The 55,118-nt window shown below is 61.8% G+C and carries 58 protein-coding genes, 2 tRNA genes and 2 pseudogenes (1 of these 62 running past the window's edge); 33 read left to right on the top strand and 29 right to left on the bottom strand.

All coding sequences use genetic code 11. The annotated features are described in order from the left end of the window. From NKI61_RS11930 to NKI61_RS11895, 8 genes and pseudogenes are all read left to right on the top strand, one after another. A protein-coding gene (locus NKI61_RS11930) for a sugar phosphate isomerase/epimerase family protein (protein ID WP_352518863.1) crosses the window boundary here: on the top strand, positions 1–490 show its 3' portion. The gene continues 425 nt to the left of window position 1, outside the view; only the last 490 of its 915 coding nucleotides appear in the window; the start codon falls outside the window, past its left edge; it ends in the stop codon at positions 488–490. Positions 491–545: 55 nt separating this feature from the next. Then, positions 546–1,487 carry a sugar ABC transporter substrate-binding protein gene (locus NKI61_RS11925; RefSeq protein ID WP_352839597.1) on the top strand — a complete coding sequence of 314 codons (942 nt, stop codon included), beginning with the start codon at positions 546–548 and terminating at the stop codon, positions 1,485–1,487. Between the two features lie 61 nt (positions 1,488–1,548). After that, positions 1,549–2,553, top strand: coding sequence for an ABC transporter permease (locus NKI61_RS11920; protein ID WP_050586906.1), 1,005 nt, complete (start codon positions 1,549–1,551; stop codon positions 2,551–2,553). Continuing rightward, on the top strand, positions 2,550–3,332 hold the full coding sequence (locus tag NKI61_RS11915; protein WP_196814833.1) for an ATP-binding cassette domain-containing protein: 783 nt from the start codon (positions 2,550–2,552) through the stop codon (positions 3,330–3,332). The genes NKI61_RS11920 and NKI61_RS11915 overlap by 4 nt, the downstream gene beginning before the upstream one ends. A gap of 10 nt (positions 3,333–3,342) precedes the next feature. Next, positions 3,343–4,518, top strand: a complete 1,176-nt coding sequence (locus NKI61_RS11910) for an aldose 1-epimerase family protein (RefSeq protein ID WP_352518862.1) — start codon at positions 3,343–3,345, stop codon at positions 4,516–4,518. Between the two features lie 124 nt (positions 4,519–4,642). Next, a complete protein-coding gene (locus NKI61_RS11905; protein WP_502897156.1) occupies positions 4,643–5,731 on the top strand; it encodes a fatty acid desaturase family protein in 1,089 nt (362 codons plus the stop codon). A gap of 27 nt (positions 5,732–5,758) precedes the next feature. Beyond that, positions 5,759–6,069 (top strand): annotated as a pseudogene (locus tag NKI61_RS11900) (Rieske 2Fe-2S domain-containing protein). 406 nt (positions 6,070–6,475) lie between these two features. After that, positions 6,476–6,676, top strand: coding sequence for a hypothetical protein (locus NKI61_RS11895; protein WP_156929821.1), 201 nt, complete (start codon positions 6,476–6,478; stop codon positions 6,674–6,676). 254 nt (positions 6,677–6,930) lie between these two features. Here the strand turns inward: NKI61_RS11895 and NKI61_RS11890 are convergent, their stop codons facing one another. The 5 genes from NKI61_RS11890 to NKI61_RS11870 all read right to left on the bottom strand — a co-directional run bounded on the left by NKI61_RS11890 (position 6,931) and on the right by NKI61_RS11870 (position 9,409). Further along, positions 6,931–7,146 (bottom strand): DUF3606 domain-containing protein, encoded by a 216-nt coding sequence (locus tag NKI61_RS11890; protein ID WP_352518861.1) that lies wholly within the window; start codon positions 7,144–7,146, stop codon positions 6,931–6,933. A gap of 324 nt (positions 7,147–7,470) precedes the next feature. Beyond that, complete coding sequence (locus NKI61_RS11885) at positions 7,471–7,677, bottom strand: hypothetical protein (RefSeq protein ID WP_352518860.1); 207 nt, start codon at positions 7,675–7,677, stop codon at positions 7,471–7,473. A 195-nt stretch (positions 7,678–7,872) separates the two neighbouring features. Continuing rightward, positions 7,873–8,313 carry a hypothetical protein gene (locus NKI61_RS11880; RefSeq protein ID WP_023749387.1) on the bottom strand — a complete coding sequence of 147 codons (441 nt, stop codon included), beginning with the start codon at positions 8,311–8,313 and terminating at the stop codon, positions 7,873–7,875. A 38-nt stretch (positions 8,314–8,351) separates the two neighbouring features. Beyond that, positions 8,352–8,708 (bottom strand): hypothetical protein, encoded by a 357-nt coding sequence (locus NKI61_RS11875; protein WP_023743177.1) that lies wholly within the window; start codon positions 8,706–8,708, stop codon positions 8,352–8,354. A 188-nt stretch (positions 8,709–8,896) separates the two neighbouring features. Further along, on the bottom strand, positions 8,897–9,409 hold the full coding sequence (locus tag NKI61_RS11870) for a DUF4142 domain-containing protein (protein WP_352518859.1): 513 nt from the start codon (positions 9,407–9,409) through the stop codon (positions 8,897–8,899). A 315-nt stretch (positions 9,410–9,724) separates the two neighbouring features. Between NKI61_RS11870 and NKI61_RS11865 the strand changes: the two genes are divergently transcribed. The 3 genes from NKI61_RS11865 to NKI61_RS11855 all read left to right on the top strand — a co-directional run bounded on the left by NKI61_RS11865 (position 9,725) and on the right by NKI61_RS11855 (position 11,272). Further along, positions 9,725–10,222 carry a hypothetical protein gene (locus NKI61_RS11865; protein ID WP_352650088.1) on the top strand — a complete coding sequence of 166 codons (498 nt, stop codon included), beginning with the start codon at positions 9,725–9,727 and terminating at the stop codon, positions 10,220–10,222. Between the two features lie 36 nt (positions 10,223–10,258). Next, positions 10,259–10,651: a hypothetical protein gene (locus NKI61_RS11860; RefSeq protein ID WP_352518857.1), complete on the top strand. Its 393-nt coding sequence runs from the start codon at positions 10,259–10,261 to the stop codon at positions 10,649–10,651. Between the two features lie 411 nt (positions 10,652–11,062). Further along, positions 11,063–11,272 carry a hypothetical protein gene (locus tag NKI61_RS11855; RefSeq protein ID WP_023708908.1) on the top strand — a complete coding sequence of 70 codons (210 nt, stop codon included), beginning with the start codon at positions 11,063–11,065 and terminating at the stop codon, positions 11,270–11,272. Here NKI61_RS11855 and NKI61_RS11850 read toward each other — a convergent pair. The 3 genes from NKI61_RS11850 to NKI61_RS11840 form a co-directional block, all read right to left on the bottom strand. Then, positions 11,269–11,619 carry a hypothetical protein gene (locus NKI61_RS11850; protein WP_352839596.1) on the bottom strand — a complete coding sequence of 117 codons (351 nt, stop codon included), beginning with the start codon at positions 11,617–11,619 and terminating at the stop codon, positions 11,269–11,271. The two genes, NKI61_RS11855 and NKI61_RS11850, sit on opposite strands and share 4 nt — an antisense overlap. Positions 11,620–12,073: 454 nt before the next feature. Further along, the gene (locus NKI61_RS11845; protein ID WP_023739468.1) at positions 12,074–12,325 is read right to left on the bottom strand and encodes a hypothetical protein; all 252 of its coding nucleotides are present in this window, start codon (positions 12,323–12,325) and stop codon (positions 12,074–12,076) included. A gap of 421 nt (positions 12,326–12,746) precedes the next feature. After that, on the bottom strand, positions 12,747–13,148 hold the full coding sequence (locus NKI61_RS11840) for a Ros/MucR family transcriptional regulator (protein WP_084014356.1): 402 nt from the start codon (positions 13,146–13,148) through the stop codon (positions 12,747–12,749). 270 nt (positions 13,149–13,418) lie between these two features. On the opposite strand from NKI61_RS11840, the gene NKI61_RS11835 reads away from it, so the two are divergent. Together NKI61_RS11835 and NKI61_RS11830 are read left to right on the top strand one after the other, a co-directional pair. Next, a complete protein-coding gene (locus NKI61_RS11835) occupies positions 13,419–14,168 on the top strand; it encodes a Crp/Fnr family transcriptional regulator (protein WP_023708903.1) in 750 nt (249 codons plus the stop codon). Positions 14,169–14,533: 365 nt separating this feature from the next. After that, on the top strand, positions 14,534–15,349 hold the full coding sequence (locus NKI61_RS11830; protein WP_352839594.1) for a sensor histidine kinase: 816 nt from the start codon (positions 14,534–14,536) through the stop codon (positions 15,347–15,349). Positions 15,350–15,493: 144 nt separating this feature from the next. Here NKI61_RS11830 and NKI61_RS11825 read toward each other — a convergent pair whose 3' ends face one another. From NKI61_RS11825 to NKI61_RS11810, 4 genes are all read right to left on the bottom strand, one after another. Continuing rightward, positions 15,494–15,787, bottom strand: coding sequence for a helix-turn-helix domain-containing protein (locus NKI61_RS11825; RefSeq protein ID WP_081726104.1), 294 nt, complete (start codon positions 15,785–15,787; stop codon positions 15,494–15,496). A 324-nt stretch (positions 15,788–16,111) separates the two neighbouring features. After that, a complete protein-coding gene (locus tag NKI61_RS11820; protein WP_023669226.1) occupies positions 16,112–16,411 on the bottom strand; it encodes a DUF1236 domain-containing protein in 300 nt (99 codons plus the stop codon). A gap of 1,237 nt (positions 16,412–17,648) precedes the next feature. Beyond that, positions 17,649–17,933, bottom strand: a complete 285-nt coding sequence (locus NKI61_RS11815; protein WP_023743168.1) for a hypothetical protein — start codon at positions 17,931–17,933, stop codon at positions 17,649–17,651. Between the two features lie 408 nt (positions 17,934–18,341). Further along, positions 18,342–18,518, bottom strand: coding sequence for a hypothetical protein (locus tag NKI61_RS11810; RefSeq protein WP_023743167.1), 177 nt, complete (start codon positions 18,516–18,518; stop codon positions 18,342–18,344). Between the two features lie 881 nt (positions 18,519–19,399). On the opposite strand from NKI61_RS11810, the gene NKI61_RS11805 reads away from it, so the two are divergent. Then, positions 19,400–19,609, top strand: a complete 210-nt coding sequence (locus NKI61_RS11805) for a hypothetical protein (protein ID WP_156933983.1) — start codon at positions 19,400–19,402, stop codon at positions 19,607–19,609. A gap of 73 nt (positions 19,610–19,682) precedes the next feature. Continuing rightward, positions 19,683–20,144, top strand: coding sequence for a hypothetical protein (locus NKI61_RS11800; protein ID WP_352839592.1), 462 nt, complete (start codon positions 19,683–19,685; stop codon positions 20,142–20,144). Between the two features lie 756 nt (positions 20,145–20,900). Here the strand turns inward: NKI61_RS11800 and NKI61_RS11795 are convergent. Beyond that, positions 20,901–20,977: transfer RNA gene (locus NKI61_RS11795), tRNA-Asp, on the bottom strand. A 217-nt stretch (positions 20,978–21,194) separates the two neighbouring features. Here NKI61_RS11795 and NKI61_RS11790 point away from each other — a divergent pair. After that, positions 21,195–21,270 (top strand) — tRNA-Val (locus tag NKI61_RS11790). A gap of 42 nt (positions 21,271–21,312) precedes the next feature. On the opposite strand, the gene NKI61_RS11785 is transcribed toward NKI61_RS11790, so the two are convergent. Continuing rightward, positions 21,313–22,173, bottom strand: coding sequence for a toll/interleukin-1 receptor domain-containing protein (locus NKI61_RS11785; RefSeq protein ID WP_023739412.1), 861 nt, complete (start codon positions 22,171–22,173; stop codon positions 21,313–21,315). A gap of 736 nt (positions 22,174–22,909) precedes the next feature. Further along, positions 22,910–23,491 (bottom strand): hypothetical protein, encoded by a 582-nt coding sequence (locus NKI61_RS11780; protein ID WP_352741319.1) that lies wholly within the window; start codon positions 23,489–23,491, stop codon positions 22,910–22,912. A 57-nt stretch (positions 23,492–23,548) separates the two neighbouring features. On the opposite strand from NKI61_RS11780, the gene NKI61_RS11775 reads away from it, so the two are divergent. Then, positions 23,549–24,370, top strand: coding sequence for a M15 family metallopeptidase (locus NKI61_RS11775; protein WP_352839590.1), 822 nt, complete (start codon positions 23,549–23,551; stop codon positions 24,368–24,370). On the opposite strand, the gene NKI61_RS11770 is transcribed toward NKI61_RS11775, so the two are convergent. The 5 genes from NKI61_RS11770 to NKI61_RS11750 form a co-directional block, all read right to left on the bottom strand. Further along, on the bottom strand, positions 24,371–25,141 hold the full coding sequence (locus NKI61_RS11770; protein ID WP_023743160.1) for an SDR family oxidoreductase: 771 nt from the start codon (positions 25,139–25,141) through the stop codon (positions 24,371–24,373). It abuts the gene before it with no gap. A gap of 12 nt (positions 25,142–25,153) precedes the next feature. Then, complete coding sequence (locus tag NKI61_RS11765; protein ID WP_023743159.1) at positions 25,154–26,149, bottom strand: ABC transporter permease; 996 nt, start codon at positions 26,147–26,149, stop codon at positions 25,154–25,156. Between the two features lie 161 nt (positions 26,150–26,310). Continuing rightward, positions 26,311–27,351 carry a sugar ABC transporter substrate-binding protein gene (locus NKI61_RS11760; protein WP_023743158.1) on the bottom strand — a complete coding sequence of 347 codons (1,041 nt, stop codon included), beginning with the start codon at positions 27,349–27,351 and terminating at the stop codon, positions 26,311–26,313. A 41-nt stretch (positions 27,352–27,392) separates the two neighbouring features. Further along, positions 27,393–28,157 carry an ATP-binding cassette domain-containing protein gene (locus NKI61_RS11755; RefSeq protein ID WP_023669142.1) on the bottom strand — a complete coding sequence of 255 codons (765 nt, stop codon included), beginning with the start codon at positions 28,155–28,157 and terminating at the stop codon, positions 27,393–27,395. Further along, positions 28,154–29,320 carry an ROK family transcriptional regulator gene (locus tag NKI61_RS11750; RefSeq protein ID WP_023743157.1) on the bottom strand — a complete coding sequence of 389 codons (1,167 nt, stop codon included), beginning with the start codon at positions 29,318–29,320 and terminating at the stop codon, positions 28,154–28,156. The genes NKI61_RS11755 and NKI61_RS11750 overlap by 4 nt, the downstream gene beginning before the upstream one ends. A gap of 211 nt (positions 29,321–29,531) precedes the next feature. On the opposite strand from NKI61_RS11750, the gene NKI61_RS11745 reads away from it, so the two are divergent. Continuing rightward, positions 29,532–30,713, top strand: a complete 1,182-nt coding sequence (locus tag NKI61_RS11745; protein WP_023743156.1) for a M24 family metallopeptidase — start codon at positions 29,532–29,534, stop codon at positions 30,711–30,713. 47 nt (positions 30,714–30,760) lie between these two features. Here the strand turns inward: NKI61_RS11745 and NKI61_RS11740 are convergent. Then, positions 30,761–31,018, bottom strand: a pseudogene (locus NKI61_RS11740) (ABC transporter permease); the annotation flags it as partial. A 93-nt stretch (positions 31,019–31,111) separates the two neighbouring features. Further along, positions 31,112–32,389 carry a M23 family metallopeptidase gene (locus NKI61_RS11735; protein ID WP_352839588.1) on the bottom strand — a complete coding sequence of 426 codons (1,278 nt, stop codon included), beginning with the start codon at positions 32,387–32,389 and terminating at the stop codon, positions 31,112–31,114. Between the two features lie 172 nt (positions 32,390–32,561). Here NKI61_RS11735 and NKI61_RS11730 point away from each other — a divergent pair, with 172 nt between their 5' ends. After that, positions 32,562–32,927 (top strand): hypothetical protein, encoded by a 366-nt coding sequence (locus NKI61_RS11730; RefSeq protein WP_023805055.1) that lies wholly within the window; start codon positions 32,562–32,564, stop codon positions 32,925–32,927. 75 nt (positions 32,928–33,002) lie between these two features. Then, positions 33,003–33,769 (top strand): IS5 family transposase gene (locus NKI61_RS11725; protein ID WP_352839586.1). Its coding sequence is split into 2 segments (ribosomal slippage): positions 33,003–33,327 and positions 33,327–33,769, totalling 768 coding nucleotides; the frame shifts between segments, so codons are not numbered across the junction. A 79-nt stretch (positions 33,770–33,848) separates the two neighbouring features. Here the strand turns inward: NKI61_RS11725 and NKI61_RS11720 are convergent. Beyond that, a complete protein-coding gene (locus tag NKI61_RS11720) occupies positions 33,849–34,316 on the bottom strand; it encodes a peroxiredoxin (RefSeq protein ID WP_352839584.1) in 468 nt (155 codons plus the stop codon). Positions 34,317–34,478: 162 nt separating this feature from the next. Here NKI61_RS11720 and NKI61_RS11715 point away from each other — a divergent pair, with 162 nt between their 5' ends. Continuing rightward, positions 34,479–37,865 (top strand): YhdP family protein, encoded by a 3,387-nt coding sequence (locus NKI61_RS11715; RefSeq protein ID WP_352839583.1) that lies wholly within the window; start codon positions 34,479–34,481, stop codon positions 37,863–37,865. Between the two features lie 17 nt (positions 37,866–37,882). On the opposite strand, the gene tyrS is transcribed toward NKI61_RS11715, so the two are convergent. Further along, the gene (tyrS, locus tag NKI61_RS11710; RefSeq protein ID WP_023743153.1) at positions 37,883–39,136 is read right to left on the bottom strand and encodes a tyrosine--tRNA ligase; all 1,254 of its coding nucleotides are present in this window, start codon (positions 39,134–39,136) and stop codon (positions 37,883–37,885) included. Between the two features lie 254 nt (positions 39,137–39,390). Between tyrS and NKI61_RS11705 the strand changes: the two genes are divergently transcribed. The 4 genes from NKI61_RS11705 to NKI61_RS11690 are packed head-to-tail and all read left to right on the top strand — an operon-like array spanning position 39,391 to position 43,060. After that, a complete protein-coding gene (locus NKI61_RS11705; protein WP_023739402.1) occupies positions 39,391–40,125 on the top strand; it encodes a glycosyltransferase family 2 protein in 735 nt (244 codons plus the stop codon). Continuing rightward, positions 40,118–40,450 carry a lipid-A-disaccharide synthase N-terminal domain-containing protein gene (locus NKI61_RS11700; protein WP_023669132.1) on the top strand — a complete coding sequence of 111 codons (333 nt, stop codon included), beginning with the start codon at positions 40,118–40,120 and terminating at the stop codon, positions 40,448–40,450. The genes NKI61_RS11705 and NKI61_RS11700 overlap by 8 nt, the downstream gene beginning before the upstream one ends. A gap of 39 nt (positions 40,451–40,489) precedes the next feature. Further along, positions 40,490–42,133: an ArnT family glycosyltransferase gene (locus NKI61_RS11695; RefSeq protein WP_352839582.1), complete on the top strand. Its 1,644-nt coding sequence runs from the start codon at positions 40,490–40,492 to the stop codon at positions 42,131–42,133. A 30-nt stretch (positions 42,134–42,163) separates the two neighbouring features. Then, entirely contained in the window at positions 42,164–43,060 is an 897-nt protein-coding gene (locus tag NKI61_RS11690; RefSeq protein WP_352839580.1) for a phosphatase PAP2 family protein, read from the top strand. A 43-nt stretch (positions 43,061–43,103) separates the two neighbouring features. Here NKI61_RS11690 and NKI61_RS11685 read toward each other — a convergent pair whose 3' ends face one another. Both NKI61_RS11685 and NKI61_RS11680 read right to left on the bottom strand, forming a co-directional pair. Then, positions 43,104–43,751: an FMN-binding negative transcriptional regulator gene (locus tag NKI61_RS11685; RefSeq protein ID WP_352839579.1), complete on the bottom strand. Its 648-nt coding sequence runs from the start codon at positions 43,749–43,751 to the stop codon at positions 43,104–43,106. 213 nt (positions 43,752–43,964) lie between these two features. Beyond that, on the bottom strand, positions 43,965–44,639 hold the full coding sequence (locus tag NKI61_RS11680) for an alpha/beta hydrolase (RefSeq protein WP_023669128.1): 675 nt from the start codon (positions 44,637–44,639) through the stop codon (positions 43,965–43,967). A 255-nt stretch (positions 44,640–44,894) separates the two neighbouring features. Here NKI61_RS11680 and NKI61_RS11675 point away from each other — a divergent pair, with 255 nt between their 5' ends. From NKI61_RS11675 to sufA, 7 genes are all read left to right on the top strand, one after another. Beyond that, positions 44,895–46,058, top strand: a complete 1,164-nt coding sequence (locus tag NKI61_RS11675; RefSeq protein WP_352839578.1) for a cysteine desulfurase family protein — start codon at positions 44,895–44,897, stop codon at positions 46,056–46,058. A 187-nt stretch (positions 46,059–46,245) separates the two neighbouring features. Continuing rightward, a complete protein-coding gene (sufB, locus tag NKI61_RS11670) occupies positions 46,246–47,763 on the top strand; it encodes a Fe-S cluster assembly protein SufB (protein WP_023706434.1) in 1,518 nt (505 codons plus the stop codon). Positions 47,764–47,792: 29 nt separating this feature from the next. Further along, positions 47,793–48,548: a Fe-S cluster assembly ATPase SufC gene (gene sufC, locus NKI61_RS11665; RefSeq protein ID WP_352839577.1), complete on the top strand. Its 756-nt coding sequence runs from the start codon at positions 47,793–47,795 to the stop codon at positions 48,546–48,548. Positions 48,549–48,588: 40 nt separating this feature from the next. After that, the gene (sufD, locus tag NKI61_RS11660) at positions 48,589–49,857 is read left to right on the top strand and encodes a Fe-S cluster assembly protein SufD (protein ID WP_352839575.1); all 1,269 of its coding nucleotides are present in this window, start codon (positions 48,589–48,591) and stop codon (positions 49,855–49,857) included. A 137-nt stretch (positions 49,858–49,994) separates the two neighbouring features. Then, the gene (locus NKI61_RS11655) at positions 49,995–51,236 is read left to right on the top strand and encodes a cysteine desulfurase (RefSeq protein WP_023748560.1); all 1,242 of its coding nucleotides are present in this window, start codon (positions 49,995–49,997) and stop codon (positions 51,234–51,236) included. Positions 51,237–51,257: 21 nt separating this feature from the next. Next, positions 51,258–51,644, top strand: a complete 387-nt coding sequence (locus tag NKI61_RS11650; protein WP_023669122.1) for an SUF system Fe-S cluster assembly protein — start codon at positions 51,258–51,260, stop codon at positions 51,642–51,644. A 105-nt stretch (positions 51,645–51,749) separates the two neighbouring features. Further along, a complete protein-coding gene (sufA, locus tag NKI61_RS11645; protein ID WP_013532156.1) occupies positions 51,750–52,130 on the top strand; it encodes a Fe-S cluster assembly scaffold SufA in 381 nt (126 codons plus the stop codon). A gap of 149 nt (positions 52,131–52,279) precedes the next feature. Here the strand turns inward: sufA and NKI61_RS11640 are convergent, their stop codons facing one another. Further along, positions 52,280–52,777 carry a GFA family protein gene (locus NKI61_RS11640; RefSeq protein ID WP_023697559.1) on the bottom strand — a complete coding sequence of 166 codons (498 nt, stop codon included), beginning with the start codon at positions 52,775–52,777 and terminating at the stop codon, positions 52,280–52,282. An 83-nt stretch (positions 52,778–52,860) separates the two neighbouring features. Here NKI61_RS11640 and NKI61_RS11635 point away from each other — a divergent pair, with 83 nt between their 5' ends. Continuing rightward, positions 52,861–53,184 carry a TfoX/Sxy family protein gene (locus tag NKI61_RS11635; protein WP_023669120.1) on the top strand — a complete coding sequence of 108 codons (324 nt, stop codon included), beginning with the start codon at positions 52,861–52,863 and terminating at the stop codon, positions 53,182–53,184. A gap of 203 nt (positions 53,185–53,387) precedes the next feature. Here the strand turns inward: NKI61_RS11635 and NKI61_RS11630 are convergent, their stop codons facing one another. Together NKI61_RS11630 and NKI61_RS11625 are read right to left on the bottom strand one after the other, a co-directional pair. Further along, positions 53,388–54,305, bottom strand: a complete 918-nt coding sequence (locus NKI61_RS11630) for a pseudouridine-5'-phosphate glycosidase (protein ID WP_023748562.1) — start codon at positions 54,303–54,305, stop codon at positions 53,388–53,390. Positions 54,306–54,375: 70 nt separating this feature from the next. Then, a partial coding sequence (locus NKI61_RS11625; RefSeq protein WP_352839574.1) for a PfkB family carbohydrate kinase occupies positions 54,376–55,118 on the bottom strand: 743 nt, incomplete at its 5' end.

Raw genomic sequence — 55,118 nt, 5'->3', positions numbered from 1 at the left:
GGCTTACGACCACGGCGCGGTGTTCCTGCTCGAAACCTATGTCAACAATGTCGTCGGCTCGGTCGAGGAGACGGTCAAAATGTTCGCGCAGGTCGACCATCCCGGCCTCGGCCTGCTGATGGATCCGACCAACTATTTCGAAACCCACAACATCGACAGGATGGACCAGATCCTGAACCAGGTGTTCGATACGCTGACCGACAAGATCAAGATCGCGCATGCCAAGGACGTCAAGCGTTCGGGCAGCGACAAGTCGGAAAAGCATGCCGACATCGGCGACGAGGATGCTATGGAGAGCCACACGTTCCGCGGCGTCGGCGAGATCGAGCTGCCGGCGCCCGGGCTGGGATCGCTGAATTACGATCTCTATCTGCAGCGGCTCAGTGAGAAGCACCCGAACATCCCCGTCATCATCGAGCATCTGACCGAGGACGACGTGCCGCGGGCGAAAACATTTCTCGACGGGAAGTTCCGCGCCAACGGCCTGTGAGTGCCGGTTGCGCCGCCGGCGCATGGCGGCGCAACTCCAACCAAGGGAGGAATGAATGTTGAAATTCCCATTGAAAGTGGCTGCCGCGGCAACGCTGGTAGCCGGGGTCTCCTTGAGCCTGCCGGCATTCGCGCAGGACGGCCAGAAGACCTTCTATCTGCTGTCGCATGGTGGCCCTTCGGACGCGTTCTGGATCGACTGGAATGCCGGCGCGACCAAGGCCTGTGACCAGCTCAAGGTGACCTGCAAGATCTCGTTCAGCGGCGGCGACATGGCGGCGCAGAAGGAGGCTTTCAACTCGGCGCTCGCCGCCAAGCCGGACGGCATCGCTACCACCTCGGCTCAGCCCGGCCTGTGGACGGAGGAGGTGAAGGCCGCCAAGGCCGCCGGCATACCGATCGTGTTCTTCAACACCGATGATCCGGCGACCGGGCGGCAGGCCTATGTCGGGGCCGACCTCAGGGAAGCGGGCGTCATCTGGGCCAAGTATCTCGTCGACCACAAGATGGTGAAGCAGGGCGACAAGGTGTTCCTGCCGGTCGAAGTGCCGGGCGCCAGCTACCAGCAGCTCGAGACCGAGGGCATCGCCAGCGTCTTCGATCCGCTCGGCATCAAGTACGACGTGGTCGATTGCGGCACCGACCCGGCCGGCATCATCGCCAAGATGACCGACTACATGGTCGCCAACAATCCGCCGGCAATCATTGCACTCGGCGATTCCGTGGCAGCAAGCATCAAACGCGTCTTCGACGGGGCCGGTGTGTCGGCCGGCAAGGTCCCGGTCGTCGGCTGGGGCAACTCAAAGGAGACGGCCGAGGCGGTCAAGTCCGGCTTAGTCAATGCTGCGGCCTGGCAGTACCCGTCGGCGCAGGGCTTCATGCCGGTGGCGCTGCTCGGGCTTGCGGCCTCTGGCGAGCCGATCGGCTACGACATTCACACATTCAGCCTCTACGACGCCTCGAGCGTCGAGCCGATCCTGAAACTCTACAACAAGTGACGACAATCAGCGCCCGCCCCGAAATGGCGGGCGCCGGACGAAACGCATGGTCCTGACAGATATGGCAATCACAGCAGACGACGACACGCAGCGAGCGAAGGGCAGGTCTGCGCTGCTGCGTTCGCCGCAATTCTCCTCGCTCATCATCCTCATCGTGCTGCTCGTGGTATTCGCCATCGCCGACGGCAACTTCCTGTCGCCGCTCAACATATCCAACATGATGGCGTTCCTGCCCGAGCTCGGCATCATCGCTCTCGGCATGACGCTGCTGCTGACGGCGGGCGAGTTCGATCTGTCGGTCGGCGCCGTGTTCGGCCTTGCGCCCGTCGTGGTGATGCTGCTGGTGCAGAATGGCGGTATCGACATCGGCGTCGCCCTCCTGGCCGGGCTTGTGCTGTGCATCGCGATCGGCGCCATCAACGGGCTGATCGTCACCAAGATCGGCATTTCCTCCTTCCTGGTCACGCTGTCGATGCTGCTCGTCGTGCGCGGCGCGGCGCTCTACATCACGCAGGGATTCCCCCTGAAGTCGTGGGACCAGCCCGGCTTCTTCGTCACGCTGCTTGCCGGCAGCTTCAATGTAGGCTCGTTCCGGTTCTACACCTCGCTCTGGTGGTTCATCGGCCTGTCGCTGCTGGCGATTTACATCCTGCGCTACGCCAAGCTCGGCAACTGGATCAGCGCCATCGGCAGCAACCGCAACGCAGCGGTGGCGCGCGGCGTGCCGGCCGACGCGGTCAAGATCTGGCTGTTCATCCTGACCTCGGTGGTGGCCGGGCTGGCCGGCATGATCAGCGCGTTCCGGATTTCGGCCGCCTCGCCGGTGGCCGGCACCGGCTACGAACTCGAAGTGATCGCCATGGTGGTGGTCGGCGGCACGGCGCTCACCGGCGGGCGCGGCACCATCCTCGGCACCATCGTCGGCGCCCTGATGCTGCGCGCCATCCGCAACGGCATCGTGCTGATCGGTGTGCCGGGCTTGGCATACAACATCTTCGTCGGCGTCATCATCCTCGCCATGCTCATCCTGCACGCTTTGCTGCAGAAGAACGCCGCAAGGAGCTGAGGATGGAAGTGCTGCGTCTGCAAGACCTGCAAAAGTCCTTCGGCAACGTGCGTGCGCTGAAGAACGCCTCGTTCACCCTCAACGAAGGCGAGGTGGTTGCCCTGCTTGGCGACAATGGCGCCGGCAAGTCGACGCTGATCAAAGCGATCTCCGGCGTCTTCCCGGCCGACCACGGCGACATCTTCGTGCGCGGCGAGAAGGCGTCGATCCGCTCGACGCGCGACGCGATGGACCTCGGCATCGAGACTATCCATCAGGACACATCGCTCGCGCCGGACCTCAGCATCGCGCGCAATCTTTTCTTGGGTCGGGAGCCGGTCAATTTCGGCTGGCTCGGCGTGTTCGCGCCCCTCGACCTCGCCAAGCTTCGCAACGCCGCCTCGGCGCTGCTGAAGCGGGTCGGCATTTCGAAAAAGCTCGATGCCGATGCACTGGTTAGCACGCTCTCGGGCGGTGAGCGGCAATCGATCGCGATCTCGCGCGCCATGCAGTTCGCCGCCAAGGTGATCATACTCGACGAGCCGACCAACAATCTTGGAGTCGAGGAAACCCACGGCGTGCTGCGCTTCGTCAAGGAGGTGCGCGACGCCGGCCACTCGGTGCTGCTCATCACCCACAACATCCACCACGTGTTCCAGGTCGCCGACCGCATCATCGTCATGCGCCGCGGCGAAATCGTCGCGGAACAGACGGTCGCCGACACCGACCTGTTGACGGTGGAAAGCATCATCACCGGCGCCGACATGTCGGCCTTGCTCAAGGAGGCGAGGGCAAAGTGAAGGACGTCGCATGGTAGAGCTTTACGGCAAGACGCTGTCGCGAAGGCAGGTGGCCGAGCGGTCCGGCATGCTGTCGCAGTTTGCCGGCGTGCGGCTGATGACGCTCGGCGACGGCGTGGAGCGCGGCATCCGGATGCTCGAGTTCCGCACCGGCTCCGGCCTGCGCTTCACGGCGCTGGTCGACCGGGCGCTCGATATCGCCGATTGCGACTTCCGGGGCCAGGCGATCGGCTGGCATTCGCCGAGTGGCTTTCGCCACCCCGGACTGCACGAGCATGAAGGGGAGGACGGTTTCGCCTTTGGCCGGTCGTTCTCGGGGCTGCTCGTCACCTGCGGCCTCGATCATATACTGGGCCGGCAAGACGTGCCGGCCCAAAGCTACAATTATCCCGGGCGCAAGCGGGTGTTGCACTCGCTGCATGGCCGCATCGGCACCGTGCCGGCGCGGCTGACCGGCTACGGCGAGGCCTGGGACGGCGACCGTTGCGTGCTGTGGGCGGAAGGCATCGTCCAGCAGGCAACCGTGTTCGGCGAGGATCTCCATTTGCTGCGCCGCATCGAGGCCGATGTCGGCGGAAGCGAGATCCGGCTGTCGGACCGCGTCGTCAATCATGGTTTCAGCCGCACGCCGCACATGTATTTCTATCACGTCAATGTCAGCCATCCCTTGCTCGACGAGGGTTCGCGCTACCTGGCGCCAATCCGGGATGTCGTCTGGGCGGCGCACGCCGGCGATCGTTACGAGGCGCAGAAGGTCGGCTACCGAACCGTGCCGGCGCCGCAGCTGGGATTCAGCGAGCAGGTCTGGGAGCACGAGCTTGGCGCCGATGCGGCGGGCGAGGTGCCGGTGGCCGTCGTCAATGACCACCTGGGCCTCGGCTTCGAGGTCGTTACCCGCAAGGATCAGCTGCCCTGCACGTATCAGTGGCAGAACTTCCAGGCCGGCCTATATGCGTTGGGAATCGAACCCTCGACGCATCATGTTCTGGGCAATCTCGCCGCGCGGGAACGGGGCGAGATGATCTGGCTGGACCATGGCGAAAGCCGCTCCTATGACGCCGTGTTCCGGGTGCTCGACGGTGCCGGCCAGATCGCCCAAGCGGAAGCGAGGATAGCTTCGATCGCCCGGCAGCCGCAACAGGATTACCCTGTGCCGTCGGGCGCTTTTGCGAGACTGCAGGTGTGACCGGCTTGAAACACACCATCGTATGCCGCGGCGGGCGGGAAGTGCGCCGGAATACGGAAGCAGGCGCGGCCCGGCCGGCCCCAGGCGGCCCTCGCGGAGCGCAGGCAGGAAAGCGGAGATGATGATGACGGCAAGCAGGAAGCGTGACTACAGCCTGGTCGGTGAAAGCACCAAGCGCGCCATCGAGACCGGATTGGCTTCGGCCGAATGGTATCACACCGATGTCCCGCGCAAGGCGATCAAGGAGTTGATGCAACGCTCCGACGGGCCGGCGATCCGCGACACGATCATCTGGGTCGCGGCGATCCTGGTGTCGGCCGCCGGCATCGTATGGTTCTGGGGCACGTGGTGGGTGGTGCCGTTCCTGTTAGTCTATGGCGTGCTTTACGGCTCGTCGAGCGACTCGCGCTGGCACGAATGCGGCCACGGCACCGCGTTCCGGACGCGCTGGATGAACGATGTCGTCTACCAGATCTCAAGCTTCATGCTGATGCGCAACCCCGTGCAATGGCGCTGGAGCCATGCCCGCCATCACACCGATACCATCATCGTCGGCCGCGATGCCGAAATCGCGGTAATGCGGCCGCCAAATCTGATCAAGGCGGCGCTGGCCTTCACCGGTATTCTCGATTTCCGCTATTCGCTGCCGACGCTGGTGCGCCAGGCGTTCGGCAAGCTGTCCGATGAAGAGAAGAGCTATATCCCCGAGATGGAGCAGCACAAGGCGGTGATCGCTGCGCGCTGGCATGTCGCCATCTATGCGGCGACAGTCGGGCTGGCGTTGTTCACGTGGTCACTGCTGCCGCTGGTGCTGATCGGCCTGCCGCGCCTCTATGGCAGCTGGCACATGGTGCTGACAGGGTTGCTGCAGCATATCGGCCTGGCCGACAATGTCGTCGACCACCGGCTGAACACGCGCACCGTCTACATGAACCCGGTCAGCCGCTTCATCTACTGGAACATGAATTACCATGTCGAACACCATATGTTCCCGATGGTGCCCTATCATGCGCTGCCAAGACTGCACGAGCTGATCAAGCACGACCTGCCGGTGCCGAACCCGTCCATGTGGCATGCCTATCGCGAGGTCTGGCCGGTGCTGCTTCGACAGCTGAAATATGAGGATTTTTATCTCGAGCGGAAATTGCCGCCGACAGCCAGACCCTATCGCAGCGAATTTCACCAGGTGGATATGTCGGCGGCCGCTGAATAGCGATAGCGAATTTTGCCGGAGCCGGAGATGGCTGACTGGATGAAGCGTGCGCGGTGGACGACATCTCGAAAGAGGATGTCATCTGCTTCGATCCTCGCGGCCGCAGCTTCGCGGTTTGCCGCTCGCCCAATGACGAGTTCTTCGCCACCGACGGATATTGTACGCATGAGAAGGCGCATCCGGCCGAAGGGCTGGTGATCGACGACGTCATCGAATGCCTTGAAGCATATTGGCCGCTTCAATTGCGGCCGGCCAAGGCCAAGGCGCGCCGGGTCTGCGTCAATCTCGCGATCTATCCGGTGAGAATCGAGGCCGGCAAGGTGATGCTCCAGATCTGACGCTTGGTAACCGGTCCAGCACCGCGTTTAGCAAAGCAGAGTGACGTTTTCATAGCCGAAAGAGACGGACCGTGGCCGATCTGCGCCATGAAGGCTAAGCCAGCTGACCATGCTGCGCGTGCTGGTCATTGACGTGGCCGAGGGGCGCCGAGCGGGCAGGGGTCGATCGTCTCGGTACCGCTGGAGCTGTGCTGAACCCTATATCGCGATGCGGCCCCCAGCCTGTTCACCGTGCGGGCTAGAATTTCTTCGAGATCGGCACCGCCGGCGGTTTTCTTAGTTGGGCTTTCCGCCTCTGATCGACGAGGTCCTGATTCACTGCTGCTTCTGCTGATCAGCTTTGAGGTGCTGATTGTGCGGTTTGATCTGGCAGCGTTGATACTGGGCGCCACCGCGATCGAAGCGGATGGACAGCGCCTACCGCAGCGGCAAAACGACCGCTGAGCAAGATCAGTGTGAGGGAAGGAGATGGAATTTATTGGTGCGCAGCAAGCGCGGCAAAGCTGCGCAGCTGATCGTGGCTGGAAAGCGTCGCTACAAAGGCGGTGCGTTTGTCAGTTTGGAAGCCGACACGCGTCCGGCAGGCGACGGCGATCTCGCTGGCTGACTGCGGCGCGGGATTATTGTTGAACGACGGCAGGAAGTAGGCTCGGTCCGCCGTGCGTCCAGGACTCGCGTTCGAGTGGATTATGGTTCGGGGTGACGATAGCCGATCTGCGCAGCCCCGAACCTCCAGCGCTTTCCGCATGTTGGGCAGGGGTAGAATTGTCACTTTCACGCTCGATCTGCTCCGCGTGTGCGTCAGGATGATGCTACACTCAAACTCTCGAAGGTTCATGATCCTCTTCGGTAGCGACGGATTCATGCCGTAAGCGAGCCGCCCCGGGAAACTGATTTCAATTCCTTCGCAGCCGCGGTCAACGAGGCGCGGTCATTCCCGGCGGCTTTGATGAGCTCCATCACCTGCTCAGGCGTGATGCCGTTCTGCTGGGCAAAATGCTCGACTTCGTTGCGTTCGTTGGACGAGACCCGGTTCTTGTGGCGAAAATCACGCTCGGTTTTATTGTCCGTCATCATCTTCTCCTTTCAACCTCAATTCGCCGGCCCCAACCGCCCGCTGGAGCAAAAGTTCCGAAACCGCCGTACGCGAAGGCCCATCGAGCCTCGCTAGGGCTGCTGTGAGTAGAAGTAAGCTCCAGCTGGCGAAAGCTGGGGAGCTTGTCCAATGCCGGGGTGGGCTCGGCGCACGCCGTGGCATCGCTCCGGCGACTTTCACCACCCGCCCAGAACACGGGTGGGAGCAGCCTCGGAATGTTTGCCCGACCGCCAGGCAATGAAGATGGAACTACGCGACACCGAGTTCCTCGTCCTGTGGCATCAGCAGACGCTCTCGTGGATGTCTTACCCGGCATTCTCGCCCGAATGATCGAAGTGGATGGCGAGGCCAAAGGCGAGCGCTCGCTCGGCGATCATATTGACAAGATGGCTTTCGCCGATCGACAGCGCCGGAAGGGCCTCTTTCAACGCCTCGAGAGCATGCCGTGTCGACAAAAGACCCCGCCGCTTGCGGCTGCTCACATATTGATCGATCAGGGAATCCAGTGGCATCTGCCTGCCTCCGCTTCGGACAGGATCTCGTAGCGTGGCTGCGGAGCGACAGCATTCACATTGGTTAAGAGACGGCGGCGAACGCCATCATGCATGCCGCCAACAGACGGCGGTGGGGCTGATTTACGCCGGGTTGGAGCGCTATCCTAGGGTAAGCATGGCGCGACCGTCGCGCCGGGTTCGGACATTTCGATGCTACTGCTCCGGTACCGCGGAGGTTTGTGGATGGTTGCGTGCCGCCTCGGCGATTTCCGGAATGAACTTCGTCGCGGTGCAGCTTCGGTTTACATTGGCGCGGGCGGTAAATACCTCTTGCCCGCAGACTTGCGAAGCGAGCGCGATCGGCACATGCACCGCCAGTGGCAACTCGGTCTCAGCCACTCCTAGATGTCTTGCAACCTGTTGCTTCACCTCCGGCCGGCCGAGCGAGACGTCAACGCCGACATCATCCTTGGCGGTCGGCGACGATCCTTGCGCCGGCAGACGATCGTGCTTGCCTGTTTGCGATGAGTCGCCGGATTGTTGAGCCGGCTGACTTGTCTGCGCAGATGCCTGGGCGCCCAAAATCAGCGAGGCCCCCAGCCCCAAAAAAGCCCGGAGCCCCAAAGACACAATCCGAAGTCCGAATGTGCTCATTGTCATGTTCCTCACCGTGGGTTCAAACTTGGCGCCGCTCAGAGGTCGGTGTTGCTTCGGCCTCTTTCGAAGACAGGGATGTCTTCCTCGTCCTCATCATTGTCACCGGTTGGTATGTCCTCGGCGTAGCTGCGGGTCAGTTCCTCGGTTTCGCTTAAGCCGTCCATCGTCTCATTGGCGCCTGCCCCTTCATCATGACGACCGGTAATTTCGCTGCGGGGCCTTGCGCCGAGCGGCTGGTCGACATCGTCGGCTCCCACGAAACCTGGCTCCGCGCCGTGCCTGTCTTCGTGGCCCACGGGGCTGTCCAACACGGCGGCATCCTCCGGGCGAATGGGTTCATCATTGGCGAAGTCACTTCGTCTCGAATGCGAGGTCTCGTTTTGCTTTGGCATGTCAGGTCTCCTGTTCGTTTGGCAACTTCGACGACGCTGGTGCTTGCACGCCGGACTACCTGAGCGACGCACCTTTAGAGTTCCTGCATCGACCACCGCTTAAAGGTTGCAGCGTCCCTGAGCGCGGAGGCAGTGTTGGCCACAGACTCCACAGCGCCGCGAAGAACCAACGTCGTGGCCAGATCCACTCAGCCCTGAGAACCGCTCTTGCTCAGTTGCTGGGCATGTTTGAAATGCTGCCGGATCACCGGCGCGGTCTTTTTCGCATGGGCCGCCAGATGTTTTGCCTGACCGTTTTCTGCATAGGAGGTCATCAGCGTCAGGGCTTCCTGGTGCGCTGCCACCTGGGTGTCGATATAGGCGTTATCGAACGCCCCGCTGCTGTCGTTGCTCAACGCTTCCAATTGGGCAGCATGCTTGCTTGTCATCTCCGGCGCCACTGCGACGTCGTCCTTCTTTGCCGCCGCAATGAGCCGCTTGGAAGAGGTCGTGTGGTCCTTGATCATCATGCGAGCGAATTCCTTCACTCGTGATGTCTTCGATTTCCGCAGTGCCAATTCACTCGACTGGATCTCGAACATATCTGAGCTCGCAGCTGCTTTGACAAATTCCTGCGGGGACGTCATCGCGGTCTGAGCCATTGCCCCCGGGCTGATGAGACCGATGGCGATCGCAGCTAAAAGCGCTTTGACGAAATGCATGTGGTGCTCCTGCAATATTGCTTAACTGGCCCAACACGGCCGAGCTGCCGTTGTTCCCCTTTTGGTGACAATAAATACGGGGCGGCAGGCGTGGACCCCGGATGGCTCCGGCTCAGGGCTTTGATCATAGATCCGGCCGTAGCCAAGACCGGTGACTGCGCGGAGCTCAGCGCGGCCGTCGGCTTGGTGGGCAGCACGTTGTGCGACATTCAAATCTCCTAAAGAAATCGTCGGCCATCGTCGCGATGCGTCACTATCGGGTCCGTAAATGCCCAAAAATGTCCCATCCTTTGAAGGGCAACAAGGAGGCGTACTATGGCAAGAATTTTTGAAATTCTTATGGGCAGTCTGACTGCCGGATCTGTTCTCGCAATTCTTTGCATGCCAGCGACAGCAGCTGGAATTAAATGTCGGAGGCGTCGGCGGGTATCCGTCGGCAGCGGAGGCGCCAGCGCTAATGTGGGCGGCAACAGCGGCGCTACGGCTAGCGTGTCCCTAGGCGGTTCTGGGGCAAATGCCGCAGCCTCCGTCGGCGACACTGGCGGAGCGACTGCTTCCATCGGAACCGGCAGCGCCAATGTCGGTGTCGTCACCGGGGTTGGTACCGACGTAAATGTCGGCGTTGGAACCAATCCAGCCGCCAACCCCAGCAACCCGACCGCTTCGAGCAACCCGAATCTGGCTAGCGTTGTCGGCGATATGTCGAACGCCCAGGTCACTCGGATGAAGAAGCGCTGCGTCGAAGTGCTTAGCAACGAAGACACCTATGATCGTGACCTGCGCCGGCTCTGCCTGCTGATCTCGCGCCGCTAACCAGCGACCCCTTTCCGACCTGTCGGGGCTGTCGACATGACACTCTCCAGTTCCGACAGTGGAAGCCCGCCCGCCGAAAGGTTGGGCGGGCTTTTACAGTCAGCGTCCTTCCATCCGCAGCAGACAATCGCGCTTGGCATCAGCGACCTGGCCGAGCAAGCGATGGAAGACCGCGCGGACAAGCTGGGCATATCCTGCGCAGAGGAAGTCGGCAGCGTGTACGCGGCGATTCTCGGTGCTATCGTGCACCGCGATGCCGCTTGGCTGACTGACCGAGGCCGCGCTATATCGCGCCCGGCGGGCGTATTCAGTTCAGCGAGCCTCTGCCGGGGGGAAGCCAAGACCATCTTTCACTTGCTCGACAAGGCCGGACTTGAAGGCAAGGTGTCGAAGCGCAAGGACAGCAAATACCGTCGACCAACTGGCTGAAGGCCAAGTGCTTTGCGAACGACGAGTTCGATCTGCTCGGCGTCGAGCGTGAAGCGGGCAAGCCGGCGTTCGCTGAGGATGACACAAATCGCCGTGCCTAAGAAAGATCAGGAGCGCGCCACCTACGCCTGGATGTACGGCGCCCAAGCGTGCAAGGATGGCAAGGAGCGTGAGGTGCCATTACTGGCAGGAACATGGGTGGCTGCAGGGTTTTGACGGTGTGCCGATGGCTGGTTTTGGATAGACCAAGACCGTCAACGACGAGATGGAAGCCGAGGTCGACGAAGCCGCCGTCGAGCGGCCCGACGAATAGCCATTTTGCCATGTGCCGTATGTTCGTTTTTGATTGAAGAAAGGGTTTCGTTGGGCCTATAAAGATTGCGTTTACCATTGCCTTTTTGGGAGGATGCGATGGTTGCAACGCCCATAGATATCGCTCAAGCGGCCACTGCGACTACGGCCACCTTGCTGAAGTGGCAGAAGTCCATGGAGGAACGCGCCACGTTTCGCCAGAACATGGATCAATCGCGCAGGGCGATCCAAGCCTCACGCGATCTGCTGAAGCGCCTTCGTCAACGTCATCGCGACGACGATAGCGGCGCGGATGCGCTAAAGGATTAGCCGCCAGGGCAGATGTGAGACGGAGGTCCGGGAACGGATTGGGGCCACGTGCGGCACCTAATGTCGCGATGGTGATGGCCGATGATGTGCTTGAACAGGAGATTGCCCATCTCCTGCATTGCCGTCATATCCGGGTAAGCCGCTAAAACGGAGCCTTCACCACCGACGCTGCCGAGCAGCGGGATCAACACGAAGCTGTCATCCCGAAACTTGCTTATGGTGGTGATCGTGAAATCGTAGTCGGGATAGGCCTCATCAAGCAGGGCCCTGATCTCGGCGAGGAATTCAGGCGTCTCGAACTGTGCGCCGATCGGCGGCACCACAATCATGTCTTTGCATACTTGCATCTCGCGCCTTCCCAAGCCGTCTCATCGTGAGCGGCTGTTCCGCCAAGGTCAAATCACGTCTTCCCTGCCGATGATCTGGAGTCAGCAAAGTTATTCACACGTCGACAAGATGGTTAGAATTGTCGCGGTTCGGTTAAGACCTCGATCATGAGGCGTGGCGCATCGTGTTGTTGGGTCTACATATTGCCTTCCTGACCCTACCCGGTAGCTCAAGCCCGTTGCCCTAATTGGCAACGGGTTTTTTTACGTCTTCATCTGGCACAGTTGATCTAATGGTATGGAACCGCGACGACAACCAAGCAATTCTGCCTTAAGCGGTCGATTCCTCGGATGTAGCCGTGACTACGAAAACCCGCTGGTGCGCGCGCGGCGGGGTTTCTTGGCATCAAGACCCTACCCCGCCCTCAGGCCCGTTGCTTAATTGCGGCGGCCTTTACAGGTCCGGCGCCGCTATCTACTGCTGAATAGGTGGAGTCACGAGACCCGGAAAGGGCAACACGTTGCCGCCCGTCCCCCGCCGGCGGCGCAGTTCAATCTCGCGATAGACCAGGATGCCCATCACCATTTCCGCGCTGGCGATTTCCGATCTCGATGGCAACGACTTGAGCAATTGGTGCAGTTGTCGCGTTTCCATGGTCGCAATGTGGGCGGCAATGGCTTCGATGCTATCGCCCAAATTCGCCAGTAACCCTGCGGACATCTGCATTGCGCTACTCTACAGCCGGGAAAACGTGTTGAGATGCAGACGCGTCCTTTGGCCTTCCGCAAAGGCCAAAGCATAGGATTCGAGCTTGAATGATCGGGTGAGTTCCTGGTCTTCCTCGACCACGCGAACAAACCACTCGCCACAGGCTTCGCCAACTTCGACACAAGGGCGTGCTTTGCGAATTGGAATGATGTCAGCCAGGGCGTTGCCTCCCAGCAATCAGGCCAAACGGGATTGTAACGTCGTAAGCGGTCTTCAACAAGAAGAGTTTGGGCAGCAATACGAAACTGAGGTGTGGGCCACAAATGGCCGGCGCCATGGGTTGGGGAACCTGGGTGGGCACCGGCCAAGAGCGGACAGGTCCGCCGCGATGCATACATCGTCGATTGGTGCCGCGGTGGTAATGGTGTGATCGCGGAAGCTACGCTTTAGCCTTAGCCGCCGGCCTTGCCTTGCCCGTTACAGTTGCCGTGGGCTGCGGTGCCTTCCTACCCAGACCGATCGACTTCGCCATGGCAGACCGTGAGGCCGCATAGTTGGGAGCGACCATCGGATAAGTGGATGGCAAGTTCCACTTTGTTCGATACGCGTCAGGAGTGAGACCGAAATCCACGCGCAGATGTCGCCGAAGGGTTTTGAACCGCTTACCATCTTCAAGACAGATGATGTAATCGGGAAATACTGACTTCTTCGGATTTACCGCAGGCACTGGTTCTTCGGTCGCGGCAGCCACGCGATGGCCAATCCCAGACAGCGACGCGTGCACTGAGGCTATCAGGTCCGCCAAACCCGCGACCGGCACGGGATTGTTGCTGACGGTCATGGTGTGAGTCCTCGAATTTGAGAACGATCTATTATAGCTGCTGCCGCAGCTGCGCAACTCGAGGCCCGATGATGGGCCGCTTCCCTCGTAAGCACCAATCCTGTTGAGCCTGTGTTTGCCGATGGAGGAAAGGACCATCCGAAGCAGTGCCAGACTTATCACAGGTTAAGTCGGTCCGGTGTTTATGATATAAGGTCGGGCATCATTCGCGTTCTGCTGGCCGCGGGTGACTGAGAGACCATAGCGCTCCCGCCCAAACGGAGAGCCGACATGCTTTATCAAAGCCCATTAACCGCCAAGTTCCATCGTGCCTTCACCCTCACGTCAGGTGAGCGTCAAGCTCTCGACGCGGTAAGAATAAGGATCGTTGCGATTGGCGCAAACCAGAACTTGGTTCGGGAAGGCGACCAGCCGTCCCGGTGCATAATGGTCCTGGCTGGCTTAGCCAGCACCTCGAAGGTAACAGGAGACGGGAAGCGTCAGGTCACTGCTTATCATGTGCCTGGCGACATGCCCGATCTGTTGAGCCTGCACCTCGATCTGTTGGATAGCGACGTTCGAACGGTGAGCGCTTGCAGTGTTGGCTTCATAGATCACTCGGCTATACGGCTGCTCTGCGAACGCCACCCCAGGCTGGCGGCAAATCTTTGGCGAACGACACTGGTTGATGCATCGATTTTCCGCGAATGGGTGGTCAATGTCGGGAAGCGCCAAGCGCTTGGCCGAGTGGCCCACCTTCTCTGTGAAATCATGCTACGTATGGAAGACGCCGGACTCGCGTCCGATCAAACCTGCGCTTTTGCTGTGACTCAAGCTGACCTTGGCGAGGCGACAGGGCTGTCGGCAGTCCACATCAACCGCACGCTCAAGTCTCTTCGGGAGAAGCGCCTTACATCACTTGTGAATGGCCAATTGACCATCCATGATTGGGAAGGACTGGCCTTTCTTGCTGAGTTCCGGCACGATTACCTGCACTCAGCAAGGACCAATAAAACGGCCGAGTTCATGTCAATGCACTGATTGCTCCAGGGGAAAATCGCCAGAAATGCGGATTGGCTCCAAGGGTAGCCGGACCACTTGTTGGCCTTCGCTGACCATCAGCGGTGCGATCGCCCCCCAAACATGTTTTGCCATGGTGGCGCGGCGGAAATGATCAGCAGGTTGATACCAAGCCTGTCTGGCTTGCTTCTTTTTGATGCGGCAGGCGGGGCCGCCTTGCCCCAGGCCAAACGCAGGCCCCAAACGAAACCGGCCTCACTTGGTGCACGCTCCTTTTACCGCGCGGTCAATGCTTTGATGGCGCGTCGAAGCGTTAGCGCAAGGGGTTCACTTGCGCGCAGAGTGCATTCGAATGCTTCCGGCCCACACGGGCGTTGACTATCCGTATGGCCGTCTGGGTCGTGGAGGTTAACTGGGACGGGACACCTGCTCTCCTTGCCAGCCTTCGGAACGTTTCCTCGCAGCGTGCGCAGGAGGAACGTCGACGTCAATCCCAGAAGCTCGGAGCAATTGGCCGCCTCGCAGCCGGCATAGTTCACGATATCAACAATCTGATAGCAGCGTTCGACTCGGGCCTGCGGCTCCTGCAAAAGCAACTCGCCGAAAATCCCGGCGATCCGAAATCAGCCATCCTGATCGACGAACTGCTCAAACGAACACAGAACGGCGGGGCACTTACGCAGCAATTGCTTGCGTTTTCTCGGCGCCAGTCGCTTACGCCCGAAGGCATTGATCTGAACGGACGGATCGAACAGCTTTCGATGCTGCTGGAACGAACGCTCGGGAGTGCAATCAAAATTGAACGCAACTTGGACGCGGCGCTTGGCCCTGTTCTGGTCGACCCAACCAGCTCGATGTCGCCATGCTCAATCTGGATGAACGCCAAGGACGCCATGGCCGGCGTGGGAACGCTCACAATCGAGACTAGCGATGTCCCTGACGACATCGACGACGTGCATTCACTGGCGGGTTCGTGCGTTCGTATGACCGTGCGCGATGCCGGTTGCGGCATGAACAAGGAGATTCTGGCGCAGGTCTTCGAGCCGTTCTTCACCACCAAACCCGATGGACGCGGGACTGGACTTGGACTTAGCCAGGTTTATGGCTTCGTCCAACAATCCGGCGGGCACATTCGGATCGAGAGCGAAGCTGGTGAAGGAACAAGCGTCCATCTTTTTCTGCCGCGTGTGCAGAAGCAGTAACCAAGCTCTGCCGGGATCGCTTTGCATTGGGTATGGCGGAAGTGACGTGGCCAGTCCGCCAAAGCAATCCCGTAGAGCGACATAATGGGTGGTTAGCGGCCGCTTTAGAGATCGGGTGCAGAGGGTACACGGGCTTTTCCCCCTTTATCCTTTTTTCTCCCGGCCGCGCCACCGTCTATTATCGGCGGCTAGGCCGCTATCACCTTCTGAGCGGGTTAGCGATGGAGTGCCTTGGACGGTGAAAACGATTCCGGCATCCTCAAACGCTTTGCGGATGGCGGCGATGTTGTGGGGACGCGGTTTCCTGTATCCGTTCTCAAAAGCGCTGATCACCATCTCGCTAAGATTGGCCTTGGCGGCAAGTCGCACACGCGGCCAGTTCAATAGGGCTCGTGCTGCTCTGACTTGATCTGCTGAGAGTAGGGTTCGGCTGTCCATAGCCAGTCGAACATTTAGTATCGCTAAACTGTTCCTCTTGACCTTCTGCGATTTCTAACGGTGTGAGGCCGGCCTGTCGCAAGCCGTCATCGATTATGGCTGCAACCTTTCGGACGGTTGTTACCTCGGCTCCAACAAGACGTGCTGCCTGCATTCTTGCTTGGAGATCAGCCAAGCGGGCAACCAGGGCTTGCGTCCTCTCGAGTTCAGGGTTCGTCATGTTCATTGTCCAGCTGAGTGGCAATTTGAATTTGTCCGGCTGAGTAGCGTTTGAATGCACACACTCGCCACCCAAGGGTGGCGAGCGTGGGTTCGTTCGAAATCTCAGTCGTAAACTTTCACGATCTTGCGGGTGCCCGGATCGACCAGGACCGTGCGGTTGTCGACCACCACGTAACGGTATTTGACGTTCGGGACCTCGTGGATCTCCACAGTTTCCGGCAGAGCTGTCCCGACGTTCAATTCCACGCCGGGAAGGTTCACCGAAGCCAAGGGCTGCTTCTTGACATACTCACGGATGACCGTGTCCTGTTCCGGCTGGATGATAATGTCGTCAGCGGCGGCGGAGCCGATCCCCGCCAAGAGCAACATGGCTGCGGCGGTGTTCACAAAGTGCATCTTCATATCTTCTCTCCTGCAAGGACCGGCACACGACGATCATCGTCCCGCACTGCCCGGCAACCAACTTTGAACCGGGGTAAACGTTCCCGCCTACGCACCTTTGTCTAATCCGATTGGTCTAAAGTCCGACCGTACAACGCAATGGTCTTACCTTTGGACTAGGCGGAACGGATTAGGGCTTCAGGTTGTTGGTTCTCCACAACGGGAGAGAACAAATGGATCAAAGTGTTGGCCAGGCGCGATGGTTGCTCGCACCGATTTTTGCAACAGCCGTTACCTTTCTGGTAATGGCGGTCGTCCTTAGCTGACATGTCTTGGATCGGCGCAGCCAGGTCCCTTCCTGCGCTGATAGGATTCGCGAGTTGCTTGAGCGGCTGGCGAATCCTCTATTTTACCGTGCGCTGGGCCTGCTCCTTCAGCAGGCGGGGCGCTTCGTTCAGCTCATGTAAGTTGGGAGGTTTACTATGCATCGGCGATCCTTTTTGACAGCGATGTTTGGCGTTGCAGGGGCAGCAGCCTTTGCAAGCGCGGTCCGGCCTATCAACGCATTGGCCGGTGTTCCAGCGGCCAAAAGCGGCATTCTCGAAGAACTCGACGCGCCAGACGCCTTCGACAACGAAGGTACTCACGCGGAAGTGGAGCCGGTCAACCATCGGCGCTACTACGACCAAGATTACGACCCAGACTACGACCCAGATTACTACCACCGGCGCCGCCGCCGGCGGGGCTGGAGAAGAGTCTGCCGTAGTTACTGGCGACACGGGCGCCGTCGGGTCCGGTGCTATCGCCGACGTGGTCCTTCGGTCGTCTTGCGATTTTAGCTAGTCGGCTGCTTCTGCCCATGGCCCGTTCCGGCTGACGTGCTGAGAACGGGCCGGTACGATTCCTTTTTCGTGGCAAACGCAATCCATCTGAGGGCACTCATCAGCAGCGCCGATGGACCTGACTTACAGCTTGGTGGTGTCGCTGTGGTGCGCCAGGAGCGGTCTGACGATCCCTCTTGTGCAGCCCTTCGGCTGCCGCCAGCCTGGGAAAGCTTTTCGGAACGTTTGGTTCTGGCCGTTAGGCCACGGGGCCAAGCTCAGCCATCAGGACACCCCGCAAGCGATGAGCAGCGGGGCCTGGTAAGGCCCGGCGACCTCCTTTTGACATACGGGGGAGAAACCAAGAAGGGCGCCGAGCCTTACCGGCGCTGCTTTGAGGCAGACGACGCCGGACGAGATGAGAGTAGGCGATCATGCTAATTTCTGCGAACCATGCGAATGAGGGAAAGCCGTGTGCGATTCTTCGCTATCCAGCCACGAACCTCTGCCTTTCGGACATGGCGGTCCGTCGCTCGATCGATGATGAAGAACGCCTGATGTAGCTGCTCGACTTCGTAGAGCCCGACCCGGATCTCGAACCCTGTCTGGCCAGTGGCATCGAAGTCACCGGGACCAATGACAGGGAAGGCGACGACGATGGCGAAGCGGACGACGAGCGCGAAGCCAACGATGCCGATTATGGCTTCATAGAGGGAGGGCAAGGCCTATAATTGTCCGGTCGAGAATGAATAGCCCGCTGCCTCACGGTGGACTGGCTTCAGTTTTTGTGCGGCACGATGTAGCGACTGCTCACCGCACCCGCCCCTGTGCCCCGCGTGACGACAATCGTGCTATACCCGGCTGGAACGGAACCTGTAGCGGAGGGGTCGATCGAACTGCATCGCCCGACGATCTCCCCGTTGGGAGCGCCCTCGAGCCTCACGGCTAACGCCAACTGGCATGTGTCAAGGGATCCGAACATGGCCGGTGATGTATCGAGTGGCTTGCAGACTCCCTGGGCGGGACTGCAAGAAAGCAAAATCATCACAGCTGCAGTTGCCGGATCCATTCGTGAAGCTCCGTTGTTCGACGAGCCTCAACGCAGAATAGCGAGCTTTGTTTCGTCGGTGCTAAAATACGAGTTTTCTGGTCTGGCTCACGGGGGCGGGCTTTTCATTGTCACAGCTTTCGCCTCTCAATTGTCCCGATCCCGAACGGTAAAACAGCCATCCGACGAGACACACCGAGGGGATTGCGATGGCCAGAAGGATGCCGCCGGCAATGTTCACCATCAACATGAAATCCATCGGACCTCTCCCTCTTATATGCCGACAGTCGGAAACTCGTGAAATCAACATGGGTGAACAGGTTGCGAACATGCTGCTACGGTTTTTGCAGAGCCAAGAGATGAGACGAGACGGACCAGCACGACAGGGACTAGCTCTCGTCGCAACAAATTGACACACAAGGACTCGACGGAGTCGAACGGCAAGGGCAGGGACGCCATCAAGCGAATTTCAAAACAGATGCCTTGGCCGACGGGTAATCGCTGATAAGATCAAGGTATGCCCTGAGGTGACGTCACAAGGCAGTGTGCTTGGGTGTCGATCGGGCGGGCGGGTCGGAGAGGAACGGCAAATTCGGTGATGTCGCAATCGTCGGCATCACGAGCCCGCTGTATGGCGCTTAGAGCTTCGAACTCCCGCTTCGGCGCGGTGTCCATTTCGTTGCCGAAGCAAGTTCGTGACCGTGAAATCAGCTAACCGGCGCCGAAGGAGCGTCAGCATGGCGACGCCGCAGGCGAGACGCCGCGCCGCCGCCCCAAACGAGGGTGCCGTTTCAAGGCTGGTGATTTGGCCAGAGCACAGGGTGCGATTCTGACTACGCACAAGCCAGACGCTGTCATGGCGATGCTGGGTGGCCGGGCGTAGCGGCTTCGAAGCCGCCGATTACAAGTATTCTCGCTCTGTGGCTGCCGATTCTGCGATTAAGGATTGGATGAATAGGCATGGGGGAGAAAGGCCGCTATTCTAAGCCTCATTCCCCCTCGATGCAGGAATAACGAGATCATGGAGTAGGAAAATCTCATGCTATGCGGCGGAGGTGCTTACACGGGCGAGATTCACACCCGCCCAACGACAAGGCGCCCATCCGCTGCCCGATGGACGGTGGATAGAGTTTTGGTGTCATGAGCCAAACCCACACATTACAACCGTCATCTATCCGCGTCCCGGTACAACCACGGCTGGTGCCGGCGATCAAGGCGGCGCGTTATCTCCACCTGACGCTGCGGGAATTCATGGAATTTCTGCCCGCGTTGCAGGATCAAGGCTTTCCCAAGGCCTGCCCAATCACCGGCAACTACGACATGGTTGCGATCGACGCCTGGCTCGGTTAACGCTCGGGTCTTGCAGGATCAGGATCCGGCGCGCAGTCTAGCATTGACATTGCAAGAGCGAGGCTGGCGACCCTTGGGTAAGATCAAGTTGAAGCACTACGTCATCCGTAAGGGCAAATACGGCTACTGGCTGCCGACGCCGAAGATGGTCGAAGCTGGCTTCAGATGCATTTCCTGTGGAATCGACGGGCCTGAGGCTTGGACGATAGCCCGGGAGTGGGAAGACCGCTGGCAGGAACTCCGCAAGGGCAGGGAGCCGTCGCGCCTGCATGTATGGCCAAAGGATTCCATCGGAGACGCCTTTGCACGCTATCGCCGCATGGATGCATGGAAGCGCAAGCCACCGCGCACCCGCGAGGATTGGGAGCGCGGCTGGACCTTCATCGAGCCGTACTTCGCCGACCTGCCGCCAGCCGACATCACCCTCGAGCTGCTCGACGACTGGTATGGCCGTCTGCTCCGGGTCAAAGGTGTCGACATCGCCTACCGTGCCGTAAAGCGTGGCGTTCGCTGTATAATTTCATGGCCGGCATGAAGCTATGCCCGCCCGGCTCCGACCCATCGCAGGCGATCCGCCGCCAGACGCCACCACCGCGCCACCAGACCTGGACGGCAGGCGAGGCGGGGCGCCTGGCGCGCCGGCTACCGCGAACTGGCCTGCATCATCGCCGTTGCGTGGGACACGAGCTTCTCACCCGTCGACGTGCGCACGCTCACACCGGCGCAGGCAATGCAGACAGCACAGGAATGGGGTTTTCTGATTGCACGCAGCAAGAGTGGCGAGGCGGCTTTCGGCACGCTGTCGTCACGCACGCAGCGCCTGGTGCTGGCCTATGTCGAATCCTAGGCGTCACCCTGCTTGACGATGCGCCGATCTTTCGCTCGCGCGGTTTCGCGCCGGGCCCGAAGGGCGGCCGGCCGCGCGCCGGCGTGCCTTACACGAAGGATTCTCTGGTCGACGACTTTGCCGATCTGCGCACGCTGGTATTCGGGACATCGGAGAAGCGGCGGCTGATGGACATGCGGCGTTCCGGCGCGGTCGAGGCGAATGCCGGAGGCGCGTCGGTCGAGGCAATCTCGGCCAAGATGGGCAACTCGATCGACGGGAACAAGGCGCTGCAGAAGACCTATATGCCGGTCAATCTGGCCGCCGTCCGCTCAGCTGACGCCAGCCGCCGCAAGGGCAGAAAAGCTGCTTGGTCTGGAACGGAACGAATACAGAAAGTTGAAACTCTCCGGAGAATGAGAGTTGAAACTTTTCAAGGGGCGGTAGCTAACCCCTTGAAATTAATGGCGCGAGTGACGGGGCTCGAACCCGCGACCTCCGGCGTGACAGGCCGGCACTCTAACCAACTGAGCTACACCCGCGCATTGGACGAGCACGTGTCAGCCGTGTTCGTCGTTGGGGCGGTGGATAAGGGGTTCGCCACCGGGTGTCAAGCGCAGCTGGACAGCATAAACGCATCAGGAGAAGGTTTTTTGACAGGCGGCACTTTGCCCGCGAAAACCACTGTGCGGCTAAGCTAGCAGCTGCTCATTTGGCCTTGCGAAGCCGGTTGCGACCGCTTAAAGGTCCGGCCGGAGCGGGCGATTAGCTCAGTTGGTAGAGCGCTTCGTTTACACCGAAGATGTCGGCGGTTCGAGCCCGTCATCGCCCACCACTCAAGCTCTTGATAAATCGGTGCTTGCCCGGAGTTACGGTCTCATATCCGGTTGTACGCGTTGTCGGCATTCTGCTTCCTGGCCTTGTCGCGTTCGAAAGGGGTGACGCAGACCAAGTCGCTCTCGAACGCTTCACGCCAGACGTAGCCGTCGCGGCAGGTGCTGTCGCCGTAAGGTCCGCCGGTCGGCGAACGGTTGTTGCGGGCATTTGCATTCTGGGCCTGCACCTCGCCGTAGTCGGCAGGACTCACGCACACGCTGTCGCCGAAGATCGCCGATCGCCAGACGAATCCTTCCTTGCATCCTTTGGCCTCGATCGCTGCGGGCTCGATAGGCGACGGCAAAGGGGAGGGCCTCGGCCACAACGCCACCGTTGTCCCGCCGATGCCGAGCGCGATCATCGCGGCCAGCCCGTACAGCAGCCAGAGCCTCGGCCGCCGCGCCGCTGGCTTCGCTATCGCCGACGCAATCGCCGCCATATCGTCGTTGAAGCGCTCGTGGCGGACCTCCATGGCTTGACGCTTGGCCAGGTCCTGCAGATCGGGTGGCAAGGCGCTTTTCTTTGGCATGCTGGCGCCGTTGACGAGCACGGGGATGACGCGCACCCCAGCCTGGAGTGCCGTACGGATCTCCTTGCGCACGAAGTCGTCGGGGGACTCCAGCCGAACCTGGCCCTGCTCATCGGTAAGCGCGGCCCACTGCGGCCCCACGATCGCCAGCATGATTTTGCAACTGGCCAAACTGCGGGCAAGCGCGACCTCAAAGTCATCGCCGGGGTTGAGCTTGTCGACGTCCATGAAGATGGACGCATCAGGAAGCGCGCGGTTCAGATTATCGTAGACGCGGCCCGCCACGCCGGAATCGGTCTGCCGCCGGTAGTTGATGAATACGTCGCCAAGCAAGGCCTGCCTCTTCCGACATGAACGAGAAGGCCTCAAAGTAGCATGAGCGGTGACCTCGCAGCTAGTCTGGCGACAGACTGGCCATTACTGCGGATGCAGTCCGTTTCACGTCTCGCCAGAGGACACATGCACCGGCCCTTCGCGTCGCACGGTGGACTAAGTACAAGAGGCCATTACGGCGCGTCGCCAAAGCGGAATATACACAAATGTCTTCCGTCTGGATGGCAGCTGCAGAGCAAGTTCGGCCCACGCCCGCAACGCCAGGCGAACAATGCCTTTACCGGATTAACTTGGCGTATCCGGAAAAGCAGGTTCCTCCGGAAGGGCAGGGTGTTCTGGAAGGGTGGGTTCACCTGCACGGGTAGGTTCATCAGGAAGCTTAATATCTTGAGCGTCTATGCAATGTCGCTCTCTCAAAACCGGGGAACCGCTTTTGAGCGCCACGCATTGGGTGAGCACAGAAAGACGATCGGCTCCGCCACTTCTTCCTGTTTCGGCTCGCCGATGCGGGCAAGCGTGTACTTGTCGACGTTGTTCGCATACGGCTTCGATATCGGCGTAGGTGCCGTGTCACCGTGCCGCGATAAGGGTTCACAGCGGTCGAGTTGACGATAGCGTTCTCAGCGAAGATGTCGGCGGTTCGAGCCCGTCATCGCCCACCATATCTGGCCGACCATATCTCGAATGCCGGGCGCGGCCGCAACGAGCCGCACCCGCCGTTCTTCCCCGGCGCCACCTATCGTTTGACGTAGCAGTTCTTCTTCACGCGGCGGATGGGATCCTCGCCAAAGGCGTCGACGCTGCATGTGACGCCGTTCCTGAATACGCCCTGGACGTACTGGCCACGCGCCCCGTATCTCACCAGTTTGCGGCCACGGAACTCGCAGAACCGCCCCTCCGAGGCGCAGGCCACCCATCTGCCGCCGCCCTGGCCGTAGTCGTCATCGCCGTAATTGTCGTCGTCGTCATCATTGTCGCCATAGTCGTTACCGCCGCCGCGCCTCACGATGTAGCAAGCCTTGTCGCGGCCAGGCGCCGGGTCCCCAAAGACGCGATTCGTACACGGCACGGCACGACGATCGATGAAGCGCGAAGTGGTCTGCCCGCGCGCGCCGTAGACCACTTCCGAGGGGTAGGGCAGGCGGCAGATTTCGCCTTCGTCGGCGCATCGCTGCATCCGCTGGGCGGATGCGGTGGCTGGAAAAAGAATAGAGACGGACGAGGCCAGGCCGACCAGGCAGATGAATGTAAACGTCATCCGGATCAAAGCATTGAAGGTTTTTGACACGATTTGTCTCCCGTTCGATTCGACCAGCATGGTACAGCAGCCTTGTTAAATACACGATGAACGAAAGCCCTCCGGGAAGGCAGGACAATGATGGATCATCCAGGGCGCCTGATGCTGCGGTTGCTGTTCGCATTGGCAATCGTCGGCACTGGACGCTTCGCCTATGCAGGGAATGCGGGCGACGGCGTCGACCAGCCGGCGGCCAAGGCCGCCTTGCTCAAGGCCTATCCCGGACTTTTCACCATTTCGGGCAATGTACTGACCTGGACCGACGGCACCACGATGGTGTGGGACGACGGCAAGGCGCGCGACGCCGACGCGCTGCTGGAGAGCCCTGACATCGAAGACATGTTTCGCTACGTCTATCCCGGAGCAGCGGAGGGCGCGCTGGTCCCGGCCGAGGATTTCGATCCCGGCCGCATCCGCAACGAACCTTTCTTCGAGAAGCTCTACGGGGCAAGTGCCGCCGAGGTGGGCAAGCACATCGCCAACCTCAAATGGTTGCCGAAGCTCGGCAAGAAGACCGTGCAGGTCACCAGGATTTTCGGCATCAACGACCGGCTGGGCAAGGTCTCCGCTGCGCTTGAGGCGATGCCCGCGGAGCTGAGCCGTTACGGGCTCAAGCCCGGCGGCGGCTTTGTCTGGCGGCCCATCGCCGGCACGAACCGGTTGAGCGTCCACTCCTTCGGGGCGGCCTTCGACATCAATGTCGGCTTCTCCGACTACTGGTACAACAACAGGAACAAAACCAACCCCAAGGCCCCCATTCCGTTCAAGAACCGGATCCCGCTGGAAGTCGTGGAGTTGTTCGAGAAAAACGGCTTCATCTGGGGCGGGCGCTGGTATCACTACGACACCATGCATTTCGAGTACCGGCCTGAATTGCTGCTTTACAACAAATCCGGCTGATCACGGCGGCAGCAGCCGGAAATCCTTGCCTTCGGGCAGCAACTGGCCGCCGTCGACGATGATGGTGGTGCCGGTGATGTAGCTGGCATCGTCCGAGGCGAGGAACAGGAAGGCATTGGCGACATCGCGCGGACTGCCGAGGCGTCCGAGCGGGATCGAATCCTCCATGTTCTTGATATAAGCGGCGCCCCGATGCAGCTCGATCGCTTCGGTCAGGATGTTGCCGGGCTCGACGCCGTTGACGGTGATGCCGTAGCCGGAAAACTCCAGCGCCGCCGAGCGGATGAAGCCGTTGATGCCGGCCTTGCTGGCGGCGTAGTGGCCATGGCCGGGGCTGGTGACATGCGGACCGGTGATCGATGAGGTGTAGAGCATGCGCCCGTAGCCTTGCGCCTTCATCGGCGCCAGCGCCGCCAGCGTGGCATTGAAGGTGCCGCGCAGATTGACCGCCATCACCCGGTCCCAGTCGCCCGGGCTGGTGTTCTCGATGAGCTGCCAGGGATAGATGCCGGCATTCTGCACGATGATGTCGAGACGACTGTGGCGGCTCAATGCCAGGGCTACCGCGGCCTCAGCATCGGCCATTTGCGAGATGTCGGTGCGGATGAAGGCAGCGCCGAGCTCTTCCGCGGCCGCTTGACCGGCCTCGGCTTCGCTGTCTGCCAGGACCAGCCGCGCGCCTTCCTCGGCAAAGCGCTGGGCGATGCCCTTGCCGATGCCGCGCGCGCTTCCGACGATCAGCGCGACTTTGCTTTCGAGCCGTCCTGTCATGCCAGCCGTCTCCTATGCCAGTCTTTGGCGAATGGTTTGCTTGAAGGCGTCGAGCAGCACGGCGGCGAGCACAAGCAGGCCGTGGATCACCTGGGTGAAATTGGCCGGCAGGCCCATCAGGTTGATCGCCGTGTTGATGGAGGAGAGCAAAAGCACGCCGGCATAGACGCCGGGCAAGGTGCCGACACCGCCTTTCAGGCTGACGCCGCCGATGACGACGGCGGCAAAGGCGTTGAACAACAGCCCGGTCCCGAGATTGGCGGTGGCGCCCGAGGTGCGGATGGCGAGCAGCCAGCCGGCGAGGCCGGCAATGGCGCCGGCAAGCACGAAGGCGATGATCAAATTGCGATTGACGCGGATGCCGGCGCGGAAGGTCGCGGTCTCGTTGCCGCCGATCATCACGAGGTGGCGGCCGAACGGCGTCTTGGCCATGATCAGCGAGAACAGGACGAAACAGGCGACAGCGATCCAGGCGGTCAGCGGCAGGCCCGCCAGCCGCTGGATGCCGAACCAGCGGATGGCCGGCGCCAGATCCTGTGCCGAGCGGCCGCCGGAAATCACCAGAACCAGGCCGCGCACCCAGATGTAGGACGCCAGCGTGATGATGAAGGCGCTCATCTTCACCTTGACCACGAGATAGCCGTTGAAGACGCCGATGAGGCCGCCGACGGCGAGCGCAACCAGCAGCGAAACCGGAACCATCAGCCATTGCGGATTGAGCTGTATGCCCATGCCGATGCCCGATGAGCAGAACAGGATGCCGACCGCCATGGCGCTGAGTGCGGCCACCGATTCCACCGACAGGTCCATATGGCCGGCAATGATGACCAGCGACAGGCCGATCGACATCACGCCGAGAACGCTCGAGGCCTCGATGATGTTGGCGAAGATGCCGAGCTGGAAGTAGTTCGGGACGAAGATGGAAAAGACAACCAGCACAAAGATCAGCATGAACCAGACGAGGTTGTCGAGGACGAACTCCAGGGCTTTGCGGGTGCGCGGGTTCATGGGCTGATCCGGTTGGCGCTCCCGAGAAAAATCAGGCTGAGAAATCAACTCGATTTCGTCGGGTTCAGGCGCGGGTTTAGGTTCGCCACGGTGTCCTGGGACGCGGCGTCGTGAATGGGCAGGCTCCGGGCCGCAATGGCCCGGAGCGCTTCGCTAGGCTACTATTCGACAGACTTGATCGTGTCCGTCGGCGGCTTCTGGTTGCCCCAGAAGGCCGGATTGTCGACGTTTTCCTTGGTAATGGCGGCGCCCGGGATCTTGATGTTGGGGCCCCAGCTCTCCTTGGTTACTGTCGACTTCAAGCCGAGCACGTCATACTCGCCAGGCTTGATTTCCTGCTTGCCGGCGATCTTGTCCATGAACATCGCCACGGCCGCGGCCTGCGCGTAGAGCGGTTGCTCGACTTCGACATTGAGCCAGCCCTTGCGGATCAGGTCGAGACCGACCGGAGCGCCGTTCGAGCTCATCAGCATGACGTCGCCCGGCTTCCTGCCGGCGGCCTCGAGCGAGGCGACGGCTGCGACCGACAGGTGCGCGGCATGGCTGAAGATCAGGTCGATGTCGGGGTTGGCGAGCATCTGGTCGGCAACGATCGTGCCGGCGTTGCTGGCTTCCCATTGCATGGCCGGCAGCGAGATGATCTTGACGTCAGGAAACGCCTTCAACTTCTCCTCGAAACCCTTCTGGATGTCGAGCGTGTAGGGATCGCCGGGATCGCCGAGCACCTGCAGGATCTTGCCCTTCACCGAACCGTTCTTGGCGGTCAGAAGCTTTTGCGCCTGCTCGGCGGCGACGTAGCCGATCTCGACCGTGCCCGCCACCGAGGTGAAATCGGACGGGGTCGAGGTGATCTGGCGGTCGAACTCGACCACCGGGATGCCGGCTGCACGCGCCGCTTCGATGGACGGCTTCAGCGCGTTGAAATCGACGGCGGCCAGGATGATCGCCGCCGGCTTCAGCGCAATGACGTCGTTCATCTGCGATTGCTGCGCGTCAGTCTTGTTATCGGCGTTGAGTGTTTTCACCTCATAGCCGACCTGCTTGAGGAACAGCTCCAGCGCGCTCACCGAGCCGGTCTGGAATTCATCGAGCAGGGTCGGGACCATATAATAGACGGTGCCCTTGGTCTGGGACATTGCCGGCGTGAGCGAGGCAAGAGCCAGTGCCAGGATACCGAAGACAAGAACCAGTATTCGCTTCATGTCGTTCGCTCCTCTTTTATACCGGACCCCTCTTTTGTCCCTCAACCTGCCGGTCCGGCACCGGCAAGCGTCTCACCGGTGATCATGTTGATCACCGCATCGGGACTTGTTTTGTTGCGTGCGACATCGCCGGCCACGACGCCTTGCCGGATCACCACGATCCGGTCGGCAACCTGGAAGGCCTGTTGCATGATATGGGTGATGATCACGACGCCGATGCCCTGGTTGGCCACCTGGCGGATCATCTCGAGGCCGCGCCTGGTCTGCTCGACGCCGAGTGCCGCGAACGGCTCGTCGAGCAGCACCAGCTTGCCGCCCCAATGGACGAAGCGGTTGAGCTCGATGGCCTGGCGCTGGCCGCCCGAGAGATGCTCGACATTGGTGCGCAGCGACGGAATGCGGGTGCCGGCACTGGCCAGCGCCTTGCCGACGACGGCCTCCATGGCGCGCTCGTCGAGGATGGGGACACCGAGAACCTTGCGGGTGATTTCGCGGCCCATGAAGAAATTGGCGACGACGTCGACATTGGTGCAGAGCGACAGGTCCTGGTAGACGGTCTCGATCCCGGCAGCCTTGGCCTCGGCCGGCGTCTTCGCCAGAAACTCCTTGCCCTCGAACAGCATGCGGCCGGAACTCGGTTCGAGGCCGCCGGCGATGATCTTGACCAGCGTCGACTTGCCGGCGCCATTGTCACCGAGCAGCGCCACGACTTCGCCCTTGCCGATCGAGAAGCTGATGCCCCTCAGCGCGTGGATGGCGCCGTAATTCTTGGTGACGTTTTCGAGTACCAGCAGCGGTTCGGTCATGCCGCCACTCCCTTGCTGTGCATGAGGTCTGACCGGCGCTCGCGCTCGGCAATGAACATCTGGCCGAAGCGCGGCGACAGCACGCCCGAAACGGCCAATGCGGCAGCGCCGCGCAGCACCGAATGCTTGCCGCCGGTCGCCACCGTCACGCGCGGTGTCTTGCGGTCGCGCCGCGCCGAGACCGAATTGGGGAACTGTCCGGCCGCGCTGACCAGCTTTTCCAGCAGGTCTGTGGGCGCAAGCCCGCCGAGGATCACGGTTTCGGGGTCGAATATATTCTCGATTGTGACGATGGCGTTGCGGAAGATCGGCGCGATCTCGGCCACCCAGGCGGCATCGCTGATGTTGCGGCGGCGACGTGCTTCCAGCGAGAGATACCGTTCGAGGCAGCCGCTGTTGCCGCATGGGCAAGGCTCGCCACCGGGAACGGCAGGGATGTGTCCGATTTCGCCGGCATTGCCCCAGGCGCCGCGCATCACCGCGCCGTCATGCACGATGACGCCGCCGAGGCCGACGCCGAAATAGAGGTAGTAGTATTCGGAATAACCGGAGCCGAGACCGTAAAGCCGTTCGCCCATGGCCGCCGCCGCCATGTCGGTTTCGAAGAAGGCCGGCAGCCCGGTCGACGCCGCCAGCCGTTCCGGCAGCGCGACATCCTTCCAGCCGGCCATGGTCGTCGGGCCGACGAAGCTCATCGACTCCACGCCGAACGGTCCAGGCAGCGCCATGCCGATGCCGAGCACGCGTCCGCCGGGCCGCAGCGCGGTCAACTCGGGCACCATCGCGCCGATCAGCTCGAAGGCATGGTCGGGCGTCGCATGCGGCGCCTCGCGATGCATGCTCTCGATGACATCGCCGCTGAGATTGATGAGCGCCGCGTCGATCCCCAGCGGGGTGAGGTGGACGCCGACGGCATAGCCGCCCTCGGGGTTGATCCTGAGCGTCGCCGGCGGCAACCCGCGTCCGCGCGGCTCTTCGCGCAGCGACAGCACATAACCATGCTCTTCAAGTTCGCGAACGATGGTCGATACGGTCTGGACGGTGAGGCCGACCCGGCCGGCAATGTCGCCGCGAGCGATGGGACCGTGAAGACGGATGGACTCCAGCACGATGCGCCGGTTGTAAGGCCGCCCGAACTCCTGATTGGTCCCCCGCAGTGTCATGTCCCGCGCCCCATAGGAAGACCAAGACTTGCACAGGCAATTTATTCAGTCAAATGGAATTCAAAAATAATTCGTGACGGTTCCCGGGCGCGCTGCAGGACCTGTCCCATTCGTCGCGCTGGCCGATTGCAGCCGGGCTGAAACCACCGCAATGGTGAATGACGTCAGGCGGGCGCGGGGCTCGCCGGCCAACAATCCAGCAGGAAAACCGATGATCGAATTGCCTTTTGCGCGCGATGAGTACCAGCGGCGGCTCAAGAAGATCCGCGCCGAGATGGCGGCGCGTGGGCTGGAACTGCTGGTAGTCAACGATGTCGCCAACCAGCATTACATCACCGGCTATGACGGCTGGTCGTTCTACACGCCGCAGGTCGTGCTGGTCCCGATCGAAAACGAGGCCGAGCCGGTCTGGATCGGCCGCGCCATGGATGCGGCAGGCGGCTTGCTGACGGCCTGGATGAAGCCGGAGAATGTGGTCGGCTTCCCCGAGGACCACGTGCAGCGCGCCGATCGCCATCCGATGGACTGGATAGCGGCCTGGATCGTCGCCAAGGGCTGGGGCGCGAGACATATCGGCATCGAGCTCGAAGCCTATTATTTCTCGCCGAAGGCGCATGCCCGGCTGGTCGCCGGCCTGCCCAATGCGAAATGGCACGACGCCGATCTCCTGGTGAACTGGATCCGCGCCGTGAAATCCGCTCCAGAAATTGCCTACCTGCGCAAGGCGTCGACCTTGGCTGAAGCAGCTGTTGCGCGGGCCTTCGAAGTCATTGCGCCAGGTGTGCGCGAGTGCGATGCGATTGCCGCGATCCAGGCGACGCAGATCGCCGGCAGCGCGGACTTCGCCGGCGACATCACGGCACTGCCGCCGACCATCCTCGGCGGCGAGAATGCATCGGCTCCGCACATCATGTGGAGCGACCGGCGGTTTGGAGAGGACGAGACGATTGCGCTCGAACTTGCCGGTGTCTGCCGCCGCTATGCCGCCGGCCTCGCCCGAACGATGCAGCTCGGCAAGACGCCGGCCCGTGTCGCCGACACCGCAAAGGCGGTGATCGAAGGCATGGATGCGGTGCTCGACGCGGTCAGGCCGGGGACCACAGCCGAAGCGGTCGAGGCCGCATGGCGCAAGGTTATCCAGCGCTACGGGCTGAAGAAGGAATCGCGCATCGGCTACTCCATTGGCGTCGCCTATCCCCCGGATTGGGGCGAGCACACGATCAGCCTGCGGCCCGGCGACAAGACCGCGCTGCAACCCGGCAATGTCGTGCACTCCATTCTTGGCATGTGGATGGATGGCTGGGGCATCGAGATCAGCGAGACCATTCTGGTGACCGAGACCGGCCATGAGACGCTGACCAAATTCCCGCGAGACATCCATGTCAAATCCTGACCGGTCAGCCACGACGGACGCCACCGCGACCCGCCTGACGCATCTGCTCAATATTGGATCGTCCGGCGCTCGATCAGCACCACAAGACAAAACAGGACGATCGACAGGCCCGATGACAGCACGATCGCCGCGTAGAGGCGGTCCGACTGGTAGTTGAAGGACGCCTGGACGATCAGCGCGCCAAGTCCTTGGTCGGAGCCGATCCATTCGCCGACAATGGCGCCGATCACGGCGGTGGCCGAGGCAATCCTCAGCGATGAGAACAGCATCGGCAAAGCGCGCGGCAGCCGCAGGCTCCAGAACGTGACGCCGGAGCACGCGATGTCGGATTGCCAAACAACAGGATGGTACAACGGGTGAAGGAGGCGGGGGCGTGCAACCAGCCGCCTGGCTTGACCCTACAGATACTGCTCGACCTTCTTGCCGACGGTCAGGAAGCGCAGCGGGTCGATGGCCTCGCCATTGTGGCGGACTTCGTAGTGCAGGTGCGGGCCGGTCGAACGGCCGCTGCTGCCGGTTTTGCCAATGATGTCGCCGGCTGCGAGTTTTTGGCCGACGGCAACGTCGATCTCGCTCAGATGGCCGTAGCGCGTGGCAAAGCCGTTGCCGTGATCGACCTCGACCATGCGGCCATAGCCGCCGTTCCAGCCGGCCTTGGTAACGATTCCGGCCGCCGTGACCTTGGCTGCCATGCCGACCGGCGCGCGGAAATCCATGCCCGAGTGCAGGGCAGCGGTGCCGAGGATGGGGTCGGTGCGCACGCCGAACGGGCTGGTGACGGAGTGGCCCGGCGCCGGGTTGGCGAGCGGCAGCCGCCGCGCCTCTTTCTTCAACTGGTCGAGCGTATCCAGCGCCTCGTCCAGTTCCTTGACCTTGCTGTCGAACATCATCGAGCTGTCAAGCGGGATCAGCGGTCCGCCGACATCGCTTTCGTTTTTGCCGAAATCACTGTCGACCGGCAGACCGGCCGCTTCCAGCGCCTGGGTGATGGCATCGGCGTTCTTGTAGGCGTTGTCGGCCAGGGTTTCGATGCGGGTGAGTTGCTGGCTTTCGATAGCCTTCAGTGAATCATTGATCGAGACGAACAATTTGTCGGCACGGTCCGCAGCCGTTTCGCTGGGCAGCGGGTCGGAGCGTGTCGACCACAGCGAGAATGGCCTGGTGTCGCCCGAACCGAGGCTGGCGACCGAATAGGCGAGTGGCTCGCCGCCAGTCAGTTCGGCATGCTCGTCGAGTTTTGCCGCCACATCCGCGGCGGCCGGCGTGCCGACCTCGTTTTCCGCCCGTTCGAGGATCGGGCCGAGGCGGCCATGGCGCTGGCTGAGCTGGCTCTGCCGCTCGATCAATTCGCTGACCTTGGTCTCCATCAGTTTCTGGTCGAGAAGCTGGCGGCTGGTGATGCGGTCGACCTGCGCGCGCAATGCGGAAATGCGATCTTCATAGGCCTGCTGCATGCGCGCCTGCCGGGCCGTGGTGGCGCCGATCAGATCGTCGCGCAGTACGAGATAGGAGGTCGCCAAGAGATAGCCGATGGCGATCGCCGCCAGTGCCGAGCCGAGAAAGGCGACGAGCCACGGCCGGATGGTGAAATGCCGTATTTCATTGCCCCGCGCAATGATGACCGTATGCGGCTCCTTGCGCCTGCCGAAGACCGCTGACTGACCGGTTAGGTTCACGGGACCAAGCTTTCGTTACGACACCAACGAAGCCCGATTACACATTATTAGGGTTAACAAAGTTTTGCCGCCGCGGGCGCGTTAGCATAAAAGCGGCATGGCCAAAACGGGTGGAAGTGTGGGTTCCAGCATGCGATATGGATAAGATCTGGCGTGTCACGTGGACTCCGCTATGGACGAAGCTAAGCTCTGGGACTTGATGAACGATGCTTGGGAACGCATGTCGTTCCCTCAAAAGCGGCTATGGGAGATGATCCGTGTCGAGCCAACTCGATGGATGCAAGAGCCATATGGCAGGCACAATGGCGGCTTTTGGGTTGTCGGGATAGTTGGGCAAATCGCAATCTGGTTCAACGATCATGAGGACGGCTTTCAACGCACCGCCTACGAACGCCCCGGCGAGATCACCGAATATGGCTCACTACAGTTCAAACTCGAAGAGATCATGCAGCACCTGCTGATTGAGCTTGAGACCGGCGAACGCACCTTACCCCGCTCGTCCGAACCACTTCTGGGCGTGTTTCGTCAGAGGCGCTGAGTGTGGATGTTTTCTATAGGGTAGCTTTGCGACTCCCGGCTTTCCTATCGCGGCGAAACCTGATTCAGACTCCGCATGAGCCGATATGACCTGACTGACTTCGAATGGCGCGCGATCAAGCCGCATCTGCCCAACAAGGTGCGCAGCGTGCCGCGAGTTGATGACCGCAGGGTGCTGAACGGCATCTTCTGGATACTGCGGTCGGGTGCGCCATGGCGCGATCTGCCGGAGCAGTACGGCCCTCGCACCACCTGCTACAATCGCTTCGTTCGATGGCGGAAAGCAGGTGTGTGGGACCGCCTCATGGATGCCATCACAAAAGCCCATGACGGCACGGTGCAGATGATCGACACCTCCATTGTTCGCGTCCATCAGCAGGGCGCGACGGCAAAAAGGGGGGTCGAGATCATTGTCTCGGTCATTCCCGAGGCGGGCTGACAACCAAAATCCATGCTCTTGTCGACGCCCAGGGCAGGCCAATCAAGCTGACGCTCACGGCAGGCCAGATGAGTGACATCGCCTCCGCAGCGGACTTGATCAAGGATTTGCCGGAAGGTTCCATGCTACTCGCCGACAAGGGCTATGATGCCAACGCCTTGCGCAATGCTGTCACCGACCGAAAGGCATGGGCCAACATCCCGCCCAAAGCCAATCGCAAGGACGCGATCTGCTTCAGTCCTTTCTTATATAAAGCCCGTAACCAGATCGAGCGCTTCTTCAACAAAGCCAAGCAGTTCCGCCGCATCGCGACCCGTTACGATAAACTGGCTGAGAACTATCTGGCCGCCCTCAAACTTGTCGCAGTCCGCATCTGGCTACGCGGTAATGAGTCTACGTTCTAGTGACCAACGGTGTCAGCCAACCGCATATATGTCTTATGCCCCTAATGCACTGCGCGGCGTTGGCCAGATCGGTGGCGCCTCAGAGCGCGCGGACCGCCTCCAGCACTGCTTCGGCATGGCCTTTCACCCGGACCTTGCGCCAGATCCCGGCGATCCGCCCGTCCTTGCCGATCAGGAACGTCGCCCGCCCGACGCCCATATAGTTGCGGCCATACATCGTCTTCTCGACCCACAGATTGTAGGCCTCGATCACCTTGCGCTCCTCGTCGGCAACCAGGTCGACGGTGAGATCGTATTTGGTTTTGAACTTGTCGTGCTTCTTCACGCTGTCCGGCGACAGGCCGATCACCACGGCGCCGGCCTTTTCGAACTCCGGCTTCAGCTGCGAAAAGCTGATCGCCTCATTGGTACAACTTGTGGTGTCGTCCTGCGGATAGAAATAAAGTACAACGGGCTTCCCCCGCATCGAGGCAAGGCTGAGTGAGCCGCCGCCGTCGCGCGGAAGATCGAATTGCGGCGCAACGTCGCCAACGTCGAGATCAGCCATATCGATGCCCTTGTTTGAGGTTACGCGGCCCTAAATCAAAGAGATAGAGCATGATGTCGTCCGAAAACCGCCTCACACTTTTCGGCATCATGCTCTAGCCTGCGTCGTTATAGTGTCGGGCGGGGATTCGTCCACGATCGAATTCGCACAACGGAAAATTGCGTGGATCAGGAAGAACCGCAGCACGAGAAAATCCGGTTCAGGCGTGACGAGATCACCGACCTGGGGGCTTTCCCGTCCGCTTGCCGCGTGCCGCCGCTCGGCAAGGCACGGATCGGCCGCGGCTTTCGCATCCTTGCCCGGCTGTTTGCCGGCATTGGAGCCCTTGTGCTGCTGGCAGCGGCCGCCGTCTACGTCATCGGCGCCACCGGCATCGGCAACGAACGGCTGCGGTTGGAAGCCGAAACGGCGATCGAGAAACTGGCCGGTCTCGACGTCAAAGTCGCCGTCGGTCCTGCCAGCCTGACACTTGACGGATCGAGCTTCATTGCGCTGCAGGTCAAGGATGTCAGCGTCGAGACGGCCGACGGCAAGCCGATGGCCGATGCCGGGCGCGTCCGCTTCGGCATCCGGTTGATCCCGCTGCTTTCGGGCGAGGTTCGGCTGACCAGCGCCAGGATTTCCGACGCCCATATCGTCACCGCGGCAATGCCGTCGGGTGGCGACTGGACAGCGCGCCTGCGCAATCAAGACGGTCTCATCGATCCGGAAAAACTGGCCGCCGCCGTCTTCAGTGACGTCAATCGTGCACTCGATGCCGTGCGCGAGGATTCGATGCGCCGCATCGATCTCAAAAATGTCGCGTTCGAGCTGCCCGAGGCCGGATCGGTCAAGCTGGTCACGATCGCCAACGCCACGGTGCTGCAGTCGGGCCCCGGCAGCGTGGAGTTCTCGTCCGAGGCGGATGTCGATGGCCGCGCGCTCACCGTCACGGCCACCGCCACCCGCGATACGAGCTCGATGCGCATCACCGCCTTGAACGCCGCCATCGACATGGCGGATGTCGCGGAGACAACGCCGGCGGCCGGCGGGCGAACCGGCGCGATTGCTTTGAAGCTCACCGGATCCGAAGGCTCGGGCGAGACCGATTCGCGGCTGACGGGCTCGCTGTCGCTAACCGGCTCGGTGCTCGACCTCGGCACACGCGGGCTGTTGCCGGCCGATGTCGATGTCGACGCCGCCCTCGTCTCCGGCTCCAACAAGATCGATGTCGGCAGGCTGGTTCTAAAGACCGGGCGCTCGGCGTTCAATTTCGCCGGCTCGATCGGGCCAAAGCCGTCGACCGGCGCGGCCGGCGAGGAGCCTTCCTATCGTTACGACCTGACCAGCGACGGCTCGACGCTGGCGCCTTCGGAATCGCCCGAGCCGGCGCTGAATTTCTTCGCCCGCATCGCCGGCGTCTATCAGGTCAAGAGCCGCAAGCTTGTCGCCGACCAGATCGGTATCAGGTCGGGATCGGGGAGCGAAGTGCTGGGAACCGCTGCGGTTTCCTTCATCGACAACGGACCGCCGGGTATCTCGGTGTCGCTCAACGTCCACGACATGGCGGTCTCGCACGTAAAGCAATTGTGGCCCTGGTTCTCCGCCAAGAACGCGCGGCTGTGGGTGCTGCAGAACCTGTTTGGCGGCCGCGTCGTCGATGCCAGCCTGCAGTTCCAGGTCGTGCCGGGGCGTCTCGGCAACGGCGTGCCGCTTTCGGCCGACGAGGTGTTCGGCCGCTTCCAGGTCGAGGGCTCGCGTTTCGACACCGCCGGCCGCATTCCGCCGATACGCGATGCCGTCGGCGTCGTTTCCTTCCACGGCAACGATGTCGACGTCGCGCTGTCCTCGGGCAGCGTCTATATGCCGAGCGGCCGCACCGTGGCGGCAAGCAATGGCACACTGTCGGTAAAGGCGGCAAACCACCCGCCGGTGATCGGCGCGCTCGACATCGACGTCGCCGGCGAGGCGCCGGCCATCGCCGAACTTGCCTCCTACGAACCGATCAACGCCATGCGCCATGTCGGCATCTTGCCGGACGACCTGTCGGGCACGGTGACCGGCCACGTCAAGGCCGACATTCCGTTGCAATCCGGCGTCGACACGTCGAAGCTCGATTGGCTGGTATCGCTCGACTACAAGGACCTGTCGCTCGCCAAGCCGTTCGAAGGCCAGATGGTGACCGATGCCGACGGTTCGATCGAAGTCGGGCCCGACAAGGCGGTGATCTCTGCCAAGGCGCGGCTGAACGGCATTCCAGCCGAGCTCGATCTGGTCGAGCCGCTCAGGGATGGCGGCCCGCCGCGCAGCCGCAAGGTGGCGCTTGTGCTCGACGACAAGACGCGCGCCATCGCCATGCCTGGCCTGTCGCCGCTGATTTCCGGCACCATCAAGGTGGCAATCGACAAGAGCGGCGAAGGCGGCAGCCAGAACGTCGACGTCGACCTGACGAGCGCCAGGCTGGACATTCCCTGGGCAGGCTGGAGCAAGGGGCCGGGCATTGCCGCCAATGCCACTTTTACCATGACCAAGTCCGGCGATACCACGACGCTGTCCGACTTCGACCTCGACGGAAAGAGCTTTTCGGTCGAAGGCGATGTCGTCCTGGTCAAGGGCGCGCTGTCTTCGGCCCGCTTCAGCAAAGTCGCCTTGAACCGGGGCGACGACGTCGCCGTGACGGTGAAGCGGTCGGGCAAGGGCTTCGCAGTCGACGTCAGCGGCAACGCGCTCGATGCCCGCTCGCTGATCAAGCAGTTCACCTCCGACGTCGATACCGCCACCAAAACCACCGGCACGGACGCGGTTTCGGTTAGCGCCGACGTCAATTCGCTAAGCGGGTTCCATGACGAGGTCCTGTCCAATTTGAAGCTCGACTACAGTGCCGCCGGCTCCAGGGTGAACAGGCTCAAGGTCAGCGCCGCGGCAAGTTCCGGCGCCGCCATCACCATCAGCAATACGGCAGGCAATGGTGCTCGCGCGCTCACCATGAAGTCGGCCGACGCAGGCGCCATATTGCGCTTCCTCAACATCTACGAGCATATGGAAGGCGGGTCGATCACGCTGGCGCTCAGCGGCGCGGCCGACGGGCCGATGCGGGGACAGGTCGATTCGAGCAACTTCTTCATCGTCAATGAACCCAAGCTCGCCTCGATCGTCTCGACCACGCCAACCGGTGACAGCCGCAGCCTGAACGAAGCGGTCAAGGGCAAGATCGACACTTCGCGGGTAAAATTCGAGCGCGGCTTTACCGAGATCGACAAGGGCAGCGGCTATTTGAAGCTGGCCAATGGCGTGCTGCGCGGCCCGCGCATCGGCACCACCTTCCAGGGCACGCTCTACGACCAGAACAACAATATGGACATGACCGGCACCTTCATGCCGGCCTATGGCCTCAATCGCATCTTTGGCGAGTTGCCGCTGGTCGGCGCGCTGCTCGGCAATGGCCGCGACCGCGGGCTGATCGGCGTCACCTACCGGCTTAAGGGCAACGCCAACAAGCCGGTGCTGGACATCAACCCGCTATCGGTGATCGCGCCGGGCATTTTCCGCTCGATCTTCGAATATCGTTGAGGATCCCAGAAGACGGCTCAGACCGGCCGCACCAGAACGTGTTTTTTCTTGCCCACTGAAAGCTTTGCGACGTTTTCCGGACTCAAATCCTGAGGTGTCACCATCCGCCGGTCGTCCGAAACCGGCTGGTCATTGAGGCGCACGGCGCCACCCTGTATGTGACGCCTTGCCTCGCCGTTGGACCCGGCAAGGCCCCCGCTGACCAGCAGCGACAGGATGCCGATGCCAGCTTCCAGCGCCGCGCCATCCACCTCGACGCTCGGCAGGGTTTCGGCCGTCACGCCTTCCTCGAACGTCTTGCGCGCGGTTTCCTCGGCGGCGAGCGCCGCCTCGCGGCCGTGCACGATGGCCGTGGTTTCGGTGGCCAGCACCTTCTTGGCCTCGTTGATCTCCGAGCCGCCAAGGGCTGCCAGCCGCGCGATCTCCGACAGCGGCAGCCGGGTGAAGATCTTCAGGAAGCGCTCGACGTCGGCATCCTCGGTGTTGCGCCAGTACTGCCAGAAATCATAGGGCGAGAAGAGATCGCCGTTCAGCCACACCGCGCCCTTGGCCGATTTGCCCATCTTGGCGCCCGACGATGTCGTCAGCAGCGGCGTGGTCAGCGCATAAAGCTGCGGCGTGCCCATGCGGTGGCCGAGATCGACGCCGTTGATGATGTTGCCCCACTGGTCCGAACCGCCCATCTGCAGCCGGCAGTCGTGGCGGCGGCTGAGCTCGACGAAATCATAGCCCTGCAGGATCATGTAGTTGAATTCGAGGAAGGACAGCGACTGTTCGCGCTCGAGCCGCAGCCTGACGCTGTCGAAGGTCAGCATCCGGTTGACCGAAAAGTGGCGGCCGACATCGCGCAGGAACTCGACATAGTTGAGCTTCATCAGCCAGTCGGCATTGTTGACCATGATGGCGTCGTTGCCGGTGTCGCCGAAGCGCAGGATGCGGCCAAAAATGCGCTTGATGCCTTCGATGTTGGTGGCGATCGCTCCGGGCGTCAAAAGGCTGCGCTGGTCGTCGCGGAAGGACGGGTCGCCGATCATCGAGGTGCCGCCGCCCATCAGTGCGATCGGCCGGTGTCCGGTCTCCTGCATCCAGTAGAGCATGGTCGCCGATATCAGATTGCCGATGTGCAGGCTGGTCGCCGTGGCGTCGTAGCCGACATAGGCGGTCACGGTTTCCTTCGCGAAAAGTTGATCCAGCCCGGTCTCATCCGAAATCTGGTGGATGAAGCCGCGCTCGCTCATGACGCGCAGGAAATCGGACTTGAAGGCGGACATTGTTTCTTCCTGAAAGCGCCGGGTCCGAACGGCCCGGCATGGCCTGAACGCGGGCGTTTAGCATCCAAGCGCGTCAAGCAAAAGTGGTTTCCGATTTTGCGCCGGCATGGACAGCCTATTCTGCACTGCCGCGCATGCTTGCTTCATCCTGTCGGCTGGCGTAATGAGGCGCCGCGCCAACGGGTTCGATCCGCTGGAACGGCACCGCACGGCATCCACCGAATGCCATATCTTGTGACAGAGCCCGACGCGATATGCCGGACGCATTGATATCCATCGTCATTCCCTGCCGCAACGAGGCGGCGAACCTGCCGCTGCTGATCGACGAGATCGAGGCGGCGATGACCGGGCGCGATTTCGAAATCATCGTCGTCAATGACGGTTCGACTGACGACACCGCTTCGGTGCTTGCCGCTGAAGCCGCCAAACGTCCGTTTCCGCTTCGCCAGCTGCGGCACGAAAAATCCGCCGGCCAGTCGCTTTCGGTGCGCTCGGGCGCTTGGGCGGCGCGCGGCTCGATCGTCGCCACCATCGACGGCGACGGCCAGAACGACCCGCAATATATCCCCGTGCTGGTCGATGCGCTGCGTCGGGCAGGGCCCGATTTCGGCGCCGCGCAGGGGCAGCGATTGAAGCGCCGCGACAGCAAGATCAAGCAATTGGCATCGCGTTTCGCCAACTGGCTGCGCGGCGCGATCCTGCATGACGACACCCGCGACACCGGCTGCGGCCTGAAGGCGATCCACACCGATATCCTACGCAAACTGCCCTTCTTCGACGGCACGCATCGTTTCGTTCCGGCCCTGGTCATCCAGGAAGGCTACCGCGTCGTCCATTGCGACGTCGTCGACCGCTCGCGCCGCCACGGCAAGTCGAATTACGGCATCTTCGATCGCGGCCTGCAGGGCGCGCTCGATCTCGCCGGCGTCTGGTGGCTTCGGCGCCGGCGCCGCAGAATGCCAAAGGTAGAGGAAATCACGCATGGCTAACGTGTTTCAGGAATTGGCGACCTGGCTGCACCAGGTTTTCGTCAAGCAGTTCGACGCCTGGGTTCTGCTCGGCTTCGTTGCCCAGTTCTTCTTCACCATGCGCTTCCTGGTGCAGTGGATCGCTTCGGAAAAGGCCAAGCGCAGCGTCGTGCCGATCGCTTTCTGGTTCTTCTCGCTGTTCGGCGGCGGGCTGCTGCTCGTCTACGCCATCCAGCGTGAGGATCCGGTGTTCATCGCCGGCCAGGCCATGGGCATGGTGATCTATGTCAGAAATTTATGGCTCATCGCCAATGAGCGCAAAGCGGCGATGACCAAGGTCGACTGAGCCACCAGTCCCGCCAAATTCAGTCTGTCCGGTGTCGAAATGAGCAGGAACTACATCTTTCTCTTCCTGTTCAGCCTGATGATGACGGCGTCGGGACTGGCCTCTTTGCCGCCGCTCGACCGCGACGAGCCGCGCTTCGTCCAGGCGACCAAGCAGATGACAGAGACCGGCGACTATGTCGACATCCGCTTCCAGGACGCGTCGCGCTACCAGAAGCCGATCGGCATCTACTGGCTGCAATCGGCCGCGGTGACGCTGAGCGGCGAGGGGGCACAGGCGCCGATCTGGATCTACCGGCTGGTCTCGGCGCTGGGCATCGCCATCGCCGTCGTCGCAATCGCCTGGACCGGGGCCAATCTGTTCGGCGCCAATGCCGGTCTTGCCGCCGGCCTCGTCATGGCGGCGATTTTCGCCACCGCCTTCGAAGGCCGTGACGCCAAGACCGACGCGATGCTGCTTGCCTGCTGCGTTCTGGCGCAAGGCGCGCTGGCGCAGATTTATCTGGCATCGCGCCGCAACGAGCCTGTCGCCGGCCATCTGCCGTGGATTTTCTGGGCTGCGCAGGGCGCAGCTATCCTCATCAAGGGGCCGATTGCACCGCTGCTGTCGGCGCTGACGGTGCTCACGCTGGTTGCTTTCGAGCGCGACTGCCGCTGGCTGGCGAGGCTGAAAGCCGGGCGTGGGCTGATTCTGGTGCTGTTGATCGTGCTGCCTTGGCTCGCCCTCATCACCTGGAAGAGCAACGGCGCCTTCCTGCAGCAGGCCGTCGGCAAGGATATGCTCGGCAAGGTCGCGCAAGGCGAGGAGTCGCACGGCGTTCCGCCGGGCTTCTACGTGCTGACCTATTGCCTGTTCATGTGGCCGTTCGGCCTTGTGGCGCTCGGCGCCGGACTGCAGGCGCTCAACCGATTGCGCGACGATCCGCGCCTGCGTTTCTGCCTCGCCTGGTACGTTCCGTTCTGGCTCGTCTTCGAATTGATCCCGACGAAACTGCCGCATTATGTGCTGCCGGCCTATCCCGGCATGGCCCTGCTCATCGGCTGGCTTTTGACGCTGACACCGCAGGAGGCAAATGCGCCGCTCAGGCGCTGGCAGACATGGCTGTGGTGGGCGACCGCATTCGGCACCGTTCTGGTGACAGTCGGTCTCGCCGTGCTTTGCGTTGGTGCGCCGATCTATCTCATGAAGACATTGTTATGGTGGAGCGTTCCGGCCGCCGCGGCAGCATTGGGCGCCGGCTACCTCGCTGTTTCGCGACAGGCGCTGGTGCCGCTGGTCCGCATCGGCGGGGCTGCGGTTTGCGCCGGTATAACCTACGCCCTGCTGTTCGGTGTCATCGTGCCGTCACTGAAACCGATTTGGATGAGCCGGGAAATCGAGGCTGCGGTTCGCGCCGATCGTCCCTGTGAGATGAGCGTGCTCGCCTCCGCGCAATATCACGAACCGAGCTTGGTATTTCTGGTGGGCACAAAGACGGTACTGACCGATGTCGACGGGGTTGCGCAACATCTGCTTGGCGATCCGGCCTGCGCGCTGGGCCTGGCGCCGGTCGGCGATGAAAAACGGCTGGATGACCTGCTGGCGGGGCAAGGCAAGAAGGCCAGCCGCGTCGCTGAAATCGACGGCATCAACTATTCGTCAGGTGATAAACTGTCGCTCGGCCTGTACCGTGTGGCGAACTGATACCTCTTCAATGATGGCGCCGAGCTCCGCATGTTGATGAAGTCGCCAAAGCCGGCGCGTGCCGCTTTGCCTGCCATGCTCCGGCAGTCTGTCGCTAATTTCCGCGATACTTTCGGGATTGTACGGCATCGCCTGGCGACGCGCCCGGCGCGCTACCCGAAAATCCTGTGGTCGGTCTGGGTCGTGGCCTGGCTTTTGCTGACGATCGCGGTGTCGCTCCGTTTCGACCATCTTGCAGGGACCATGGCGAGGCAGTGGGCTTCAGGCTCGACCAATGTCTTTCGCATCGCCGAGTTTTTTACCTTCTTCGGCCTCGGCGGCTGGTATCTTGTCCCGTCGGTACTGGTGCTGATTGCCGCGAATCTGACGGATTGGCGCAGCCTTTCCCGGCGCGCGCGGATGACCTTCTACAACTGGACCTGCTTTGCCTTCATGGTGCTGGGTTCGATCGGGCTCTCGGCCATGGTCGTCAACGCGCTGAAATATGGCGTGGGCAGAGCCAGGCCAATGAATTTCGACAAGCTCGGCGATCTGTCGCTGCATCCTTTTTCCATGGAGGCGCGCTTTGCCAGCTTCCCGTCCGGCCATGCCACGACCATGGGTGTCATTTTCGGCATTGCGCTACTGTTGTTGCCCCGGCGCAGATGGGTGTTGCTGGCTGCAACCTTGTCGGTCGCATCGACCCGAATCTTTATCGGCGCGCACTATCCGAGCGACACTGTCGCCGGATTCGGCCTTGGCTGTGCTGTTGCCATCGTCTGTGCGATGGTGCTTGGCCGGCTGGGATGTATCTTCCGCTACACGGCGTCGGGGTTGCCGGTGGCAAAAACTACGTTCCGCCTATTCCGTCGGGCTCGCAAACCAAACCAAAACGATGCGCCGAGACAGACGAATTTCCGCATTGGAGCAGCGCCGGCAAGCAACTGAATTGCTGACGCCTTTGGAACCATCTAGACTAAGACCACCCCAGCTAGCTGTCGATGCCACCCCAGCTCCGCACCAACCGAGCCATGTCAGGCGCGCCGGCGGCGTCCTTCTCCAGCCCTTCGGCGACACCGACGCGGTCGGCGACAGGCCGGTTCTGGCTGACTTTCCACTTGCCGCTGATTTCGGCGATCTCGATCTCAAGCCCGATGATGCCCTTGATCTGCGACTGGATGAAGGTCGGCGGCGCATCGGTCACCGCCCAGGGTGCCTCGCGGGCGCCTTCCTGTGACAGCGTCAGCTCGGTGATCTGCTGTGCGATCCAGGCGGAATCCTCGATCACTCTGACGGTTCCTCGCACCTGGACAATGGCGTAGTTCCAGGTCGGCACGACCTTGCCGGTCTCGCGCTTGGTCTCGTACCAGGACGGCGTCACATAGGCGTCGGCGCCCTGGAAGACGACCAGCACCGGCGATGTCGGATTGTCGGCCAGCTGACGCCATTGCGGGTTGGCCCTGGCCAGATGGGCGCGCAGCCGGCCATTCGGCCCAACCTCTGCATCAAGCAGGAAGGGAATGGCATTAGCGACCGGGCCATCGGCGCCGTTGGAGATCAGCAACCCCAGCGGATGCGTCCGGATCAGCCCGTGCAGGACGTCCGGCCGCGTTTCCTGGAAATGGGGAGGCTGGTACATGATCGGTCTTGCCTTCTTGCGCTGGCTGAACCGGCATTGTGCACCGTTCAGCCGAGCCGCGCCACATGTCAGGCTGGCTTCACCGTTTGGATCAGCCGAAATGGCATTGTCGCGCCCATGATGGGCACGACTGTGCACGGCATCGGACCGGGAGTTTTTGTTTTGGCGCAATTCCGGACGGAAAACCCGTTTACACTTTTCCTGGAATTGCTCTTAGCGCAGCCGCTTCGGCCGCGGATCGGACAATTCGCCGGCCAGCCGCCGGTCGAGATAGTCGGCGCATTCCTCGAGCAGCAGATCGGCGTCGTTGGCGAAGAAGTGGTTGGCGCCTGGCAAGGTCTTCTGCGTGATGGTGATGCCCTTTTGCGTGTGCAGCTTGTCGACCAGGCCCTGCACATCCTTGGGCGGCGCCACTTTGTCGGCATCGCCATGGATGATCAGACCCGATGACGGGCAGGGCGCCAGGAACGAGAAATCATAGGTGTTTGGCTGCGGCGCGATCGAGATGAAGCCCTCGATCTCGGGCCGGCGCATCAGAAGCTGCATGCCGATCCAGGAGCCGAAGGAATAACCGGCCACCCAGCAGCTCTTGGAATCCGGATGCAGCGACTGCACCCAGTCGAGCGCTGCGGCGGCATCCGACAATTCGCCGGTGCCGTGGTCGAATTCGCCCTGGCTGCGGCCGATGCCGCGGAAGTTGAAGCGAAGCGTGGTGAAATCGCGCTTCTGGAACATGTAGAAGAGGTCATAGACGATCTTGTTGTTCATCGTGCCGCCGAATTGCGGATGCGGATGCAACACGATGGCAATCGGCGCGCTCTTCTCCTTGGAAGGCTGGTAGCGGCCCTCCAGGCGGCCGGCCGGACCGGTGAAAATGACCTCAGGCATGAAATACTCCAAATGGCATACGAATGCGCGGCGCCCGGAACAATTCTTACTCCAGCCCCAGCCCTTCCGGGCCTTGACGCAGGGCAAGCGTCTTCTTAGAAGCTAGTTTAGAATTGTTCAAAACTGGATAGCCAGCCGTGACGGCCCGGCCATCCTCGCCGCAAGCCGCGTAAATAGGACGTCTTGCCTTGCAATTTCAAGGAAATAACGCGCTATCCTTGCGGAAAGGGTCTTGACGGGATCGATTGGGTGAAAATGGCCGCAGCACGCGCCTATCTCGACTACAATGCCAGCGCGCCGCTCATTACCGAGGCGCGCGAGGCGATGATTGCCGCGCTCGATCTCGTCGCCAATCCGTCGTCGGTGCATGCCGAGGGGCGCGCGGCGCGGCGCCTGATCGACACTGCCCGGCGCGATGTGGCAGCACTTGTCGGCGCCAAGGCCGAGCATGTCGTCTTCACCTCGGGCGCGACGGAAGCCGCATCGACGCTGCTGACGCCGGATTGGCAGATGGGCCGTGGCACGGTGCGCATGAGCCGGCTCTATGTGTGCGAGGCCGACCACCCTTGCCTGTTGAACGGCGGCCGCTTCCCGGCAACACAGGTTTCGCGGATCGGCGTCGACGCCGATGGCATTGCCGACCTCGCTCAGCTGACAGCCGCTCTGGCCGCGCATGACAAGGCCGAAGGCCTGCCGCTGGTCGCCATCCATGCCGCCAACAACGAGACCGGCGTCATCCAGCCGATCGAGGCAATCGCTGCAATCGTCAAGGCGGCGGGCGGCATTCTGGTGGTCGATGCCGTGCAGGCTGCGGGCCGCTTTTCCATCGATATGTCAGAGCCTTACGCCGAATATCTGATTCTGTCTTCGCACAAGATCGGCGGCCCCAAGGGCGTCGGCGCCATCGTTGCGGCAGCCGATCTGATGATGCCGAAGCCGCTGATCAATGGCGGCGGCCAGGAAAAGGGCCATCGCGGCGGCACCGAAAACCTGGCGGCCATCGCCGGCTTTGGCGCTGCCGCCCGGCTGGCTTTGGCTGGACTGAACCATGTCGATGCGCTCGCGCACCGGCGCGACGAGGTCGAAACCATCATCAAAACACTGGTGCCGGACGCAGAAATCTTCGGATCCGGCGCGCCAAGGCTTGCCAACACGACATTCTTCGCTATTCCCGGCGTCAAGGCCGAAACGGCGCAGATCGCGTTCGATCTGGCTGGCGTTGCGCTGTCGGCGGGATCGGCCTGTTCGTCGGGCAAGGTCGGGCCGAGCCATGTGCTGAAAGCCATGGGTTATGGCGACAGCCTGGGCGCTTTGCGCGTGTCCATCGGCCACGCAACGAGTGCCGGGGATATCGAACTGTTCCGTGCTGCGCTGGCTGGTATTGCCCAGCGCCGGGCGGGCAGGGAACAAGCCGCCTGAGGCGGCGACAAAGAATTCAGGCCCTCGCGGCCTGGTAGAGCCGTGCGTTTGCAAGTGGCCGGGTGAATTCCCGGCCGAGACGCACTATATGAAACTTACGCCGCCTTCTGCGCCTCATGGGCAGCCCTGGCGATGCCATAGTTTGAAAACTGTCGGGCCTTGACCCCGGCGTGGATGGAGAACGCTTATGCCTGCTGTGCAGGACACGATCGATCGGGTCCGAAAGATCGACGTCGACCAGTACAAATACGGATTCCAGACAGAGATCGCGATGGACAAGGCCCCCAAGGGCCTGAGCGAAGACATTATTCGCTTCATCTCGGCCAAGAAGGATGAACCGTCCTGGATGCTGGAATGGCGTCTGGAAGCATATCGGCGCTGGCTGACGCTGGAAGAGCCGACCTGGGCGCGCGTCCATTATCCGAAGATCGATTTTCAGGACCTCTATTACTACGCGGCGCCCAAGAGCACGCCCGGCCCGACCTCGCTGAGCGACGTCGATCCCGAGCTGTTGAAGGTCTACGAGAAGCTCGGCATTCCGCTGCGGGAACAAGAAATCCTCGCCGGCGTGCAGAAGACCGACGTCTCCGATCTCGAGGAGCCCAGCGACAACGTCTACAAATCGGGCCGTGTCGCGGTCGACGCGGTGTTCGATTCCGTTTCCGTCGTCACCACGTTCAAGAAGGAGCTGGCGCAGGCCGGCGTCATCTTCTGCTCGATCTCGGAGGCCATCCGCGAGCATCCGGAGCTGGTGCAGAAATATCTCGGCTCGGTCGTGCCGACCTCCGACAATTTCTACGCCACGCTGAATTCGGCTGTCTTCACCGATGGCTCGTTCGTCTTCGTGCCCAAGGGCGTGCGCTGCCCGATGGAGCTGTCGACCTATTTCCGCATGAACGAGAAGAACACCGGCCAGTTCGAGCGCACGCTGATCATCGCCGAGGAGGGGGCTTACGTCTCCTATCTCGAAGGCTGCACGGCGCCGCAGCGCGACGAGAACCAGCTGCATGCCGCCGTCGTCGAACTGGTGGCGCTCGACGATGCCGAGATCAAATATTCGACGGTGCAGAACTGGTACCCCGGCGATGCCGAGGGCAAGGGCGGCATCTACAATTTCGTCACCAAGCGCGGCGACTGCCGCGGCCACCGTTCGAAGATCTCGTGGACACAGGTCGAGACCGGTTCGGCGATCACCTGGAAATATCCGAGCTGCATCCTGCGCGGCGACGATTCCTCCGGCGAGTTCTATTCGATCGCTGTGTCGAACGGCTACCAGCAGGTCGATAGCGGCACCAAGATGATCCATCTCGGCAAGAACACGTCGAGCCGCATCATCTCCAAGGGCATTGCCGCCGGCTTCTCGCAGAACACCTATCGCGGCCAGGTCTCGGCGCATCGCAAGGCGACCAACGCCCGCAACTTCACCAATTGCGATAGTCTCCTGATCGGCGACCAGTGCGGCGCCCACACCGTGCCCTACATGGAAGCCAAGAATTCGACGGCGCAGTTCGAGCACGAAGCGACGACGTCGAAGATTTCCGAGGACCAGAAATTCTACGTCATGCAGCGCGGCATTCCCGAGGAAGAGGCGATCGCGCTGATCGTCAACGGCTTCGTCAAGGATGTTATCCAGCAGCTGCCGATGGAGTTCGCGGTCGAAGCGCAGAAGCTTATCGGCATCAGCCTCGAGGGCTCGGTCGGCTGACCGGACAATATATATCCAGGAAAGAAAAAATGCTTGAGATCAAGAACCTGCATGCCCGCATCGTCGATGATGGCACCGAGATCATCCGCGGCCTGAACCTGACGGTGAAAGACGGCGAGGTCGCCGCCATCATGGGCCCGAACGGCTCGGGCAAATCGACGCTGTCCTACATCCTCGCCGGCCGTGAGGACTATGAGGTCACCGAAGGCGACATCCTCTATAACGGCCAGTCGATCCTCGAAATGGATCCGGCCGAGCGCGCCACCGCGGGCATCTTCCTCGCCTTCCAGTATCCGATGGAGATACCTGGCGTCGCGACCATGGAATTCCTGAAAGTGGCGATGAACGAGCAGCGCAAGGCGCGCGGCGAGGAGCCGCTAAAAATTCCGGAATTTTTGAAGCGGGTGAAAGAGGCCGCAGCCTCGCTCAACATGGACATGGCGATGCTGAAGCGGCCGCTCAATGTCGGCTTTTCCGGCGGCGAGAAGAAGCGGGCCGAGATCCTGCAGATGAAGCTGCTGGAGCCAAAGCTCTGCGTGCTCGACGAGACCGATTCAGGCCTAGACATCGATGCGCTGAAGATCGTCTCGGACGGCGTCAACGCGCTGCGTTCGCCCGACCGTGCCATCATCGTCATCACCCACTACCAGCGCCTGCTCGAGCACATCGTGCCGGATAGCGTGCATGTGCTTTACAAGGGCCAGGTGATCAAGTCCGGCGACAAGTCGCTGGCGCTCGATCTCGAAGCCAATGGCTATGCCGGCGTGATCGGCGAAGCCGCGTGAGATGCCAGGTCATTTTGTACCAAAAGACAGGGCCAAGCTTATGAACATGCATTCGACACCCCAGCGCACCCAGGCCGAAACGGCGCTGATCGACGCTTTCGGCGAGCGTCTGTCGTTGCTGCCGGGTGACGGCGCGGTGATGCTGAAGCGCGACGACGCCATCGAGGCGATCAAGCACGGGCTGCCGACGCGGCGCATCGAATCCTGGCATTACACTGACCTGCGCCGGCTGTTGACCGCGGTGCCGGCATTCGATCCGACGGCCGCCGCCAAAACGCTAACGCCCATCGTCGAAGGTTCCGCCGTGCTGGCGGTTCTGAACGGCGTCTCGAGTGCGAAATTCCCCGCGATCGAGGGCGTGACGATCCAGCGCCTGTCGGAAAAGCTGACCGACGGCTCGATTGCACCCGGCCTCGAGCCCTATGGCAGCGATGACGCCATCGGCGCGCTGAACACTGCTTTCGTCGCCGACGGCTATTTCGTCGACATCGCCGATGGCGCAGCACTGGAAAAGCCGATCGAATTGCAGAACCTGCAAGCCGGCGGACAGACCCATGTGCGCTTTCCCGTGCGTGTCGGCGCCGGCGCCAAGGCTGCGATCGTCGAGCGTCAGGCGGGCGAGGGCGCGGCTCTGGCCAGCTCCGTCAGCCAGCTGGTGTTGGGCGAGGGCGCCGAGGTGACCTGGCTGATCATCCAGGAACAGCCGGAAACGGCCACCCATCTGGCGCAGTTCAAGGCGCATCTCGGCAAGAATTCGAAGCTGACGCTGTTCTTCATGAATGCCGGCGGCAAGCTTGTGCGCCAGGAGATCGTGGTGAAGACCACGGGCGAAGGCGCCGATTTCAAATTGCGCGGCATCAACCTTCTGGCCGGCGACACCCACACCGACGTGACCATGGTGCTCGACCATGCCGTGCCGCATACGACATCGACGGAAGTGATCCGCAATGTGGTGACCGGCAAGGCGCGCGGCGTCTTCCAGGGCCGCATCAACGTCCACCAATACGCGCAGAAGACCAACGCTAAGATGGCCTGCAACACGCTGCTTTTGTCGGATGATGGCGAGTTCTCGACCAAGCCGGAGCTGGAAATCTTCGCCGACGACGTCATCTGCGGCCACGGCGCGACCGTTACCGAGATCGACCACAACCATCTGTTCTACCTGATGGCGCGCGGCATCGACGAGAAGAGCGCCCGTGGCCTGCTGGTCAAGGCGTTCGTCGCCGAAGTGATCGAGGAACTGGACGACGAAACCATCGTCGAGGCCCTGGAAACAAGGCTGGACGACTGGTTCGTGGCCCATGGGTAAGCACCTCTTTCCCTTCTCCCCTTGTGGGGTCCGAAGGACGGGCGAGGCAAGTGACTCGCCCCGGGCGGTGGCCGAGCGAAGCTCGGTCGGATGAGGGGCGAGTGACGGAGTGAGGCGTTGCCTCAAGAGAGCTTGTAATGGACCAGAAACTCGAAACCACCCCCTACGACGTCGAGGCGATCCGCCGCGACTTCCCGATCCTGTCGCGCGAAGTCTACGGCAAACCGCTGGTCTATCTCGACAATGGCGCCTCGGCACAGAAGCCGCAGGTGGTGCTGGATACGATCCAGCACGCCTATTCCCAGGAATACGCCAACGTCCATCGCGGCCTGCATTTCCTGTCCAATGCCGCGACCGACGCCTACGAGAAGGCGCGCGAGACGGTGCGCCGCTTCCTCAACGCGCCAAGCACCGACAACATCGTATTCACCTCGAACACGACCGCGGCGATCAACACCGTCGCTTACGGCTATGGCATGCCCAATATCGGCGCGGGCGACGAGATCGTTCTGTCGATCATGGAGCACCACTCCAACATCGTGCCGTGGCATTTCATCCGGGAGCGGCAGGGCGCCAAGCTGGTCTGGGTGCCGGTCGACGATCTCGGCATCTTCCGCATCGAGGAATTCGAAAAGCGCCTGACCGACAAGACCAAGCTCGTCGCCATCACGCATATGTCGAACGCGCTGGGCACGGTGACGCCGATCAAGGAGATCGTGCGCATCGCGCATTCGCGTGGAATTCCCGTACTTGTCGACGGCAGCCAGAGCGCCGTGCACATGCCGATCGACGTCCAGGACCTCGATTGCGATTTCTTCGTCTTCACCGGCCACAAGGTCTACGGGCCCTCCGGCATCGGCGTGCTCTACGGCAAGAAGGATATTCTCTCGGCCATGCGCCCTTTCATGGGCGGCGGCGAGATGATCGAGGAAGTGACGGAAGACGTCGTCACCTACAACGAGCCGCCGCACCGCTTCGAGGCCGGCACGCCGCCGATCGTCCAGGCGATCGGGCTGGGTGCAGCATTGGAATACATGGAAAAGATCGGCCGCGAGCGCATCGCCGCGCACGAGGCCGACCTCAAGACCTACGCGCACGAGCGGCTGCGCGCCATCAACTCGCTGCGCATCTTCGGCGACGCGCCGGACAAGGGCGCCATCATTTCCTTCGAATTGCAGGGCATTCATGCCCATGACGTGTCGATGGTGATAGACAGGCAAGGTGTTGCCGTCCGCGCGGGCACCCATTGCGCCCAGCCGCTGTTGAAACGCTTTGGCGTAACCTCCACATGCAGGGCATCGTTCGGCATGTATAATACCAGGGCCGAAGTCGACGCTTTGGCCGATGCGCTGGAAAAAGCGCGCAAGTTCTTCGGGTGACAGGTTCTTTGGATGACGACCATGGATGATGCGAGCCACACCACCGCGCCGGAAGCGGCCGTCAATCCGCTGGTTTCCGCCTCGGCCATTCCCGCCGACGAGCTGGCGCGGCTGACCGACGACATCGTCTCGGCGCTGAAGACGGTCTATGACCCGGAAATACCGGCCGACATCTATGAGCTCGGCCTCATCTACAAGATCGACATCGAGGACAACCGCGCGGTCAAGATCGACATGACGCTGACCGCGCCCGGCTGTCCGGTGGCCGGCGAAATGCCCGGCTGGGTGGAAAACGCCGTCGGCGCCGTCGAAGGCGTCTCCGGCGTCGAGGTCAACATGACCTTCGACCCGCCCTGGTCGCCCGACCGCATGTCGGAAGAGGCGCAGGTGGCGGTGGGCTGGTACTAGGTTGACTGAGGTTGGTGCACTTGCACCAGTGGTAAAACTTCACCATTTTAGGTGAGGAATCATTCGGCAGGCCTTGAACCTGCATGGAATGGAAGAGGAAAAAGAATGGGACGCTTCGCCGTCATCACGATGACCGAAAAGGCCGCCGACCGGGTGCGCGAGATCGTCGCCACGCGCGACAATGCGCATGGCATTCGCCTCGGCATCAAGAAGGGCGGCTGCGCCGGCATGGAATACACGGTCGACCTGGTGACCGAGCCCAATACCAAGGACGACCATATCGAACGCGACGGCGCGCATGTCTATGTCGCGCCCGAGGCTGCCCTTTTCCTGTTCGGCACCGAGATGGATTTCGAGCAGACCACGCTGCGCACCGGCTTCACCTTCCACAACCCGAACCAGAGTTCGGCCTGCGGCTGCGGCGAATCCGTCGAACTGAAGCCCGCCGACCTGAAGGCGCTGGCTGAGGCGCGCGCTTCGGCCTGATCTTCCTTCTCCCCGTTCACGGGGAGGTGAGGAATGGTCCGCGCAGCGGGCGAAAAGCCAATTGCTTGGCTTTTCGAATGACGAACGGCCCGAAGGGCCGGATGAGGGGCAGCGCTGACCATCGGAAGTCGCGCTCCGCGCCTCCCTGCTTACTTCACCCACATCTTCGTCCGCTTGTGCCAGTCGGCGATCGATTCCTCGGGATAGACGTCGAAGACCTTGTCCTTTTTGCCGATCACCGGCTCGACCCAGCTCGCCTTGTATTTCAACATCAGATGCACCTTCTCCGGCGGTTTCGGCAACTCGCTGTCGATTGCCGAGGCGAAGGGGTGGACCAGGTCCGGCCATGTCGGATCGTAGAGCCAGAGCGCCGAACCGCACTTCTTGCAGAAATTGCGCTCGCCCGTCGAAATCTCGCACTTTGGATGCTCGTCGTCCGCGATCTCGGCCTGGTAGACGCCGAGATTGCGCTTGCCCTTGATTTTCAGCGTCTTGTAATCGGCGCCGAGATTGATGGCGAAGCCGCCGCCGCCCTGCTGCTTGCGGCAGATCGAGCAGTAGCACAGCATGAACGGCACCGGCGTGTTGCTCTCCACCTCGAAATGGACGGCATCGCAGCGGCAGGATCCCTTGAGCAGCAGCGGCATGACAGAACTCCGACGGATGGCTCTCAACTTGCCAGCATGGTTTTTGGTTGCAGCCATGGCAAGCCCGGTGACATGATTGCGGCATGGACAATGAACGCATCGAAGAACTGTTCGAAGGCCTCGGCCCGGTCAGTATCCGAAAACTGTTCGGCGGCAAGGGTATCTATTTCGACGGCGTCATCGTCGCCATCGTGCTGCGCGGCGAATTGCTGCTCAAGGCTGACGAGCAAAGCGCGCCCGACTTCGAAGCAGCCGGCTGCAAGCAATGGACCTATACCGGCACCCGCCACGGCAAGCTGGTCGCGATGCCGTACTGGAGCATTCCCGACGACGCGTTTGATGATCCTGACGAGATGAGGGTGTGGGCGCGCCGGGCGTATGAGGCGGGACGAAGGGCGGGGAAGTGAACCGGGACCGCCGCGTTTCTTCCCACCCCCCTCTGTCCTGCCGGACATCTCCCCCGCAAGGGGGGAGATCAGTTGTCACATTGGCCTTCGCTAATCACCAACGTTGAAAATGGGAGCCTGCGGCTAAGCTGTTAATCTCCCTCCTTGCGGGGGAGATGGCCGGCAGGCCAGAGGGGGGTGCTGTCCCGCCGACGTAGGCGATCCTACAGCGCCGTCGCAATCCTCGCCGCCAGCCGCGCATTGTTCTCGACCAGCGCGATGTTGGTCTTCAAGCTCCGGCCGCCGGTCAGTTCGAGGATTTTGCCCAGCAGGAACGGCGTCACCGCCTTACCGGTCACATTCTGCACTTCCGCCGCCTTCTGCGCGGCCTCGATATAGCCGGCCATCTCGTCGGCCGGGATTTCATCGTCCTGCGGCACCGGGTTGGCGATCAGCATGCCGCCGACCAGGCCAAGTGCCGCCCTGGTCTTGTAGAAATGCGCGATCTCTTCCGGTCTGTGCAGGGTCAGCGGCGCGCGGAACGGCGAATGCCGCGACCAGAAGGCCGGCATCGTCTCGCAGCCATGGCCAATCACCGGCACGCCGCGCGTCTCCAGCACTTCCAGCGTCTTTTCGATGTCGAGAATCGCCTTGGCGCCGGCCGAGACGACGATGACCGGCGTGCGCGCCAACTCGTCGAGATCGGCCGAGATGTCGAAGCTCTTTTCCGCGCCCTTGTGGACGCCGCCAATGCCGCCGGTGGCGAACACCTTTATCCCGACCATGTCAGCGGCGATCATGGTGGCGGCGACCGTGGTGCCGCCGGTGCGGCCTTGCGCCACCGCAAAGCCGAGATCGGCGCGCGACAGCTTCATGGCGTCGCCGGTCATCGCCAGCGACTCGCGCTCGCCGTCGGAAAGCCCGATCTTGATGCGGCCGGCGACCACGGCGATTGTCGCTGGCACCGCGCCATTGTCCAGGATTATCTTTTCGACATTGGCGGCCATGGCGCCATTGTCGGGGTAAGGCATGCCATGGGTGATGATGGTGCTTTCCAGCGCCACGACGGGGCGGCCAGCGGCGAGCGCCTCGGCCACGGGCGCGTGGAGGTCGATGAAGGGGCGGGCGCTTTGCGGTGTCATGATGGTCTCCGATCCGGAGATCCGCGCGTCCGCTTGGACGTCGCGCTCCGGCAATGGCAATTGGCCGCCCTCATGCCATTTCCTGCGCGTCGGGCACAAGAGCCAGTGCCTCGGTGAAGGTCGCAATCGTGAAGGCCGGAACCGCGTCGGCGCTTTCAATGGCCAGCGTGGCGGCGGCAACGCCCTCGCGCAATGCCTGGCGCAGGGGCAGGCCGCGCAGCAGGGCAGCGATGGTGGCGCCGGCCAGCGCGTCGCCGGCGCCGGTGACGTCGGCGACTTTTCTCGGCGCCGGCGGCAGGATAGAGAAGGCGCCGGCTTCGTCGAATCCCAGCACCGGGCCGTCGCCCGCCGTCACCACGCCACTGGTGAGGCCGCTGCAGCGCAGTCCGTCGACGATCTCGCGCTCGGTGGCATTGGCATCGACGCCGGCCAGCACCATGGCCTCGCGCCGGTTCATGAAGACCTGCGCGAGTTCCTTCAGCACTGGTATCATCCGCACCACCTTGGCCGGCGAAATGGCGATGGCGAACACCGGCTTGCCGGCGGCGAGCCCCACCAGCCGCTCCAGCGCCGTTGATGGCAGATTGGCGTCGCAGAGCACCGCATCGGCCTCGGCGACCACCTCGCGCACCTTGGAGCGGCGGATCTGCTTGGGGAACGCCAAATCGTAGAGCGCCATATCGGCAAAGCCGGTGATCAGCTCGCCGTCGCGATCGATCAGTGCCGTGTAGCTCGGCGTCGTGCGGTCGAGGAAAACCGCCGACAGGTCGGCAATGCCGGAGTCGGCGATGGCGCGCGCAACCGTCTCGGCCG

The sequence above is a fragment of the Mesorhizobium sp. M0514 genome (assembly GCF_040321145.1).
Lineage (GTDB): Bacteria > Pseudomonadota > Alphaproteobacteria > Rhizobiales > Rhizobiaceae > Mesorhizobium.
This window is presented reverse-complemented; position numbering and strand designations above follow the sequence as displayed.

Excerpts from the sequence above, each read along its gene's own strand:
- NKI61_RS11910 (WP_352518862.1), top strand. The coding sequence starts at position 3,343 with ATGGTAGAGCTTTACGGCAAGACGCTGTCGCGAAGGCAGGTGGCCGAG.
- NKI61_RS11840 (WP_084014356.1), bottom strand. The coding sequence starts at position 13,148 with ATGACCGTCAGCAACAATCCCGTGCCGGTCGCGGGTTTGGCGGACCTG.
- NKI61_RS11685 (WP_352839579.1), bottom strand. The coding sequence starts at position 43,751 with ATGTACCAGCCTCCCCATTTCCAGGAAACGCGGCCGGACGTCCTGCAC.
- sufD (WP_352839575.1), top strand. The coding sequence starts at position 48,589 with ATGAACATGCATTCGACACCCCAGCGCACCCAGGCCGAAACGGCGCTG.
- NKI61_RS11690 (WP_352839580.1), top strand. The coding sequence starts at position 42,164 with ATGTTGATGAAGTCGCCAAAGCCGGCGCGTGCCGCTTTGCCTGCCATG.
- NKI61_RS11640 (WP_023697559.1), bottom strand. The coding sequence starts at position 52,777 with ATGCCGCTGCTGCTCAAGGGATCCTGCCGCTGCGATGCCGTCCATTTC.
- NKI61_RS11895 (WP_156929821.1), top strand. The coding sequence starts at position 6,476 with ATGGACAGCGCCTACCGCAGCGGCAAAACGACCGCTGAGCAAGATCAG.
- NKI61_RS11920 (WP_050586906.1), top strand. The coding sequence starts at position 1,549 with ATGGCAATCACAGCAGACGACGACACGCAGCGAGCGAAGGGCAGGTCT.
- NKI61_RS11760 (WP_023743158.1), bottom strand. The coding sequence starts at position 27,351 with ATGAAGCGAATACTGGTTCTTGTCTTCGGTATCCTGGCACTGGCTCTT.
- NKI61_RS11835 (WP_023708903.1), top strand. The coding sequence starts at position 13,419 with ATGCTTTATCAAAGCCCATTAACCGCCAAGTTCCATCGTGCCTTCACC.
- NKI61_RS11635 (WP_023669120.1), top strand. The coding sequence starts at position 52,861 with ATGGACAATGAACGCATCGAAGAACTGTTCGAAGGCCTCGGCCCGGTC.
- NKI61_RS11805 (WP_156933983.1), top strand. The coding sequence starts at position 19,400 with ATGAGCCAAACCCACACATTACAACCGTCATCTATCCGCGTCCCGGTA.
- NKI61_RS11780 (WP_352741319.1), bottom strand. The coding sequence starts at position 23,491 with ATGCTGGTCGAATCGAACGGGAGACAAATCGTGTCAAAAACCTTCAAT.
- NKI61_RS11885 (WP_352518860.1), bottom strand. The coding sequence starts at position 7,677 with ATGCCACTGGATTCCCTGATCGATCAATATGTGAGCAGCCGCAAGCGG.
- NKI61_RS11860 (WP_352518857.1), top strand. The coding sequence starts at position 10,259 with ATGACACTCTCCAGTTCCGACAGTGGAAGCCCGCCCGCCGAAAGGTTG.
- NKI61_RS11870 (WP_352518859.1), bottom strand. The coding sequence starts at position 9,409 with ATGCATTTCGTCAAAGCGCTTTTAGCTGCGATCGCCATCGGTCTCATC.
- NKI61_RS11830 (WP_352839594.1), top strand. The coding sequence starts at position 14,534 with ATGGCCGTCTGGGTCGTGGAGGTTAACTGGGACGGGACACCTGCTCTC.
- NKI61_RS11770 (WP_023743160.1), bottom strand. The coding sequence starts at position 25,141 with ATGACAGGACGGCTCGAAAGCAAAGTCGCGCTGATCGTCGGAAGCGCG.
- NKI61_RS11700 (WP_023669132.1), top strand. The coding sequence starts at position 40,118 with ATGGCTAACGTGTTTCAGGAATTGGCGACCTGGCTGCACCAGGTTTTC.
- NKI61_RS11850 (WP_352839596.1), bottom strand. The coding sequence starts at position 11,619 with ATGCAAGTATGCAAAGACATGATTGTGGTGCCGCCGATCGGCGCACAG.
- NKI61_RS11820 (WP_023669226.1), bottom strand. The coding sequence starts at position 16,411 with ATGAAGATGCACTTTGTGAACACCGCCGCAGCCATGTTGCTCTTGGCG.
- NKI61_RS11705 (WP_023739402.1), top strand. The coding sequence starts at position 39,391 with ATGCCGGACGCATTGATATCCATCGTCATTCCCTGCCGCAACGAGGCG.
- NKI61_RS11825 (WP_081726104.1), bottom strand. The coding sequence starts at position 15,787 with ATGGACAGCCGAACCCTACTCTCAGCAGATCAAGTCAGAGCAGCACGA.
- NKI61_RS11880 (WP_023749387.1), bottom strand. The coding sequence starts at position 8,313 with ATGAGCACATTCGGACTTCGGATTGTGTCTTTGGGGCTCCGGGCTTTT.
- sufA (WP_013532156.1), top strand. The coding sequence starts at position 51,750 with ATGGGACGCTTCGCCGTCATCACGATGACCGAAAAGGCCGCCGACCGG.
- tyrS (WP_023743153.1), bottom strand. The coding sequence starts at position 39,136 with ATGTCCGCCTTCAAGTCCGATTTCCTGCGCGTCATGAGCGAGCGCGGC.
- NKI61_RS11925 (WP_352839597.1), top strand. The coding sequence starts at position 546 with ATGTTGAAATTCCCATTGAAAGTGGCTGCCGCGGCAACGCTGGTAGCC.
- NKI61_RS11720 (WP_352839584.1), bottom strand. The coding sequence starts at position 34,316 with ATGGCTGATCTCGACGTTGGCGACGTTGCGCCGCAATTCGATCTTCCG.
- NKI61_RS11890 (WP_352518861.1), bottom strand. The coding sequence starts at position 7,146 with ATGATGACGGACAATAAAACCGAGCGTGATTTTCGCCACAAGAACCGG.
- NKI61_RS11810 (WP_023743167.1), bottom strand. The coding sequence starts at position 18,518 with ATGGATTTCATGTTGATGGTGAACATTGCCGGCGGCATCCTTCTGGCC.
- NKI61_RS11845 (WP_023739468.1), bottom strand. The coding sequence starts at position 12,325 with ATGCAGATGTCCGCAGGGTTACTGGCGAATTTGGGCGATAGCATCGAA.
- NKI61_RS11650 (WP_023669122.1), top strand. The coding sequence starts at position 51,258 with ATGGATGATGCGAGCCACACCACCGCGCCGGAAGCGGCCGTCAATCCG.
- NKI61_RS11750 (WP_023743157.1), bottom strand. The coding sequence starts at position 29,320 with ATGACACTGCGGGGGACCAATCAGGAGTTCGGGCGGCCTTACAACCGG.
- sufB (WP_023706434.1), top strand. The coding sequence starts at position 46,246 with ATGCCTGCTGTGCAGGACACGATCGATCGGGTCCGAAAGATCGACGTC.
- sufC (WP_352839577.1), top strand. The coding sequence starts at position 47,793 with ATGCTTGAGATCAAGAACCTGCATGCCCGCATCGTCGATGATGGCACC.
- NKI61_RS11905 (WP_502897156.1), top strand. The coding sequence starts at position 4,643 with ATGACGGCAAGCAGGAAGCGTGACTACAGCCTGGTCGGTGAAAGCACC.
- NKI61_RS11730 (WP_023805055.1), top strand. The coding sequence starts at position 32,562 with ATGGACGAAGCTAAGCTCTGGGACTTGATGAACGATGCTTGGGAACGC.
- NKI61_RS11875 (WP_023743177.1), bottom strand. The coding sequence starts at position 8,708 with ATGCCAAAGCAAAACGAGACCTCGCATTCGAGACGAAGTGACTTCGCC.
- NKI61_RS11630 (WP_023748562.1), bottom strand. The coding sequence starts at position 54,305 with ATGACACCGCAAAGCGCCCGCCCCTTCATCGACCTCCACGCGCCCGTG.
- NKI61_RS11865 (WP_352650088.1), top strand. The coding sequence starts at position 9,725 with ATGGCAAGAATTTTTGAAATTCTTATGGGCAGTCTGACTGCCGGATCT.
- NKI61_RS11755 (WP_023669142.1), bottom strand. The coding sequence starts at position 28,157 with ATGACCGAACCGCTGCTGGTACTCGAAAACGTCACCAAGAATTACGGC.
- NKI61_RS11745 (WP_023743156.1), top strand. The coding sequence starts at position 29,532 with ATGATCGAATTGCCTTTTGCGCGCGATGAGTACCAGCGGCGGCTCAAG.
- NKI61_RS11775 (WP_352839590.1), top strand. The coding sequence starts at position 23,549 with ATGATGGATCATCCAGGGCGCCTGATGCTGCGGTTGCTGTTCGCATTG.
- NKI61_RS11680 (WP_023669128.1), bottom strand. The coding sequence starts at position 44,639 with ATGCCTGAGGTCATTTTCACCGGTCCGGCCGGCCGCCTGGAGGGCCGC.
- NKI61_RS11675 (WP_352839578.1), top strand. The coding sequence starts at position 44,895 with ATGGCCGCAGCACGCGCCTATCTCGACTACAATGCCAGCGCGCCGCTC.
- NKI61_RS11655 (WP_023748560.1), top strand. The coding sequence starts at position 49,995 with ATGGACCAGAAACTCGAAACCACCCCCTACGACGTCGAGGCGATCCGC.
- NKI61_RS11765 (WP_023743159.1), bottom strand. The coding sequence starts at position 26,149 with ATGAACCCGCGCACCCGCAAAGCCCTGGAGTTCGTCCTCGACAACCTC.
- NKI61_RS11855 (WP_023708908.1), top strand. The coding sequence starts at position 11,063 with ATGGTTGCAACGCCCATAGATATCGCTCAAGCGGCCACTGCGACTACG.
- NKI61_RS11695 (WP_352839582.1), top strand. The coding sequence starts at position 40,490 with ATGAGCAGGAACTACATCTTTCTCTTCCTGTTCAGCCTGATGATGACG.